34 protein-coding genes, 1 rRNA gene, 1 pseudogene and 1 riboswitch are annotated in these 46698 nt (G+C 54.8%); of the genes and pseudogenes, 9 read left to right on the top strand and 27 right to left on the bottom strand.

Annotation, left to right across the window (positions count from 1 at the left end):
* The 6 genes from D7M11_RS33930 to D7M11_RS37635 form a co-directional block, all read right to left on the bottom strand.
* Positions 1 to 124: ribosomal RNA gene (locus D7M11_RS33930) — 16S ribosomal RNA — on the bottom strand; the annotation flags it as partial.
* 663 nt (positions 125 to 787) lie between these two features.
* The gene (gene abc-f / locus D7M11_RS33925; RefSeq protein ID WP_120751710.1) at positions 788 to 2725 is read right to left on the bottom strand and encodes a ribosomal protection-like ABC-F family protein; all 1938 of its coding nucleotides are present in this window, start codon (positions 2723 to 2725) and stop codon (positions 788 to 790) included.
* 476 nt (positions 2726 to 3201) lie between these two features.
* Positions 3202 to 3972, bottom strand: coding sequence for a prolipoprotein diacylglyceryl transferase (locus D7M11_RS33920; RefSeq protein ID WP_120751709.1), 771 nt, complete (start codon positions 3970 to 3972; stop codon positions 3202 to 3204).
* A gap of 100 nt (positions 3973 to 4072) precedes the next feature.
* Positions 4073 to 4870, bottom strand: a complete 798-nt coding sequence (locus D7M11_RS33915) for a M56 family metallopeptidase (RefSeq protein ID WP_120751708.1) — start codon at positions 4868 to 4870, stop codon at positions 4073 to 4075.
* Entirely contained in the window at positions 4867 to 5298 is a 432-nt protein-coding gene (locus D7M11_RS33910) for a BlaI/MecI/CopY family transcriptional regulator (protein ID WP_120751707.1), read from the bottom strand. Before D7M11_RS33910 ends, D7M11_RS33915 begins: the two co-directional genes overlap by 4 nt.
* A gap of 490 nt (positions 5299 to 5788) precedes the next feature.
* Positions 5789 to 9697 carry an adenosylcobalamin-dependent ribonucleoside-diphosphate reductase gene (locus D7M11_RS37635; protein WP_240041429.1) on the bottom strand — a complete coding sequence of 1303 codons (3909 nt, stop codon included), beginning with the start codon at positions 9695 to 9697 and terminating at the stop codon, positions 5789 to 5791.
* A 478-nt stretch (positions 9698 to 10175) separates the two neighbouring features.
* Here D7M11_RS37635 and dat point away from each other — a divergent pair, with 478 nt between their 5' ends.
* Entirely contained in the window at positions 10176 to 11021 is an 846-nt protein-coding gene (gene dat, locus D7M11_RS33895; protein ID WP_120751706.1) for a D-amino-acid transaminase, read from the top strand.
* A 16-nt stretch (positions 11022 to 11037) separates the two neighbouring features.
* The gene (locus D7M11_RS33890) at positions 11038 to 11400 is read left to right on the top strand and encodes an MmcQ/YjbR family DNA-binding protein (protein WP_240041428.1); all 363 of its coding nucleotides are present in this window, start codon (positions 11038 to 11040) and stop codon (positions 11398 to 11400) included.
* Positions 11401 to 11490: 90 nt separating this feature from the next.
* Here the strand turns inward: D7M11_RS33890 and D7M11_RS33885 are convergent, their stop codons facing one another.
* From D7M11_RS33885 to D7M11_RS33875, 3 genes are all read right to left on the bottom strand, one after another.
* On the bottom strand, positions 11491 to 12393 hold the full coding sequence (locus D7M11_RS33885) for an amidohydrolase family protein (RefSeq protein ID WP_120751704.1): 903 nt from the start codon (positions 12391 to 12393) through the stop codon (positions 11491 to 11493).
* Positions 12394 to 12609: 216 nt separating this feature from the next.
* Complete coding sequence (locus D7M11_RS33880) at positions 12610 to 14751, bottom strand: SGNH/GDSL hydrolase family protein (protein WP_120751703.1); 2142 nt, start codon at positions 14749 to 14751, stop codon at positions 12610 to 12612.
* Between the two features lie 65 nt (positions 14752 to 14816).
* Positions 14817 to 16697 carry a glycosyl hydrolase family 28-related protein gene (locus D7M11_RS33875; protein WP_205127151.1) on the bottom strand — a complete coding sequence of 627 codons (1881 nt, stop codon included), beginning with the start codon at positions 16695 to 16697 and terminating at the stop codon, positions 14817 to 14819.
* 86 nt (positions 16698 to 16783) lie between these two features.
* On the opposite strand from D7M11_RS33875, the gene D7M11_RS33870 reads away from it, so the two are divergent.
* Positions 16784 to 17431: an extracellular solute-binding protein gene (locus tag D7M11_RS33870; RefSeq protein WP_120751702.1), complete on the top strand. Its 648-nt coding sequence runs from the start codon at positions 16784 to 16786 to the stop codon at positions 17429 to 17431.
* Positions 17432 to 17552: 121 nt separating this feature from the next.
* On the opposite strand, the gene D7M11_RS33865 is transcribed toward D7M11_RS33870, so the two are convergent.
* Together D7M11_RS33865 and D7M11_RS33860 are read right to left on the bottom strand one after the other, a co-directional pair.
* Positions 17553 to 18206, bottom strand: a complete 654-nt coding sequence (locus D7M11_RS33865; protein ID WP_120751701.1) for a FusB/FusC family EF-G-binding protein — start codon at positions 18204 to 18206, stop codon at positions 17553 to 17555.
* Positions 18207 to 18507: 301 nt separating this feature from the next.
* Complete coding sequence (locus D7M11_RS33860) at positions 18508 to 19383, bottom strand: AraC family transcriptional regulator (protein ID WP_120751700.1); 876 nt, start codon at positions 19381 to 19383, stop codon at positions 18508 to 18510.
* A 246-nt stretch (positions 19384 to 19629) separates the two neighbouring features.
* On the opposite strand from D7M11_RS33860, the gene D7M11_RS33855 reads away from it, so the two are divergent.
* On the top strand, positions 19630 to 21495 hold the full coding sequence (locus D7M11_RS33855) for a glycoside hydrolase family 36 protein (RefSeq protein ID WP_158606979.1): 1866 nt from the start codon (positions 19630 to 19632) through the stop codon (positions 21493 to 21495).
* Between the two features lie 224 nt (positions 21496 to 21719).
* Positions 21720 to 23192 (top strand): copper amine oxidase N-terminal domain-containing protein, encoded by a 1473-nt coding sequence (locus D7M11_RS33850; protein WP_120751698.1) that lies wholly within the window; start codon positions 21720 to 21722, stop codon positions 23190 to 23192.
* 132 nt (positions 23193 to 23324) lie between these two features.
* On the opposite strand, the gene D7M11_RS33845 is transcribed toward D7M11_RS33850, so the two are convergent.
* The 5 genes from D7M11_RS33845 to gcvT form a co-directional block, all read right to left on the bottom strand.
* On the bottom strand, positions 23325 to 24176 hold the full coding sequence (locus D7M11_RS33845; protein ID WP_120751697.1) for a lipoate--protein ligase family protein: 852 nt from the start codon (positions 24174 to 24176) through the stop codon (positions 23325 to 23327).
* Between the two features lie 33 nt (positions 24177 to 24209).
* Entirely contained in the window at positions 24210 to 24815 is a 606-nt protein-coding gene (locus D7M11_RS33840) for a pentapeptide repeat-containing protein (protein ID WP_120751696.1), read from the bottom strand.
* Between the two features lie 529 nt (positions 24816 to 25344).
* Positions 25345 to 26805, bottom strand: a complete 1461-nt coding sequence (gene gcvPB / locus D7M11_RS33835) for an aminomethyl-transferring glycine dehydrogenase subunit GcvPB (RefSeq protein WP_120751711.1) — start codon at positions 26803 to 26805, stop codon at positions 25345 to 25347.
* Between the two features lie 65 nt (positions 26806 to 26870).
* The gene (gene gcvPA, locus D7M11_RS33830) at positions 26871 to 28223 is read right to left on the bottom strand and encodes an aminomethyl-transferring glycine dehydrogenase subunit GcvPA (protein WP_120751695.1); all 1353 of its coding nucleotides are present in this window, start codon (positions 28221 to 28223) and stop codon (positions 26871 to 26873) included.
* A 43-nt stretch (positions 28224 to 28266) separates the two neighbouring features.
* The gene (gene gcvT, locus D7M11_RS33825; protein WP_120751694.1) at positions 28267 to 29370 is read right to left on the bottom strand and encodes a glycine cleavage system aminomethyltransferase GcvT; all 1104 of its coding nucleotides are present in this window, start codon (positions 29368 to 29370) and stop codon (positions 28267 to 28269) included.
* A 334-nt stretch (positions 29371 to 29704) separates the two neighbouring features.
* Positions 29705 to 29838, bottom strand: a riboswitch (glycine riboswitch).
* A gap of 201 nt (positions 29839 to 30039) precedes the next feature.
* Between gcvT and D7M11_RS33820 the strand changes: the two genes are divergently transcribed.
* The 3 genes from D7M11_RS33820 (at position 30040) to D7M11_RS33810 (ending at position 34021) form a co-directional block, all read left to right on the top strand.
* Positions 30040 to 31836 (top strand): DEAD/DEAH box helicase, encoded by a 1797-nt coding sequence (locus tag D7M11_RS33820; protein ID WP_120751693.1) that lies wholly within the window; start codon positions 30040 to 30042, stop codon positions 31834 to 31836.
* On the top strand, positions 31833 to 32849 hold the full coding sequence (locus D7M11_RS33815; protein WP_120751692.1) for a YqhG family protein: 1017 nt from the start codon (positions 31833 to 31835) through the stop codon (positions 32847 to 32849). The genes D7M11_RS33820 and D7M11_RS33815 overlap by 4 nt, the downstream gene beginning before the upstream one ends.
* Before the next feature lie 170 nt (positions 32850 to 33019).
* Positions 33020 to 34021, top strand: a complete 1002-nt coding sequence (locus D7M11_RS33810) for a hypothetical protein (RefSeq protein ID WP_193556350.1) — start codon at positions 33020 to 33022, stop codon at positions 34019 to 34021.
* Between the two features lie 54 nt (positions 34022 to 34075).
* Here the strand turns inward: D7M11_RS33810 and D7M11_RS33805 are convergent, their stop codons facing one another.
* Positions 34076 to 34285, bottom strand: coding sequence for a YqzE family protein (locus D7M11_RS33805; RefSeq protein ID WP_120751690.1), 210 nt, complete (start codon positions 34283 to 34285; stop codon positions 34076 to 34078).
* A 328-nt stretch (positions 34286 to 34613) separates the two neighbouring features.
* Between D7M11_RS33805 and D7M11_RS33800 the strand changes: the two are divergent.
* Positions 34614 to 35025: pseudogene (locus tag D7M11_RS33800) on the top strand (YjdF family protein).
* 192 nt (positions 35026 to 35217) lie between these two features.
* Here D7M11_RS33800 and D7M11_RS33795 read toward each other — a convergent pair.
* The 10 genes from D7M11_RS33795 to D7M11_RS37200 all read right to left on the bottom strand — a co-directional run.
* Positions 35218 to 36582 (bottom strand): ABC transporter substrate-binding protein, encoded by a 1365-nt coding sequence (locus tag D7M11_RS33795; protein WP_147433542.1) that lies wholly within the window; start codon positions 36580 to 36582, stop codon positions 35218 to 35220.
* 94 nt (positions 36583 to 36676) lie between these two features.
* Positions 36677 to 37348 carry a hypothetical protein gene (locus D7M11_RS33790; protein ID WP_120751688.1) on the bottom strand — a complete coding sequence of 224 codons (672 nt, stop codon included), beginning with the start codon at positions 37346 to 37348 and terminating at the stop codon, positions 36677 to 36679.
* The gene (locus tag D7M11_RS33785; RefSeq protein ID WP_120751687.1) at positions 37345 to 39561 is read right to left on the bottom strand and encodes an ABC transporter permease; all 2217 of its coding nucleotides are present in this window, start codon (positions 39559 to 39561) and stop codon (positions 37345 to 37347) included. Before D7M11_RS33785 ends, D7M11_RS33790 begins: the two co-directional genes overlap by 4 nt.
* Positions 39554 to 40426 (bottom strand): ATP-binding cassette domain-containing protein, encoded by an 873-nt coding sequence (locus D7M11_RS33780; protein WP_120751686.1) that lies wholly within the window; start codon positions 40424 to 40426, stop codon positions 39554 to 39556. The genes D7M11_RS33785 and D7M11_RS33780 overlap by 8 nt, the downstream gene beginning before the upstream one ends.
* Positions 40423 to 40602, bottom strand: coding sequence for a hypothetical protein (locus D7M11_RS37025; RefSeq protein WP_193556349.1), 180 nt, complete (start codon positions 40600 to 40602; stop codon positions 40423 to 40425). Before D7M11_RS37025 ends, D7M11_RS33780 begins: the two co-directional genes overlap by 4 nt.
* 18 nt (positions 40603 to 40620) lie before the next feature.
* Complete coding sequence (locus D7M11_RS33775; RefSeq protein WP_158606978.1) at positions 40621 to 42573, bottom strand: FAD-dependent oxidoreductase; 1953 nt, start codon at positions 42571 to 42573, stop codon at positions 40621 to 40623.
* Between the two features lie 159 nt (positions 42574 to 42732).
* Positions 42733 to 43326 carry a type 2 periplasmic-binding domain-containing protein gene (locus D7M11_RS33770; protein ID WP_120751684.1) on the bottom strand — a complete coding sequence of 198 codons (594 nt, stop codon included), beginning with the start codon at positions 43324 to 43326 and terminating at the stop codon, positions 42733 to 42735.
* Between the two features lie 176 nt (positions 43327 to 43502).
* The gene (locus D7M11_RS33765; RefSeq protein ID WP_120751683.1) at positions 43503 to 44471 is read right to left on the bottom strand and encodes a glycoside hydrolase family 43 protein; all 969 of its coding nucleotides are present in this window, start codon (positions 44469 to 44471) and stop codon (positions 43503 to 43505) included.
* Positions 44468 to 46237, bottom strand: a complete 1770-nt coding sequence (locus D7M11_RS33760) for a glycoside hydrolase family 2 protein (protein WP_120751682.1) — start codon at positions 46235 to 46237, stop codon at positions 44468 to 44470. Before D7M11_RS33760 ends, D7M11_RS33765 begins: the two co-directional genes overlap by 4 nt.
* Positions 46238 to 46470: 233 nt before the next feature.
* On the bottom strand, positions 46471 to 46698 hold a 228-nt coding region (locus D7M11_RS37200; protein WP_205127149.1), incomplete at its 5' end, for a hypothetical protein.

Raw genomic sequence — 46698 nt, 5'->3', positions numbered from 1 at the left:
TTACGGGCAGGTTGCCTACGTGTTACTCACCCGTCCGCCGCTAACCCCGAAAGGTTCGCTCGACTTGCATGTATTAGGCACGCCGCCAGCGTTCGTCCTGAGCCAGGATCAAACTCTCCAAAAAGGTAAACCTTATTAGATAAGCTGATAGCTCATTACTTAACTAGCTTGTTGTGGTCTCTTGCGAGACCTTCACTTGCACGCTCGTTGTTCAGTTTTCAAGGAGCAAATCTAATTCATTTGCCCGTCCATTTTGTGGCCGGAACAATAATATATCACGTTACTGCCTTCATGACAACAGGTATATTTTACCATCAGGGATCATTGGATGCAAATCCGCCACCGCCATTATAGATAAGCTTCAGATTTGGAAATCGACCCTGGCGCCGTTGATCACATACGCCCTTCCGGGTCCGGGAGAAGTTCGGCAGGAAGAAATCGACCGTATCCGTCGTCCCATGCGTACATCCCGTCCGCCATCGGCACGATCATGATGACCTGTTGAGCGTTTGATTCAAAGACTTAATTTAGAAGTGGCATCGAGAGCCGAGCCATTGCCATTAGTCGGCTCCCTTTATTTTTGCACCCCCTAGTAATTAATAGGATAACAATAACTTAGAATCGTTTCGAACAAAAACACTGATGAAGAAACTTCATAAGTGTTTTTAGCGACTTATTTCCATACTTTTATGGGAGCCTACTTCTCTCGTCTATGCCCCTTTGCAAAATAAAAGCAACGGTGCGAGAATCCCCCCAAACCACCGTCAAGGACTATCACCGTAAGCTTTTATAGATTGGTTTCGGCCAACTGCTCGTATAGCAGTTCCCGCTCCGCCTCGAGCATCGCCTTTTCGTTGTGTAACGCCACAAGCCTACTCGCATCCTCTTCAGCCATCATAGCGTCATCCAGAAGCGCCAGCTTCCTTTCCAATATCGCGATGTCAGATTCGAGTTTCGCTTCAAGTCGCTCGCACCTCACGTCCCCCGCTTTTTCACGTGGTAGTGAGCGTTCCCGCTTGTCGCCGGCGCTGCTTACCGGCAGAATCGCCGACCCGCTGGCGCTAAGCTCATCCCGCTTCCGTCTCGCTTCGGAATACATTCCTTCATAACGGGTTAGCTTCCCTGCTTCAAGCCAATACGTCACTGGAAACAACTTGTTTAACAAATACCGGTCGTGTGACACACAGATAACCGTGCCGGAGAAAGATACCAGCGCCTCCTCCAACTTTTCGCGGGCATCGATATCGAGATGGTTTGTCGGTTCGTCGAGCACGAGCACGTTCAGCTCCTGGTGCATCAGTTGCGCTAATCGGAGCCGCATTCGTTCGCCACCGCTCAAGCTGCCCACGCTGCGGAAGACGGACGCGCCGTAGAACAGAAAGTTCGCCAATAGCTTACGCGCTTCGCCCTCCTCCACCATAACGACGTGGCGAAATGCATCCAACACCGTCTTCCTTTCGTCTGGAAACAAGTCGTGCTGGGCCAAATAGCCGATTTTCACGTTACTTCCGAGCTTTACTGTTCCATCGTCAGGCTTTAGTCCTTCAGCGATCATGCGCAGTAGTGTCGACTTCCCACTTCCGTTTCCGCCGACGATCGCCGCGAAGTCACTGTGACGGATATGAATTCCGATTCCGTCATACAACATTCGAACAGGGCCTGCCGTCGACAAGTCAGTCGCGCCGGCATCTTCCTCCACACGGTACGACATTCGAACGCCCTCCATAACGACTACGTCATTGCCGCTCCGCTCGCCAACCTCGAATGCAAGCCCCATCCTCCTGCGCTCCATCACGGGACGGTCAATTTTCTCCATCCGATCGATTGCCTTTTGCATCGCCGCCGCCCGCTTGAACATCGCCGGATTGTCGGCTTGGGCCGCCCACATTCGAAGCCGCTTGATTGCTTCTTTCATCTTTCCGATCTTCTTTTGCTGTTCCTGATATGCGGAGAACTCCGCAAGAAGCCGTCGCTCTTTCTCCTCGACGAACCAGGTGTAGTTTCCATGATAGACATCGGCCGTCCCCCCCTCCAAGTCGTAAATTTTGTTAACAACGCGGTCGAGGAAATATCGGTCATGCGAAACAATTAGCACGCTTCCCCGGTACGTCTGCATGTACGACTCTAGCCATTCGATGGCGCCCAGGTCGAGATGGTTTGTTGGTTCATCCAGCAGCAACAGGTCGGGCTCCTGGAGTAAAATGCGCCCCAGGCACACTTTCGTCCGCTCGCCGCCACTCAAGCTGGAGAATGGTAATGCAAGCAACTGCGCGATGCCTAAGCCGTTCGCGACTCGCAACAAATTCGCATCGGTCTCGTAGCCACCCTTGTCAGAGAAGGCGTCCTGCAGGGCTCCGTACTCGTCGAGAGCCTTTCCCGCCGCCGCCGGATCCGATGACGCCATGAGTGATTCCAGTTCCTCCATCCGATCGCGCATCCGGTACAATTCAGCGAATGCCTCACGAAGTACGACCTCCGCCGTAACCCCTTGCCCGAAGTCTGGAATTTGAGCGAGTAGTGCAGTCCGGCTTCCTTTCTTCCAGTGTATATGACCGACATCCGGCTTCTCCGAACCGGCTAGTAGTTTCAGCAAAGTTGTCTTACCACAGCCGTTCGGGCCGACTAGCCCGATTCGGTCTCGATCGCTGACTTCGAATGACATATTGTGAATTACGGGCGTTCCGCCCCACATTTTGCTTATTTTATCCACTGCACAGAGCAACATATCGATCATCCTCGCATACGGTTATTTGGGTGTAACGCAAAAAAGCCGCAGGCAAAAGTCAACCTTTTGCCCGCAGCTTCCCAATCAAAGGGCCGATCGAATGCAATGAACAGGCATTCGATCTAAGGGGTCAAAATGTTGCAGTCGCCTAAAATGGACAGACCTCTCCCGTTTGCGGAAAAGCGGAATACGATCGTAGCTTGGTGCACCCAGTATTGGGACCACTTGCTACGTGCGGCGACTTGCAACATTTTTGACACCTCCCTTACCGATACGATTTAGAAACGATATGACTAATATACCACAAAAAATGGCATGTCGGCAAACGGTATAGTTCTGGCCCGGATACTAGTAACGATCGAGTCCGCCGTGTTTCCTCGGCTTTGCCAAACTATTTAATCACTACTCAGCTTCGGCATCACCCATCATGGTCGATCGTTTGTGGCTTAAGCCGTACCTAAAGCACCATAGTCTGCCTATAGTTCGAAAATAGCAGGTTTTTTTCTTATGTTTTTCAAAAATGCAAGACTGGTTACTAAAACCACCCCAATAGCGATCCACTGCGAGGTAGCAAGACCACCAAACTGCCCGCGGATAAGGTCTCCTCTGAAAAACTCGATGCCAAATCGTCCTAAACTGTACATAACAAGATACAAACCTGCAATTCCCCCAGGATGCGGCCGATATTTTTTAGCCACATAGATCAGTGCAAAAAAAAGGGAGAAATTAAGCAGGCTCTCCATGATTTGCGTTGGGACAAGTTTCACATCATTCGGGGCGAACTCCGAGTGGTGAAAGGTAATGCCAAACCAACTTTGCGTTTCTTCTCCGTAGCAACACCCTGCAAGCAGACAGCCGATCCTGCCGAATCCCTGGGCCAATGCTATAGAGGGGATAAACAGATCCAGGTGTTGGAAAAAGTTTATTTTTTTCTTCCGGCAGTAAGCATAACCAGCCAAAATCCCCCCTATTATGCCTCCGTAAATCACGAACCCTTCGGAAACGTTTAAAACAATGCCCGGGTCATTTACGATTTTGTTGATTTGAGTGATCCAATACAAAAGCTTGGCTCCCGCAAATCCTCCCAATAGGCTAAGGAAGGTTAATGAGGATATATGGGATTGCTCGATTTGTTCCGTTGCCGCACGATATAGGACCATCTTATAAGCGACAAGAATTCCGAGTGCAATCATCATTCCATAGCCGTAAATGGTCACAGGCCCGATTGAAACTAATTCATTATGCACAAGTTCATCCTCCACGCTATTTTTTTCTAAATCATGGCTTAAAGGACTAAGCTCTCAGGCAATTAAACTACAATATGTAGTATGATTATCTAAAAAGGGATTATGAATCCCCACCCACGATTAACAACAGTAAAATGGAACAGGTTCTTAAAAATGGTTTCAACAGAGCAAGCGGAACCTTCACAACTTGTTCTGGCTCAAGAACCTGCATCATGCGATATTGCAAAGTTGTATTCGCAAAATAAACGGCAGTCTTACATCGATGGTGATTTTCGCGTTTTGCCAATTTTAACAAGATATTGCCTAAATAGAATTCCGTGCCCATCTGCTCCATTGCATATCGATCCGCAAGCAGTTCTTTCCATGTCTCATAATAGCTAACGATCGGTTTAACGATCGGCAAATAGCCAAAAGCATCAACCAGCAAACTCGAGAGGAACAATTTGCGTCCGTCGTGATTGAGGCAATGATATCGTTCATGCAGCAAAATCGCTTTTACTTCCATTTTGCTAAACCTATCTAAAACCATTGTGGAGACAACGATCTTTGGTCGAATTAGACCAATCGTAAGCGCTACAAAGGAGTCGTCTTGTACAACGATGATTTCTGTTCCCCAATTTCGGTATATGTAGTTCAAGTGCTTGGTGAGTTTGTCGTGTTTGCGGCTCCGAAAATGTTTTATCCATTTTTGCGATAAATACATCTGTCGGATAATCCGCCATATCATCATGCCAAGCATGTAGCCAAATAAAACGAGGATAGCACAATTGAAAATGGGACCTAGGAACGTTCCGCTACGGACTTGGCAGGCAAGAATCACCCCCATTTGTGCAATTGTAGTTGCTATAATAACTATCATTAGCGCATAAGAGCCTCTTAGCTTTGTTATTGGGCTCATTGCTTTTTCCTGCTCTTCAGATCATTTAGCTTGCACTCCAGTCTCGCAATGACTTCAGGATCGACTTCATCAAGTGCATCGATCATGTGGTTTACAACCAGGCTTCCGTATTCTTGAATGAGTCCCTGCGACACTTGCTTCGTTTGTTCGGACAGAAACTGCTCTCTGGATAGAATCGGGCTAAACTTGGCTGCTCGCGCTCGGCCGGTTCCTTTCATGACTTTTGTCAAATGTCCCTTGTCTAGCAGACGATTCATGATGGTCATCACCGTATTGATCGAAATTGGACTTTCCTGATTCAGGATCGACTGAACTTCCTTGATGCTTAAACCCTCAGAATTCCAAAGAAGATCCATTATGCGGGATTCCAGAGGCCCAAAAAATCGGTTCAAGCCTTCGCCGCCCATATTCATTTTTTTGATTTGCATTCTTGTCTCACCACCATACTACATATCGTAGTATAGTGGTATGCAAATGTCAACCTTACGCCGCTGACACTTCGTTTCGGGCCGTATGGCGGAGTATTTGCACCGATTCTTTTCTACAAATTCTCGAGTTCCTTCATTTCTCTTCCTATAAAATCAACGAACAGCCCAACAACATCGATTCTCTATTCCCCATAAACTCAAGTGAATGACCAATTGCAACACCTCGAAAACTGACAGCCCGAGCAATATGAGTTTCCTAGGCTCTGTCCACGACTACGACAAAATGGGAAGAGGAACTATTTTTCGTAGCCTCCTCTTGCGCTTCCTTCAATGCTGTATTGATATAAGTGCTACAAGCCCGGCGTATTTTGTCAAAGCACTGCTAATGATCGAATAATATTGAAGCCTTTACCATCAAGCCTTCAGGTCTGCGACATTTCTAGTTACAACTTACATTACAAAAAAAAGCCCGGGCATCCCCGGGCTTTCCTTACGAGCACCTGCTATAGCCGCAGTTGGTACAGTTTTTGCAGCCCTCGCTGTTCACAAGCGAAGCGGAGCCGCACGACGGACACAAATCGGTCGAGATGCTGCCGGGCGAGTAGGCCGGCGGCTTCGCGCTCACGGTTTCGGCTGCCGCTGCCGTTACTTCTTGCGTCGCCGTAATATATGGCTCGGATTCGTCGCCGATGTGCATCTCCAGCGCCTTGGCGACGGCGTCAGCGATCGATTCTACGCGGTTCGCGCCGAAGCCGATTGCGCCGGAGCCGCCGATCCCCTTCAGATGCTTGACGAGCAGCTGCACTTTGTCCCCGTGGTCGCCGTAGCGGAGGAACAAGGAGCAGACGCGGCCGAGCGCCTCGGACATCGCGAATACGTCGGAGCCGGCTTTGCCGACGTTCAGGAAGATTTCGCTCGGCGTGCCGTTCATGTCGTTGATAGTAATGTACGCCATGCCAAACGGCGTATTGAATTTATACGTCGCGCCGCGCAGCGTTTGCGGGCGTTTTTTGTACTGCTTGTCGAACACTTGCTTCGTTTGCATGTCGATGCCTGTGGCGAGCGTATCCGACAGCTGCGCCAGCGAGACCGACTCCTGAGCCGGGGCCGCACCGGATGCCGGCTGCTCTGCCGCCGCTTGCACGGGCTCCGCTTTCGTTTCTTCTTTTTTCTCTTCCTTCTTCTCGGTCGACAGCACCTGTACGTCGCGGCTGCCGTCGCGATAGATCGTTACGCCTTTGCAGCCGAGGTCGAACGCCAGCTCGTACAGCCGCTTCGTCTCTTCGACGGTGAAGTCGGACGGACAGTTCGCCGTCTTGGAGATCGAGCTGTCGACCCACGTCTGGATCGCCGCTTGCACGCGAATATGGTCCTCCGCCGACAAGCTCATCGCCGTAACGAAGTAGTCCGGCAGCTCCTCGTTCGGGTGCGTATCCTTGTACGCTTGGGCGATCGGCACGTACTGCTTGTCGAAGCCGAGACGGCTTTGGCGGAAATATTCGAAGGCGAAGTACGGCTCGATGCCGGTCGAAGTGCCGACCATCGTGCCCGTACTGCCCGTAGGAGCTTGCGTAATGACGGTGACGTTGCGCATACCTTTTTGGCGGATGGTCTCGCCTACTTCCGGGAACGTCTTCGTCATGTTTTTCATGAAGCCGCTCTGGAGAAACTTGTCGGCGTCGAATTGGGTAAACGAGCCTTTCTCGGCCGCAATCTCGGATGAGGACAAGTATGCTTCCTTCGCCATAAAGCCGTACAGGCGATCCAGGAACAGCAGCGATTCGGCGCTACCGTAGCGGATTTTCAGCTTGATCATCAGCTCGGCTAGTCCCATCGTGCCGAGGCCTACGCGGCGCTCGCTCTTCTGGTTGCTTTCGTTTTCCTCGAAGTGATACGGCGTCCGGTCGATGACGTTATCCAGGAAGCGGACGGAGTAACGAACCGTTTTGCCGAGATCGTCCCAAGCGACGTCCATCTTCTCTTCGTCGTAAAACTTCGACAGGTTGATCGCGGACAGGTTGCAGACGCCCCATGCCGGCAAGCCTTGTTCTCCGCATGGATTTGTACAAATGATCGGATTGAAATACCAGCTGTTGGACATCTGGTTGTAATATTCCATAAACACGACGCCCGGCTCGGCGGAACGCCATGCGGATTCGATAATCGTATGCCACACCTCGCGCGCCTTGACGGTACGGTACGGCTTCACGGCTTTGCCGAGTGACTTCCATTTCGCCAGATCGCCGTCCCAGATGTCGTTATATTCCGGATCGGTCGTGTCCGGGAAGACGAGCTCCCAGTCGAGATCCTCCTTGACGGCTTTCATGAACGCATTGCTGACGCATACGGACAAGTTGGCGTTCGTAATCTGTCCCATCGTCGATTTAACCGTGATAAAGTCGACAAGGTCCGGATGCCAGTCGTTGATCATGAGCATTAAAGCCCCGCGCCGGCTGTTTGACGTGTAAAACCCGTTGCCGCAAAGCATGTGTACGTCTTCCACTTCAAAATCGAATACGGGGCTTACCCCGACCGATTCGATGGATACAATACGGTCAGGCACAGTATGCAGTAACTGTTCTACTCGTTCCGCCAGTGCGACTTGACCGTCCGCTTGCAGTCGATCTTTGACACGGGATAGCGCCCGATAAGAAATGCGTGGTTTTGTCGAATCCCAAACCCCTTGATAGTAGCGCCCCGGAATTTCCATCGGTTTCCAAGCCTCTCGCGGGTAGCTATTGCCATGATTTCGGAAGCCGGATGTTTGTTTATCTTTATTAGACAAATCGAGAAAGCGGCTCATTCGCTCCTTGAATTCAGCGCCTGTCACACAAAGACGATGGATGGTCCGCCAGCCTTGTTCACTTCGATCCGTCGAATGGATGTGAGACATGATGCCATTTGCCGCAAGCAGTTGTTGGATGTCGCGCAGCATTCCGATACTGACACTGTCGAACCCGTAGCCTCCTTTCGATCCGCGATCGCAACCATCGGCATCGAAATATCCCGCAACAAATGCTCCCATGACGGAAGAAGGAGAACGGAAGATCACATCGGGAACTCGAATCTCTTCACTTCGAGACTTCAGCATCCCGTTTTGCTCAAGCCAGTCGATCAGAATGCGGGAATAAACAGCAACATTGTGACAAGCGCCATCACCTACTTCGACGGTCGGTTCAAGCGCGAACAATTCCCGGACCAATCCAACCAAACGTTCACGGATATCCGGATACTCGTCTGCTGTCGCAAACTTGATCGCTTTCGGCGCTTCCCAGCTCACTTTGCGTCCCCAATGCACATACCCATCCCCGTAAGAATAGCCGAGCAGGTAAGCAAGACGCTCGTCCAGCAGCTCGGGTAATTGCACGGATTCATTCAACTTCGTACTCATCCCGGAACGTTTGTACGGATCTGTTCGCAATTGAACATAAGGGACTTCATACAGACCGTCTGCCAGCAAAATCAAGGTTTCGGAGTCCACATCCAAGTCCCGCAGAGGTACTGTAGCGACAACACCATTGTGAAGCACGCCCATTTTATGGTCTTTGGTCACTTCAACCGTAAAACCGCGTTTCGTAGTTACGCGGAATAAAGGCTTGACACCATTGCGAAACGCGCAAGTAATACGCCGCGGTCCTTTTTCCGTCAAGGCCAAAAGTACCTCTCCTGAGGAAATTCGGTCTGCCAGCTCCGCGGCTGGAATCAGCCCCCGATTTGTGGCGATTCGCTCCTTCGGCCCGAAGCAGCCACCTTGCTCGATCAGTCCGGTCGTGTAACTGAACAGCCCGCCCCAGGAAACGGCGCCGCTCGAAGAGCCGTTCACGCCTTTGACAACGGAGCGGCGCGGACGCAGCGAAGACAGGTTGATTCCGACGCCGCCGCCGCGCGACATGATCTCCGTCATTTCCGACAATGTCGCCATGATGCCTCCGCGGCTGTCGTGAGGCGATGGGATGACGTAGCAGTTGAACAGCGTCAGCTCGTCGCTGGCCCCTGCTCCCGCCGCAATCCGGCCGCCCGGAACGAGCCGCCAGTCGTTTAGAAGGTAGCGGAACTTCTCCTTCCACTCCTGCTGCTTCTCGGGCGAAGTCTCAACCGAAGCCATTGCCGTCGCCAGACGGTCCCATAGCTGCTCCGGGGTTTTCTCCTTCGTCAAAGTCAATTTATCTATAGTCGATTCGAACAACTCGCCGCTGCGAAGCCGGATCGTCACTTGTTTGCCGTTTCGGGAAATCACTTCCCCGACTTCCTTGCTTGGGAATTTCGGATCGTCCTTCGTCAGTACAAGGACCATGTCGCCTACTGCCGTATGCTCCGTATCCGCATCTTTCAACGCGTACCGATCGAGAAATATTTTTTCGCTGAGTCCTTCCAGCTTGTTCACTTGAACCGTCTCCAATGTTAGCCCTCCCGGATCTAATATTCAGGCGCAAAAGCGATTAGAGCGTCTGCCTCATGCTGATTCTTGAGTCCACGAACCTGCGTTCACGGATTCAGGATTTTATGTAAAGCTTCCATATTTTGCAGCAAAAATCCACAACATATGGTTGTGGTCTTCATTATACAACACTACATGTTGTGCATCTATCGGGGTACGAACGAATTTTCGCAAAATAGAGGGACTAGCTTCGCAAAAGCTGCGATTATCTCGGCGATGCTCCTTATTTTAGGGAGGATTCGGCTGCGATTTGTCGACAAATTCCGATTTTTTTCAAACCGGATCAGGTGAATCCCGCTGCCAAAATCGTTCTGCGGTCCGATGCGGAAAACGGTTTCAATAGTAGTCTCGCTTTGACATCTAATAGCCCGCTTTGTTACAATATTTCATACTATTCCAGACTTTCAGTTGCAATATTCTGCTGTTCGGGGGAATCGCCATGATATGGATGGACGACCGTTTCATGCCCGAATCGGAAGCGTCGGTATCTTATTTGGACCGCGGCTACTGCTTCGGCGACGGCATTTACGAAATGATCCGGGTGTACGGCGGGCGCTTATACGAACCTTCCGCCCATTACGAGAGGCTAGAGAGAAGCGCCGCGGAAATCAAGCTGAGCTTGCCGTATCCGATCGAGGAAATCAATCGGATCGTACTGGAGCTGCTGAAGCGCGAACGGCTGGAGGAAGGGACGGTATACATGCAGATTACGCGCGGGGTCGCTCCGCGTGCGCACGGCTTTCCCGCTCCCGGCACAAAGCCGGTGCTGATGGCTTATTGCGGCGCGGTCAAACGTCCGGTCGAGGCGATGGCAGCCGGCATCTCCGCGATTACGCGTCCCGATGTGCGCTGGCTCCGCTGCGACATCAAATCGCTGAACTTGCTCGGAAGCGTGCTTGCGAAGCAGGAAGCGGTCGAAGCCGGAGCGGACGATGTCATCCTCCACCGGGACGGCATCATCACCGAATGCAGCGCCTCCAACCTGATGATCGTCAAAGACGGCGTGCTGCTGACTCATCCGGCGAATCACCTCATCCTGAACGGTATTACGCGCGCAGTCGTGCTGGAGCTTGCCCGTAAGCTGAATATACCGGCGATCGAGCGGCCTTTCACGCTCCAGGAGCTGACGGCGGCTGACGAAGCGTTTCTGACCAGCACGATTATGGAAGTGATGCCAATCGTCCGGATCGACGGTAGCCCGGTCGGGGATGGCTTACCTGGGTCGATCACCCGGAAGCTGCAGCGCGCTTTCGAAGATACGATTCCTTCGCCGCAGCGGCGATAGAGGGGGCCAGCTTACTTTGACAGCTTTAACACGAACGGAGCTTTTGCAAATCTGTTTAGCGAAGCGGGGCGCGCGCGAGGATTATCCTTTCGGGCCTGAGCCGCTCGTCATGAAGGTCGGCTCCAAAATGTTCGCGCTTATATCCGGCGGCGAGCGGCAGGCCGTCATTTCGCTCAAATGCGAGCCCGAAGCCGCCTATTTGCTCAGACAAATGTACGAGGCGGTCAAGCCCGGCTACCACCTGAACAAGCAGCACTGGAACTCGGTGGAAATGAACGGAACGATTCCCTCTGACGAAGTGCGCGGGATGATCGACGATTCCTACGCGCTCGTTGCGAAACGCCTGACCAAAGCGGAAAAAGCCGAGCTCGGCTTATAGTCCCGCAGCACAAAGAAAGAGACCTTGTATTCCCGACCCTCGGAAATGCAAAGTCTCTTTTTTCGTTTTGGACTGCTGCGTCCCATACGTCTAGGAGGATAAACCGAACAGCTTCGCGGCGTTTTCCCGCGCCACTTTTTGAAAGACCGTTTCGCTAATTTTGTTCGTACGGCGCCATTCCAGCAGCAGATCGACCAGCGGAACCGGCATGCCCACCGTGCAAATATCCGTACCGAAAAACAGCCGGTCCTGAAACTCCTCCAGAAACTTAGGTCCGTACTCGGGATCACGCGCCAGCGCATTATGGGCCGTATAATCGGAAAGATCGCCATACAAGTTCGGATATCTGCGGAACAAAATCGGCACAACGCCCTCTTCCCGAATCGGTCCTGCCGGCAACCGCCCGACCTGGCCGCCCTTGAGATCGAAAATGATCGCCCGCTCGCCCGGCGTCTGAAGCCGCCCGATCTCCGCCCAGAACACCGGCCCGTGGCCGAAGATGGTCAGATTCGGAAACCGCTGCAGCGTATGCTCCAGTTGGGGCAAGCCCGGGTCGTCGTACAGCCCGAAATCTCCGCCGATCTGGTCGGAGCCGTCGAACACGACGGGAAGGCCGACGCGCTCCGCGTGCCGGAACAAATTTTGCACCATAGGATGCATAAGCGGGACATTCAGCATGATTTCTCCGAGTCCTTTGCAGCCTTTGTCCTTGTAATACGACAACAGCCGGTCGAGCGGCGCTTCCGCCGAATTGGACAAAGCGCGCGGGTCGATGTTGCAATACGGAATAAACCGGTCCGGGTACATCTCGGCCATATCCAAAATATCTTCGTTCGCTTGCGGCAAATACACTTCGGGACTGACTACAGGCAGCAAAACTCCTCGCTCGATACCAAGCTCGTCATACCTCGCGATCAATTCCTCCGCCGTGCAAAATTTTACGACAAACGGTACCGGCTTTCTGTAAGCGTGAGCATGGATATCGATGAACATCGCCGCAGCCTCCTACCCGATCCAGTATACAAAAATGGTTAATCATATGTAATATACTATATATAATCTGGTTGGACAATAACCGATCTTTTAGCGGGATGTTTTCCAGTAACGATTCCTTCCTCCGCGATACGGAATCTTGCTGCGCTAGCAGAAGAAAGACTTCCGTTCGCGGCTTAAGCCGGTCCGAAGGTCTTTCGCCTAACGCATCTGTTGTTATTCGGCCGCAAACATTCGCGATAGGGCGGCCTTCACCTGCTTCGCGTACACTCCGCCCCCCCCGGGCAGCCCGAGATGGGCGTCGTCCGGGCTCCATTTGGCCGACGACACAGACACTTCGATACGGGCCCCCGCAGGAGGAATGTTCCTGGTGAAGACGAGCCGTGACGGAATGAACCGGTACGCCATCTTCGGGTTGCGGCTTCTGCCGTCCCACTCGGTAATCGTAAGCTGCTCCGGCGCGGCAGTCGGTGCAAACGCGAGCGCAAAGCCTCCCTCGATCCGGCAGCCGTCGCCATAGCGCTCATCCCCGTCCACCCGAACGGACCAATTGCGCAGTTGGTACCGGGCTTCCTCCGACAAATCACGGCCGGATGCGGAGACGATCGGATAGTCGGCCGAGCCGTCCGACATCGTGTTTTCCACGGAGCCGATAAAGCCCTGCAAGTCGTGCGGCTGCTTGTACTGCCACTCCAGAAGCGGACGGTACACCTCCGCCAGTTCGAGGCCGCAGCGCCTCGCCAAATCCCGGATCGCTTCCGGATAACCGGTAAGCAACCGTGTGTTATAGTTGCTCAGCCCGGTTTCGATCAGCGCGATTCGTGCTTCCGGATTCACCGCACGAATAGTCCCGATCATCCGCTCCATCGCCGAGACGTAGCCCTCTACGCATTTGATACGCACGGCCTGCCCGGCATAATCGCTTATGTGCGGCGTAACCCGGGTCGGCGCAAGCGGATCGGCGAAAAACGCCGTACCGGTCAGCGGGTCCCAGCTTTCGATCATCCGGTTCTGCACGTTGCGGTTGTCTCCGTAATAATCACCGACAACGATTATATCCCCTGGCTTGATCCCATCATCGGTCATATCCGTCCGGTCGATCGTAACGCTTTGCGGCGTGCAGGAGGCTACTACCAGCTCGGCCGTGTCGATGCTGTAACGGTCCGGACCTACATATCGGCAGTTGCGGATAAACAGCGCGGGTTGCCCCCTCACACCCGCTTCGCTCAATCCTTCGACTCGCCGCGACGCCACGAACCCGTTGCCCGCTTCCCAGTCGTCATTCGTGCCGAGACCGATAAAGACGATGTCCGGCTTCCAGTTCGCGATGCGCTCCGCGCTGCGAAGTCCCCGGTCGCCGAGGAACAGCCGGGCCGTCCATCCGCCGATACCCGCATTCATAACCGCATGGAAACGGTTCGTTACGAAATTGACGATCCCGTAAGGCTCCCCGGTGCAGCCGCCGCGCGGATCGAAGCCGCGGATTTTCAGTTCGAACGAACGTTTCGCGGCGTGCGGAAACCGCCAAGTGCGGATCGCGCGGCTTTCGGTTTCGCGGAAATCGAGCCCGCTGCTTACCGCAACCGGCCTCGCCGGATCGAAAGCGACGCCGCCTTCGCCGTAGCGGCTTTCGAGCGGGGAGCCGAGCCGTTCCTCCGCTTCCCCCACGGTCGATTTCACATAAGCGATCGTCTCGCCATAGCGGAATGACGCTTCGATAACCGCCCCGGTCGCAGGCGCCTGGCGAAACTTCAGCGCATGATGCACCTCCGGCTCGCCGTCCGGGCCGGCGCCGTAGATCCGGATGACGATATACTCGCATTCGCGCGGAAAGGCACCTCCGTAGCCGCTCCGGCTCAGATGCCCGGCCACCGCTTCCCCATCCACGGTAACATTGTGGGCATAGGTGAACGGTCGTCCCAGGTCGAACGTATCCGCCGCTCCGTCCGCGGCAAAACGAACCGCCTCCTCGCCGCTTGGGGATTCGTTCAGGTTCGAGAACGTGTCGTACAGCACTCCGTCGACGTACAAGTCGATCAGCGTCGCCGCTTCGTTCCCCCGCTCCTTCCCCTGTACGACGGTCAGTTCGTCGCCTTCCAGCGTAAAGGCCGCACCGCTGCCCGACCCGGTCAGTTTCCACGCGCCGCCGCCGTAAAACTTGCGGCTGCTCAGCGCTTCCTTTTGTCCGGATACAAGGAGCTTGTCGTGCGTCAGCGTTTCGGCAAAAGTATCGCGGATGTAACGGTCCGCTTCCCCGACGAAGCCCTCGTCCAGCAGACCGTCCACCCATGTAATGCTGTCCCCGGCAAAGGCGACACGCGTCGCCTGCGGGTATGTACGGCTATGTTCTACGCTCATAGTCCCCCATCTTTCTATGAAGGCCGCGGCGAAGCTTGTTAACCTTTTCTCTTACGATTCGTTCGTTAGACCGGACTTCCGTCCAAATCGCCGGTCGGCGCGCCATTTTTCAAACGCAGCGCTCCGCTCCCGTCCACCCACAGATGGTACGTTCCCATAATGAGGTGCGGACCGCTCCACGAGCCGCCGATCGTCACGCTGCCGCTGAACGTCTGCGGGAAGTTCCCGGTGTACACCGCTCCGGCCTGCCTGCTCTGAAAGCGCACCTTCGGCTGGTAGGAGGTTTGGTTGTACACCTCGCGTCCGGCGTAAGAGACATAAGCGCTTCCGCCTTCAATCATATTGTTGTCGAGCAAAATGATGTTGTCGTGACTGTCCAGCTTCGTAATCCGGACTACCGTGAACCAGTCCGGCCACAAATGATTCGGATCGGAGGCGAAGACACGGCTGTTTTGGAGCGACAAATATTGCACCTGGTCGTCGATAACGACGATGTTCGAGCTGTTCCCGGCATGGACGCCGTCGATCGTAATCAGGCCGAGATGGTTGCTGGCCAGCAGACCGACATCGCAGCCTTCGAAATGGCCGACGTTGATCCGGACCTCCTGGGCGCACCAGCCGCTTACAACGGCTACGGTCCCTTGAAGCACCGTATCGCCGTTCTGGACGGTTACGCTTCTGTCGAGCGTGAGCGTGCTTCCGCTCACGGCGCTGATCAGCGCCGGCGTGAGCCGGTCCTCGCTGCCGACAAGCACGACTTGACCGCTCTCGAAGCCGCTCGCGTTCGTCAGCGTTACCTGGTTGGCCGCAGGCGAGGAAGCCACCGTCGTCTGGGCGTATTTGACTTTGCATTCCTTCACATAGTTGCCGCCCTGCCAGGCGACGAATTTCGGATTGGACAGCAGCGTCGAATTCGCCATCGATTTGCTTCCCCTGCCGAGCAGCAGCCCATGCACGCAGTACATCCACAGACAGTCCAGAAAATGGTAATTGCCGATATTCAAGCTGTCGCAGGGCATATCCACGGCATAACCCTTCAGAAAATGGCTGAACGTACAGGACGTAAACGCCAATTCGAAGCCGTTCAAAATTTTGAGCCCCGACCCGTTATAGCCGCTTCCGCCCTCGAATGCGTTCGAATTGCGGAAGACGACATTCGTAAACCGGGACGAAACGAGCAGTTTGGCGGTTACGAGCGGGCGGTCGCCGGCCAGACGGTTTACATTGTTCTTGATCATCACATCGCGCAGCTCAAAATCGTGCAGCGATATCGTCGTCGAGTCGTCGCGCTGAATGTCGAGCACCGGAGCGGAATTGTGGTAATTCATCAGGATCGAGGAGCCGTGCCCTTCCCCCTTGATCGTCACATACGGCCTGCGGACCGTCAGTCCCGTCACCCGGTACCTTCCCGGAGGCACATACACCGTCCCGCCTGTTTTGTCGACCGCGTACTGCTCCTGCGCCTTGTTGATCGCCGCCTGGAATGCAGCGCTGTCGTCCGCCGTATTATCGCCCTTCGCGCCGAACCATTTCACATTGTACACACTCGCGGGCCAACGTCCGGCAAGCCGCTTGTACCGCTTGCCCGATACCGATATGAATATGGTTCCGCCGTCGTCGGTGGATGACGCGTCATTCGCATCGTACGCAAATTCCCCTTCACGTCCGGCATCGGTCACATAATAAAGTCCGTCCGGAGCAGTCGGGGCGGTATCGGACCGCAGCTCGGCGATCGTCACGTATGGAGCCCCACAACATGCTTCGCCATCGCCATACACAGCTCCTGCAACCGTTTGGCCAAAAGCGATGCCTTTGGGCAAAATCGCCGCTAAACCCGCCGCCGCGACCGTTCCCGCGCCGATGGCCGCAATCGCCTTGCGGCGGCTCATAGCGCGCTGTTCCGCCTTGTTATCCTGATTCGTGCCGTTAGCTGCATCCTTCATCATACCGAGCCTCCCGAATTTACGAAATTTGTTGCCGGTACTGCAAGCTGGCCGCCGGGAAAGAGAGGCTCGGCTTTTATTTTCACCTGATGTCGGAAAACCGCTGGCCGATCTTTCTGCTGCAGAACAGGGTCCGGTTCGAGCGAAAGGCGGACGGCCGCTACGATCTGTGCACTCCGCTCGTCAAGGAATCGCTCGAGACGTGCATGGGCATCGTCGACAAGCATTTCCCGTCTCATCTGTCCGAAAACGACGGCGATGTCGTTTCATTGTTTTTGCGCGGGAAGGTGTCGATGGTTATGGCCTCTTATTCGCATCTGCATGCGATGAAGGAGGCTCCGTTCGAATACGATATCGCGCCGCTGCCCCATCTGCGGGAGGTCAAGACGATTCTCGTCTCAATCGGCCTTGCCGTCAATAAAAGCTCAACCCGCAAAGCGGCGGCAAAACGGTTCGTCGATTATCTGCTCTCCTACGAGACGCAGCTTCATATTCGCCGCCATACGCTCAATCTGCCCAGCCTGCGCAAAGCGGCCGAATGGGTCGACGCGGAGGGGGATAACCATACCCCGTACCGGTTCCATATGTACAGGGAGTTAATCCACACGTTCCGGACGTATACGGATCTGAACTTGACGGCTTTGGAGCTGACGGCCATCCGCGACGAGATGCGGTTTTACTGGTCGAAGCTGGACGATCTGGACACGGTGCTGGAGCGTCTGGAGGAAAAATTGTAGCCGGTTAGCCCGAGGGCCAAACCAAAAACCAGTTCCGTTCGAAAAGAAAAAGCATCGCTCCACTCAGGTGGGCGATGCTTTGTTTGATTCGGGACTCCAAAGAGTCCCAAAGCCGATTCCGTTAGCCTAGAACGGCTTGTATGAATTTTTCCAGCGAAGCTACGTCGGTAATATTGCTGTTACAGGTCTCGCTGCCCACGCACATATAGTTGCCGATCGATTGGTAATAATCCGGCGAAGCGTTAGCCGGTCTCTTCCGGGTCATAGCCGACACCATAGCGACCTCTTCATGACGGTTGCACAAAAAGCAAACGCCTTTTTTGTTCAGCGGTGTATATCTGCCTTCGATGCCGACAAGCTGCCCGTTCAGACGATACACGATAAACAATTTATTCGTCGCGATGTCGGTCCAGCCCACGTACGTGACGTAGCGGTTATCGATCGCGGCCAGATCGGGAAGCTTCAGCTTTTTCGTTTTCGGAAACAGCTTCCTGAGCTGTTGCTCGGTCACAGGTTCAAACTCCGCCATATACGGCGCAAGCGAAAACATATAGCGCTCGTAATCCTCCGCGTTCCGCAGCTCCGTAATACACTCCAGCGCCTGCTTCTGAATTTCCGTCGCCTGCGGGAACGCTTCGACAATCGCGGATAGCGCGCCGGCTCTTACCGCTTCGACGACTTTCGGATCGGATACCGTATTGCAGGCATTGAGCAGCATACGGGCTTGCTTCCGAATCAGGTTATATTGATGGTTTCTAATGAATGGTACGTTCACTTTGCCAACCCCTTATTTTTATTGACCTGCCAAATAAGGTGCAAAGCCCATATTAGAAACGATAATAATTTTGTTGGGCGACTGTATTCATCCTAACTGTCCGGCCCCACGCAAAGTATCGCCCTATATCAGGCTTTGCATGAGTCGTTGCCAGCTCTGGCAAACTGATTTGCCATCTTTACCGCCCTCCTTCATAGGGCTATTATACAACAAAACCGTTTATCGGAGTACCTTAAGGATGTTCCATATAGCAAGCGGACCGTCGCCATCGAAACTGAACCGTTACTCCTAAAGAAGCGGGCTATCGCGTTCTGGGCTGAAAACGCTCCATGCCGATCGTTTGTCCGCGCAGCTCGGTCGGCGCGCTGCCGTGCCATTTCTTGAACATCTTCGAAAAGTGGAACGGATCGGCATAACCGACGGAAGCGGCGATCTGTGCAACCGTTAACGGCTCGCTTAACAGCGCCTTCGCCCGCTCCATGCGCAGCTTGAGCAAATATTGCGCCGGGCTGAGCCCCGTCGCCTTCTTGAACATTCGCGACAAATACGCCCGGTGGTACCCCGTTTCCCTTGCCAGCTCCTCCACCGACACCGGCCTGTGGTACTGAAGCGCCAAAAAACGGATAGCCAGTCCGATCCGCCGGTTCAGCTCCGCCTCGGCCGGTCCCTCGCCCTCCAAAGCAACCGCAAGCGCCCTCCGGTCGGCCAGCTCCGCGAAAAAAAGCCGCAAATACGCGCCGGCCTGCAAGTCGCATCCCGGCTTCCCGCTGCGAAGCGCCTCCTGCGTGCGGCTGAACAGCGCGCGCAGCCGCCGGCTTCCCGCTGCCTCTACGACCGGCGTATCCGGACCGATCCCCAGCTCGCGCAGCCGGTAATCGACATCCGTGCCGCGGAAGCCGATCCATCTGTAAGTCCACGGGTCCGCTTCGTCCGACTCATATCCGGCCAGTTCGCCGGGAGCGATAAAGAAGCAGTCGCCCGCCCTCAGTTCGTACTGCCGTCCTCCTGCCGAGAAGCTGCCTTGGCCGGATACGACCAGATGTACGAGATGATAGTCCAGCATATGGGGACCGACGCGATGCAGCGGCGGCGTCCGGTTGTTGCCCGCGAACAAAACGACCGCCTCGCCCGCCCCGGGGCGCGGATTGATCGTGACTCCGTACAAATCCTCTCTCATGTTGCATCCTCCCGTTCGCGTTGTGGCCGTTATTGTCATTGTACAACGAAATCGCCTCCTTCGGGCACCGCTTAACGCCGTTCAAGTTACAATTCTCCATGCACCCGTCATCATCGTCCATGTTCGTACAACGCCAGTATGCCTTATGATTCCGGTATATTCAACGTTTGCGTCAAACCGGCAGAACAGGCAAACAGCTTCACCATCCTTCTGTCTATTCATCCATCCATAACGGGGAGTGTGCGAATGAAACCAAGCGATATCCCATTCGACAGAGCATCGATCAAAGTGGTATGCGCCAATCAAACGTTCGATCGCAAACAGGCGAAGACCGAACAATCGGACGATAAAACGATTCTCCGCTGGGACAGCCTAGCGCTTAGCTTGGAACGGCGGGACGACGGCGTATGCAGCGTAACGATCGGCAACGAAGGGGAAGAGACGATCCGGCTGCAGCGCGTCTGTATCGAGTGGCCTGCCGGCCAGTTCGAAGGGAGGCCGGACACCCGCGAATATGTCCAGCTGTACCATTCCCGCGACTTTTCGAAGCTGTCGGGCATCCGCCCTGTGCATCGGCCGAACGAATGGTCGAACCCGGCCGACGCCTCGGGTATGGTCACCGTCCTGTCTGCCCGGAAGGACGGGAGCGCGCTGCTGCTTGGCGCCCTGCCTCCATACGGCGATTGCTTCGCCGACTTCCCTTTGCTCCACGACAAACCGCATCGGGACGGAGCGTTCGGCGTCGGCGTCCATCTGCATTCGCCGAGAAGTTTTGCGCCGGGACAAGAAGAAACACTCGCTGGGCTGATTGTGCTCGGCGGCCCGGACGGGAACGCACTGCTGGAGCGATACGGCGAGCTGATCCGTAAGAGGTTGGACGGGCAGCTCCGCTTCCAGCCTCGGGTGACCGGCTGGAACTCGTGGGATTACTATGCGGGTGCGATCCGGCAAAACGATATGATCGATAACGCGGAAACGGCACGCCGAATATTCGGCGAAACGCTGCGCTATATGGTCGTCGACGAAGGCTACGAATGCCAGTGGGGAATTTGGGACAGCGGCTGGAAGTTTCCGGACGGCCTGGACGGGCTTTGCGGCGCGATCCGGCAAACCGGCTACGAGCCGGGCATATGGACGGCTCCGCTGCTCGTCAACGTATACACGCCGCTATACCGCGAGCATCCGGATTGGTTCGTCGGAGATGCGCAGGGCAACGTCTTTTTGCAAAATCTAGGCTACGGCAGCATGGCCCAGCTCGACATCACCCACCCGGACGCCGCCGCGTTTATCGCAGAAACGTTCCGCCGGCTGCGCGCCGCCGGCTTCACTTATTTCAAATGCGACTTCACGCAGCTGCTCCTCGGCGCTTCCTCGTTCTCGGGAAAAGATATGTCCCATGCCGGCATGCTGCGCAAGCTGTTCGGGATCATCCGCGATTCGATCGGTGCAGACGCTTACCTGCTTGCCTGCGGAGCGCCGTACGAAGCGGTAGCCGGAATCGCGGACGCGCACCGGACGACCGGGGACATTCACAACTACTGGAGCCATATTCGTCAGAACATCCGCTCCATGTTCGCCCGCTGGTGGATGCAAGGCACGCTCGGCAACATGGACCCGGACTTCGCCATTGTCCGCTGCGGCGAAACGACCGACGATCCGCAGCTTAACCGCCGTTTCGGCAAGCAGCCGTGGAAGGTCGGCGCCAATTGGTGCAGCGGCCGCGAGATGAACGCCGAGGAGGCGAAGACGCTGCTGCTCGCCTGTCTCGTCACCGGCGGCGACTTGTTTCTCGGCGATGCGCTCGGCAAGCTGAATCTGGACGGTACCATGTGGCTCGGACGCCTGCTCGAGCAGCCGGCGGGACGCGGCAAGCCGGTTAACCTGTTCCGGCACGACGGCGACGATTTGCCGATCGTTATCGCGGACTACGGCGGCAAAACGCTGGTCGCACTGTTCAACCTAAGCGACGATTACCGGGTGCAGCAGTTGCCGGAAACCGTGCGGCAGCAAGCGGAATCGGGCGACGAATTTTGGAGCGGGGAGCGCGAGTTTTTTCCGGCGTCGGGCGACATTCCGCTTTCGCCTCGCAGCGTTAAAGCTTGGCTGGTGTAAACTTCTCCCACAAAGTGGAGTCTCCTAGGCTTCGATGATGAGCCACCCGAAAGTAACAATAATGTCACCTTCCACGTCTTAACGGCGGTTGGAAGGTGTTTTTTTGTAAGCCGGTTGTAAGAGGCTCTGAGGTATGATCAAAGAGATTACCGGCAAGCTCGGGCAAACGATTCGCTAGCAATCGACCCGAGGAAGCCGTCGATTTGGAAGGAGGACATTCCGAAATGAAGAAACTGTTCATGCTCGTGTGCACTATGCTGGTGTCAGCCGTGCTTTCGACCGGTGCCGTATATGCCGCGGATACGGGAACCGGCCAAGTGCATTGGAGCGCCGCCAAAGCGTTCACGTACACCCCGCTTCATCCGTTTACATTAAACTGGAGCGGCGATGTGCTCGATCGGGGCGGACTTTCGTTAACCGACCTGTCCCTTGCTTCTGCGGCCAAAGACGCCGACCTCGTCATCAACCGATACGGAGCGATGGGGGCAGGCGGCATCGTGAAGCTTACCGGACAAAAGCTTGAGGACGCGGCCGAGCGGCCGCGGTCCGGCTACGTAAGCTCGGTAACGCTCGAAGAAGACGCCGTCTACCTGATTAAACTGCGTGACGGCAAGCTCGCCAAACTTCGGATCGATTCGATCTCCGAAGCGAAGGCTGTCTTTACGTTCGTTGTGGAGCAAGCCGCGCCCGCTTCCGCTCCTGGCGGTCCGGAGGCGAATAGCGCTGGGAAACAGCAGCCTGGAGCCGACGCCAAAACCGAAACCGGGGCGCAAGCGGGCACCAAAACCGATGCGCCGGTTCCCGCGCTGCCTCCGGTACAATCTCCCGCGCCGCCTCCCGCAGCCGAAGGTGCAAGCGGCTCCCGGTGGTCGGAGCAGTACGAAGTCCCGGAGCCGGAGCAGCGGGAGCTGCCGTTATCGATTTATTTGACTTTGGATAGCGAACAAGCCGCGGTTCTCGACAAAACGAACAAACGGACGGAATACCCGCTTCTTACGGCGCCGTTTCTGCATGAGGGACGGACGATGGTTCCGCTCCGTTTTATCGGGGAGGCGCTCGGGGCCAAGGTCGGGTGGGGAGCCGAGGATTTTTCGATCACGCTGTCGAAAGATCCGGGAATTACGATCCGGCTATGGATGAACTCGACCCAAGCGATCGTGAACGGAAAAGCTTACGAGCTTGACTCGCCTCCCGTCATGCGCGGTGAAACGGCCGTTATTCCGCTGCGCTTTGTAAGCGAGCATTTGAACATGCACGTTTATTTCGATAACGGCAGGATTACAATCACGGATACGGAGAATCCGCTTTTCGAGGATTCTCCTAGTGAAGTGCCGAAGCAGCAAACGGTTGTACGATCCGAAGCGGCTGACGCGTCCTTCTTCCACGGCAAATGGAATGTATGGATTCCCGGCGGTTATGCGCCTACCAGCTCGGTAACGAACGGAGACGGCTCGCGTACCTTTACGCATTCGTATACGCCGGGGGCGGCCGGAGACTGGATCGAAATAAGCCGGGACGGCACCTATCGCTGGCTTGACTTAGGCAAAACGTACGAAGGAGCTTGGACGGGAGACGACAAGCTTATCAAGCTGGCGGGAGGCCCGATGGAGTCGGATTGGTCGATGCGCAGGAAAAGCGACACGGAGGTCAGCATTTTCGCTTGGGGTATCGAATATAAGGGTACGAGGGCCGAGTAATAAGAAATGCGGCCCGTAAAAGGTTGCGTGTCACCAGCCGGCACAAATCAAAAGCTCCGCAGGTCCGGCCGTTCGCATTCGTTTTGCGAGCGGTCAAACGGCGGAGCTTTTCTCCTTGCTCTCCCTCTTACGTTAACGCCGAAAATTCCATTCGTCGCTTCCGTACTTCTCCCGGCTGAGCTGCTCGGCCAGCTCGCGCTCGTATGGCGTCAACTCGCTCTCTTCAAGCCGTACGCCAAGTCCTTCGGCGATCCCTTCGCGGAACGCCGATTCCGCCTCGGCGTACTGCACGGCTGCGCGGCCCATCGCCCGGCAGATGTCGCCGATCGCTACCGCTTTCGTATGGAACGACGTCTTCAGCCGCTCCTTCACCCGCTCGTTTGAAAATTTCAGCAGCGAAAACAGCTGTTCGACATCCATTTCCAGCAAAATCGAGCCGTGCTGCAAAATAACGCCTCTCGAACGGGTTTGGGCGCTGCCCGCGATTTTCCGCCCTTCCACGACAAGCTCGTACCACGAAGGGGAATCGAAGCAGGCAGCCGAGCCGGCGGTCGACGTGTACTTCGCCTTTTCCTCGGACGAACCGAGATTGACCATCTCCGCCTGAAGCTCCAAGCGGCGAAATCCGTGTACGAGCCCTTCGCTCAGGACGCGATACGCTTCATTAACCGTCGTCGGCATGTCCGGGTATTCCTCGGAAACGATCATGCTGTATGTCAGCTCACGGTCGTGCAGCACCGCTCTGCCGCCCGTCGGGCGCCTGACGAAGCCGATGCCCTGCCTGTGCAGCTCGGCAAGCTCGATCTCGTCCTCCGCTTTCTGAAAATAGCCGATCGACAGCGTCGCCGGGTTCCAGCCGTAAAAGCGGACCGTCGGCGGCGTTTTCCCTTCGCTGTGAGCGATCAGCATCGCTTCGTCGATCGCCATATTGTCCGCGGGCGTGCCCGCCCCCGATCTTATAAACCTCCAAACCGTCTCCGGCATAGGGGGTCCCCCTCTCTCAGATATAGTTTGGCCTCACAGCACCTTCGCGCCGTAGGAACGGGCGAACGCTACAGCCTGCATCGCCTCTATAACGGTTCCTCTGATGTCCACCGGACGAAAATCGATCCCGTCCAGCTCGGCTCCGCGCAGATCCGCTCCCTTCAGCTTCGCGCCCGCGAGCTGGGCCCGGCTGAGAACGGCTCTGCGCAGGTCGGCCTTCTCCAGATCGCTGTCCGTAAAGTCGGCCTCGACGAACCGGACGCCGCGCAGATCCTGCTTCGCCAGCCGTGCCATTTTCAAATTCGTGTAAGACCAGTCCCCTTCTTGCACCGTCATACCGTCCATATTCGCCTTGGAGAAGTCCGAGCCTGTCATTTTGCAATTGCTGAACCTCGCCACGAACAAACTCGCCTCAAACAAGCTGCAATTTTCGAAAGCCGATTCGGTATGGATCGACCCGTTCAGAAACGCTCCGTGGAAGTCGCATTCCACGAACCGGCACGCCGTCGTCGTTACTTCCGCAAGCGTTGCTCCAATAAACCGGCAGCGAACGAACGTGCACCGCGTCAGCTCCGCTTCCTTCCAGTCCTTGTAACTGAAATCGGCGTCCTCGTAGTGCTGCTCCACATACTGAAACAATCCGTCTCCCCCTTTCGTTCCATCTGTTAGGAGTGTGCCAACACGCCGTAGACTAGACCTTTAAGCTTTAATCGTACAATATTTTCGCCAAAATCGAAAGTGCCGTACCGGCTCATGACTGAGCAGGCGTTCCCCGAACAGCTTCGCCCTGCGCTCATGCACATGCACATACGACAGTGTCTGTTCCCTCGTCTCCACTCCCGCTGACTTAGCGGAACAGGCACTTCCGCTATTTCCTGTTTTCCGTCCCTTTTCAGGTCAGGTAACGGAACAAATAGTTCCGTTATGGCCTCGGCGTGAGCGAAATCCGGAGCCCCTGGGCCGGTATAGCGGAACTTTCTCTTCCGTTATCCCACTGTTTCCCGCACTTCCAATACAATAACGGAACAAACCGTTCCGTTACCTCAGACCAGCCGGTGGACGTTAAGAGAAGCCGTACCCGCACCAAAAGAAAAACCTAGCCTGCGCTAGGTCAGGCTAAGTTTTGTCTGGAACGGATCTTATCGGTACAACGGAAGGGTTCATCGCCTCAGCCGCAAGTACAGTTCAGCACCGGCTTGCGGGCTGCCTGAGTTTCGTCGAGCCGTTTTACAACGGTCGTGTAAGGTGCGTTTACGACAAGGTCCGGATTCTCCTCGGCTTCCTTGGCAATTTGAATCATCGTATCGATGAAGCCGTCCAGCGTTTCCTTGCTTTCGGTTTCCGTCGGCTCGATCATGATGCATTCCTCGACGTTAAGCGGGAAGTAAATCGTCGGCGGATGATAACCGAAGTCGAGCAGCCGCTTGGCGATATCGAGCGTGCGGACGCCAAGTTTTTTCTGGCGTTTGCCGGACATGACGAATTCGTGCTTGCACGGACGATCGAACGGCACGTCGTAGTATGGGGCGAGCCGCTTCATCATGTAGTTGGCGTTTAATACGGCGTTCTCCGACACTTGCCGCAAGCCTTCGCCTCCGAGCGTGCGAATGTACGTGTAGGCGCGGACCAGAATGCCGAAGTTGCCGTAGAAGGCTTTGACCCGGCCGATCGACAGCGCCGCGTCACCGGCATCTAAGCCGTACGTGCCGTCCGCTTTGCGAATGACGTTCGGCGACGGCAGGAACGGGATCAGCTTTTGCTTTACGCCGACCGGACCCGCGCCGGGACCGCCGCCGCCGTGGGGCGTGCTCATCGTTTTGTGCAGGTTCAAGTGAACGACGTCGAAGCCCATGTCGCCCGGACGGGCGATGCCGAGAATCGCGTTCGAGTTGGCGCCGTCGTAATAGAGCAGGCCGCCCGCTTCGTGGACGATGCTGGCGATCACGGTGATTTGCTCCTCGAACAAGCCGAGCGTGTTCGGATTCGTCAGCATGAGCGCCGCCGTATCCGGACCGACCGCCGCGCGGAGCGCATCCAGATCGACCAGTCCCCGTTCGTCCGACTTGATCGTAATCGTATCGAAACCAGCTACCGTAGCGCTGGCCGGGTTCGTTCCGTGCGACGAATCGGGTACGATAACCTTCGTCCGCTTCTCGCCGCGGCTTTCGTGGTAGGCGCGGATCATCATCAGGCCGGTCCATTCGCCGTGGGCGCCCGCCGCAGGCTGCAGCGTCACTTTATCCATTCCGGTGATTTCGGCCAGGTCGTTTTGCAGCGTGTACAGCAGCTCCAGTGCGCCTTGCACCGATTCCTCCGGCTGATACGGGTGGATTTTGGCGAAGCCCGGGAAACGGGCAACGTCCTCGTTAATTTTCGGATTGTATTTCATCGTGCACGAGCCAAGCGGGTAAAAGCCGTTGTCAATACCGAAGTTGCGTCTCGACAGCGCCGTATAATGGCGCATGACGTCAACTTCGTACACTTCCGGCAGCTCAGCCGGGTTTGTGCGCAGGAGCTTTTGCGGGATCAGCTCGCCGATCGGCGTCTCGGGCACGTCGCACTCCGGCAGCGAATAAGCAACGCGGCCCGGTCTGCTCAGTTCGAATATTAACGCTTTATCGTGCTTCACGGTTGATGTTTCGGCCGTACCGGCGGCAACAGCCGCTCCGGCGTTTAACGTTTGGGTCGTCGTACTCACAGCAGCTCCTCCAATCTGTCTGCAAACTGTTCGATGTCTTCCTTCGTCCGCTGCTCCGTCACGGCGACGAGCATATGGCCCTTCAGCTCCGGATAGTCGCGGCCGAGATCGTAGCCGCCGATAAATCCGCTCTCCAGCAGCTTCGAGTTGATCGCGCCGACATCCGTCCCCGCGCCCAACTTCACGACGAATTCATTGAAGAACGGGGAACCGAATACGATGTCCAGCTTGCTGCGCGATGCAAACGTTTTGGCCGCATAATGCGCTTTTTGCACGTTCAGCTTGGCTACGTCCTGAATGCCTTGTTTCCCCATCGTCGATAAATAAACGGATGCGCATAATGCAAGCAGCGCCTGGTTCGAGCAAATGTTGGACGTCGCTTTCTCGCGCCTAATATGCTGCTCCCGCGCTTGCAGCGTCAGCACGAAGCCGCGTTTGCCGTCGCGGTCGACCGTCTGGCCGACGATGCGGCCCGGCATACGGCGCATCCACGCCTCGGCTACGGCAAAGTAGCCGCAGGAAGGCCCGCCGAACGATGCCGGGATGCCGAACGGCTGCGTATCGCCGACGACGATGTCGGCGCCGAGCTTGCCCGGAGGCTCCAGCAGACCGAGCGAGAGCGGGTTACAGCTGACTACCAGCAAACCGCCAGCTCCATGAATGATCGGCTCGATCGCCGCAATGTCTTCGATGCAGCCGAAAAAGTTAGGCGACTGCACGATAACCGCAGCCGTATCCGCGCCGACAGTGGCCTGAAGCTCACTCAGCTTCGTCACACCGTCCTCGCAGCCAACTTCGACAACGTCCAGGTTCAGGCCGCGTGCCGTCGTAAGCATAATCGCCCGTGCTTCCGGATGAACCGCGCGCGAAATCACGATCTGGCGGCGCTTCGTCGCGCCATGCGCCAGCGCGCCTGCTTCGGCCAGAGCCGTCGCGCCGTCATACATCGACGCATTGGCGACCTTCATTCCGGTCAGCTCGCAAATATACGACTGGAATTCGAAAATCGCCTGCAGCTCGCCTTGCGAAATTTCCGGCTGGTACGGCGTATAAGCGGTATAAAATTCGGAACGGGAAATGACGTGGTTGACGACAACCGGCAAGTGGTGATCGTACATGCCTGCGCCCAGAAAACTCGCGTAGGCGTCAAAATCGGCGTTGCGGCCGGACAGCTGCCGCATGTGGCGGAGCATAGCCTGCTCGTTCAACTGCTCGGATATGTTCAGCGTCCCTTGGAAACGGACGCTTTCCGGGATATCGGCGAACAGCTCGGATACGGAAGCGGCGCCGACCGCCTCAAGCATCTCTTTGCGATCTTGCTCGGTCGTCGGCAAATAGCGATGTTTCATGGATGATGGCTCCTTTATCATTTCACTTGGGAGAACACGTTCTTTACGCCTTCGCGCGTTTATAAAACGGGGTGGGAACTACCTTTGCCCGCAGCTTTTTGCCGCGAATTTCTACAAGCACCTCAGTGTCATTCGCCGCATAAGCGGTCTCGAGCAAGGCAAGTCCAACGTTGCGCTTGAACGTCGGCGACTGCGTTCCTGTCGTCACCTCGCCGATTTTTCGCCCACCCGGCGAATACACCGGATAGTGCGCACGCGGAATACCGCGATCGATCATCTCGATGCCGACCGACTTGCGCGCGAGGCCTTGCGCCTTCTGTGCCGCGAGCGCTTCGCGCCCGATAAAATCGCCCTTGTCCAACTTCACGAAAAAGCCGAGTCCCGCCTCCAGCGGGCTGATGTCGGCCGATAGCTCCTGGCCGTACAGCGGCAGGCGCGCTTCGAAGCGCAGGGTATCCCGCGCACCGAGACCTATTGGCTCGAGTCCGTGCTCGCGGCCTGCTTCAAGCAGTAAATCCCAGAGCTTGACGGCTTGGTTTGCGCTTACGTACAGCTCGAAACCGTCCTCACCGGTATAACCGGTGCGCGAGACGAGCGCATGGACGCCGCCGACGTCCGCATCGGGCATAAAATGAAAGCTTTTCAACTCCGCAACCGGAGAATCGGTCAGCACGGACAGAATATGCACCGCCTGCGGACCTTGAAGCGCGAGCAGTGATGTATCGTTCGAGACGTTTTCCAGTATCACGTTTCCTTGAAGATGCTCATTCAGCCAGGCGAAGTCCTTGTCGATATTCGAAGCGTTCACGACGAGCATAAACCGGTCGCCGGCAAGCTTGTATATGAGCAGATCGTCTACGACGCCGCCGTTCGGGTAGCAAAGCAGGCTGTACTGCGCCTGATTCGCGGCAAGCTTCGTAACGTCGTTCGTCGTCACCTGCTGCAGAAACGATTCCGCGTCCGGCCCCGTTACCCAAAACTCGCCCATATGGGACACATCGAACAAACCGGCTCTTTCGCGAACGGCTTCATGCTCGCCCTGAATGCCGGAAAACTGAACCGGCAGGTCCCAGCCGCCGAAATCGATCGTTTTCGCACCATATTTTTCGTATACCGGATAAAGCGGTGTTTGCTTCAAAGACGTCATACGTTCACCTCATCTTGATTTGATCGGCACAACCGGGCTTCCGCTTCGCCGACATGCACCGTCACCGCCCCGTTTTCTTGTTGTCTCCGGGGAGTTTTGGCCTAGTTTTCCTCATCGCGCCCTATTTCAGACGGGAACGCCAAAAAAGGACAAGTCAAAACGAAACACGCTTGCGCCTAAAGCCAAGCTTGCATCGTTCTGCCCTGTCCTTGTACCTGAGAGTTCCCTAAGCGCCGCTACTGCCCATCTCCGCGCAAAGTTACCCCTTGGGTGGTTCGCTCGCACAGGCGGCCTATACAATCCGGCCGTGTGGGACGAACGCTCTCCAGAGTCGCGTCCGGGTCAAGTCCTTTTGCCTGAGAGATTCATCGCTTGCCGCGACTTACTCCTTCGGCGCCGCCGTCCCGTTCCTTCCGAACCGCCTTACGGCAGCCGTCAGGAGGAGGCGATCTCTCCTTGAGCCTTCATCCGCCAATCTATACCGTTGTCGATCATTACCTACATCATTTTACATGATTCGCGCTGCGGGGGAAAGGAGAATTTTTCTTATTAGCATATTCCGATCCGTCCGAAAAGGAGCATACCGAAATAAATTCGTTATGTTTCCCCTTATTTTGGTTAATACTAGCCTATCATACCCTGCGGGCGACCGGCATAAGGAGGACCCCCATGAATTCGGCAACTACTGAACATGTGCGCAGCCTGAACGAGCATCTGAATATTCACTTCGACCGGTCCTGGTTCGATGAGCTCGAAGCGCGCGTCCGCAAAAACGGCCCCTGGGACGATTACACGATGTACCAGCTCGCCTGCGAGGCCGAACAGGCCGAACTGATCCGCAGCTTCGACGACCTGCTGTGCCTGCCGCATATTCGCGGACTTACGCCGCTGTACCATCAGGAGGCTACCGCCAAAAAAGTGCTGCACGAAATGCGCGGCCGGGCCATTCTCGCCGACGAGGTCGGTCTCGGCAAAACGATCGAGGCGGGACTGATCATCAAGGAATATTTGGTGCGCGGCCTCGTGCGCAAGGTGCTGATCCTAGTCCCTGCTTCGCTTGTACTGCAATGGGTGCGCGAGTTGAACCAGAAATTCGGCATCCCGGCGGTCGCACAAAAAAAAGAATACATGTGGACCCAGTACGACGTCGTCGTCGCCTCTATGGATACGGCCAAACGCGATCCGCACCGCGAAATCGTACTCGGCCAGGAATACGACATGCTCATCGTCGACGAGGCGCACAAGCTGAAAAACAAAAAAACGACGAACTACAAATTCGTTCAGGAGCTCCGCAAAAAATATTGCCTGCTGCTCACGGCGACGCCCGTGCAAAACGATCTCAGCGAGCTGTATAACCTGATCACGCTGCTGAAGCCGGGACAGCTCGGCGGACAGGGCCAATTCGCCGCCAACTTCGTTACCGGCAAACGAGTGCCGAAAAACGAGGACAAGCTGCAGGAGGAGCTGTCGAAGGTGATGATCCGGAACCGGCGCATCGACGGCGATCTGGAGTTTACGAAACGGATCGTCAAAAATATCCCGCTTCAGCTGTCGCCCGAGGAACAGGCGCTTTACGACGGCGTATGCGATTTCGTCCGCGGTCGCTACGAAGCGGCGAAAGGCGACATCGGCAGCATGCTGTCGCTCGTCACCTTGCAGCGCGAAGTGTGCAGCAGCCGGGACGCCGTGTTCCTCACACTCGTCAATCTGTTCAAGAAAACGGCCGAGGACTCGCCGCTGCGTCCGAAAATTTGGGAGCTGGTCGAACGCATCCGCAGCATCAAAGCGAACACGAAAGCGGCCAAAACGCTGGAGCTGATCCAAGACATCGGGCACAAAACGATCGTGTTCACCGAATACCGGGCGTCCCAGGAATATTTGCTCCAGTTTCTGAAAGAGCACAACATTACCGCCGTTCCGTACCGGGGCGGGATGAACCGGGGCAAAAAAGACTGGATGATGGACCTGTTCCGCGGACGGGCGCAGGTGATGGTGGCGACGGAAGCCGGCGGCGAAGGGATCAACCTGCAATTTTGCCACCATATCGTCAACTTCGACCTGCCGTGGAATCCGATGCGCGTCGAGCAGCGAATCGGCCGGGTGCACCGGCTCGGCCAGACGGAAAACGTAAGGATTTACAACTTGTCGACGATCGGCACGATCGAGGAACACATTTTGTCGCTGCTGCACGAGAAGATCAATATGTTCGAAATGGTCGTCGGCGGGCTCGATACGATACTCGAGCGTTTCGAGAAAAAAACGTCGCTCGAATCGAGCTTGTTCAAAATGTGGGCCGAGGCCAGAAGCGACTCCGAGATCAAGCAAAATTTCGATCGGCTCGGCGAATCGTTCCGCTCCATTCGCGACGAGGTGGAGCATGAGCGAACCGATAAAGCCGGACTGGGCGCCATCCTGAGCGCCGTAGGCCAGACGATCCAGCCCGCCGATACGGAGGTGCGGTTTTGAACAACAAACAAATTCAAAAATTTGCGCTGCGGTATTTGGAGCAAACCGGATGCCATATTATCGAGAAGCACCCGGCCTATGTAACGGTCAAGCTGTCGCCGGAGGCGGACAAGCGGCTGACGAACCGCTCCTACTACTGGAGCTTCGTCGAACGTACGGGAGCGCCTCCCGAGACGATGTCGTTCACATTCGTGTTCGATCCCGACAAGCTGAATGCCGAAGCGGAGGCAAAAGCGAAAACAGCAGCTCCCCCTCCCGCCGGCGGCGGTGTTCAGCAGCAGCAGGGAGACGCTCCGCGGGTGCTCGGACCTTCCGGCCAGCCGCTGGCGCAAGGGGAATCGATTCTCGGCCGCTACTTCGGCGTTTCCGCCCCCGCTGCCGGGACGTTCGGACCCGGGCGCATTCCGCGCGAAGAAGTTACATTTGGAAGCCGGCGGCTGCTTCAGTTATTTGACGCAGTCAGATCGGCGGGGAAATACGTGCAATTGTTCGAGGAGCCGGACAGCTCGTCGCGCGGCGCTCCCCCAAGCTTAGGCTCATCGGGCTATCGGTCGTATCTGTGCACCCACGTAAAACTCGAACTGGAATGCGATATGAAGCGCGACGAGCTGCATTCGCTTGCGGTAGACCTCACCACCGGGGAACTGATCGAGCAGGTTCAGGATAAATGCTCGGGGAGGAAGCTGACGCCCCGTCTTCCGCCAAACGTGTACATCGCAAGACCGGCCGTTACGATTGCCAAAGCCCGGACAATCATCGAGCAGCATGTGGAGAAAATGCTTAAGCGCTATGACCACGGCTGGGCGGCCAGCGCGAACGAGCGCCTACGCGACGAACTCGAGAGGGTCGACGGTTATTACGAGGAGACCGTCAAGGCGCTAACCGACGAAGCGAAGCAGGAAGCCGAGCAGCAGTGGAGCAAACGCCGGGAAGAGCTTGAGTGGCAATTTCAGCCGCGCATCCGCGTACATGTCGTCAGCGGAGGCCTGTTTCATTTAAGGTCTCCCCTGTAACGGCACGAACTGACGAATCCCGCTAAAACTTCTCAAAAAAACAAGCGGCAAGCTTGACAGGAAGCAACAACATTTTTTGGGCATATTCGTTACAATGAGGACATAAGTTAACTATACACCGTCCTCGCCTAAAAGCCGATGCCCCCTAATTTGCAAACGGCAGGTGATGAATGATGCAAAGGTGGCTACTTGCGGTGACGGCGTTAGCGCTCGGAATCGGGCTGATGATCGGCCAGGCTTCCGAGAGTGCGGCGATACTGCAAATGGAAACGCATACGAATGATGCGAACGCTTTAACCGTCGAGTCCTCGGTCTACAAGTCTACGGCCCCCGCTCTGCCAGGCAGCGTTTCCCTGCTCGCTCCGACTCCGTTCGAAGCCCAGGTGAACGCATGGATCGCCTCGCTGGCGGCCCAGGACGACTTCCGTGATTGGCAAGGCGCTACCTGGACCCGCTATCCGCTCGGAGCCGGCATGCACGGCTATCTCGTCCTCCTGCGTAAAAACGGGAACGAAATCGGATACCTCGTGGCGGGCGAAGCCGAAGACGGCAGCCTGAAGCTAATCGAATACGGTTCTGGACCGAGTCCGTTATTCAGCATGAAAACCCTGTACCGATCGTTGGTACAGAGTGAACTTATACCTTCCGATTCTGCGGAAACATCGGACACGGCCACTCCCCCCGTTCCCGTCCAGAGGCTCTATTACAGTCCGCTTCACGCGGTATGGAAAGTGCCCAGCGGCAGTGAATGGATTTATATCGACGCCGTAACCGGCGAACAGCTTCCGTTAACTTCTCCAAGCTTTGAACCGTTACGGGCCTTCGATTCGGCCCAAGCCGTACCGGGCAATCTGCCGCGGCTGCTTCGCTCGCTTGTGCAGCCGTCGTTCGATCCGTTCGACAATACGTACTGGATTACCGACAAGCCGCTCCATGCCGATTCGGCGGAGCAATTGTCCGCCGTGCTGGAAAGCGCGGATAACCCGGTCATGTTCAAGGCCAATTTGTACGGCCGCCAAGTGCTCGCCCCTTTTGCCGTTACCGGGCTTCACCACTGGGAAGGCAGCGAGCCCTACATCCGGCTGGAGCAGGAAGGACTTCGTTTTATTCCGTTCGAGGTTTTAAAGGAATACGGAACCTTCCACCAGCAGCGCGAGAGCCGTACATCCTGACTTCGGTATTTCTCCTCCTCTTCCTATATATTGAAAACACCCCGGAACATCCGGCTACGGATGGGGGTGTTCTTTTTTTTGTCTTCGCCGGTTCCACCACAGTAGAACCGATAACGGGACGAGACCGAACCAGCGCACCAGCCATGGCTCCCGCGCGCTTTTGGTCAAGCTGCGCTGCTCCTTGCGCACTTCCACGGGCGTGTCCATGTAATGGACGACTTTCTCAGTCAAATATTTAATGTAATCCTCGGTTTTGATCGCCATGCGCGCATCACCTCCCGGCACCCGCCCGAAAGCTGCGGCAGCCGGAGCCCTTTCGCCAATATCCGTTTAGGCGTGATCCAAAAGATCCGCTATTTTTTGGCCGCGCCTTACAGTATGCCCACTTGGTAGCGGCGACAAACCTCTTTTATCCATTTTATCCCTTGTGCGGCACGCCCGATTCGATATAATAAGTATCGTAAACGATGCAAAGCGCGGGCGTAAAAACACGGTCCGGTCGGTAGTCCGGATGCACGGCAAAGTCAGGCCGTGTCGTAACCTTCCCCCTCGGGATGTCCTTCGCCCCGGGTACCAAGAGAGGGGATTGCAAGTGAAGCTGACTGTGTATTATGATGGACAATTTTGGGTTGGCGTTGTGGAGGACGTGTCCGGCGGACGATTAAAGGCATGCCGTTTTCTATTTCGGGGCCGAGCCTCACGATGCCGAGGTGCTCGATTTCGTACGAATGCGGATGAACGATCTGCTCGAGAGGACGACGCAATCGGTCGATCGGGGAGCTGCCGAGACGAAACGGATCAATCCGAAACGGCTGGCGAGATTGGCTGCGGCCGAGATGCAGCAGCGCGGCATTTCGAGCTATGCGGACGAGGCGCTCAAGCAGGAGCTGGCACACCGCCACAAAACCACGGTGCAGCTAAGCCGCCTGGAGCGGGAAGCGGAGAAGGAGCGCAAGCGCGAAATCGCCGTCCAAAAGGCGAAAGCGAAGCATCGCGGGCGGTAAGAAAAGCTCCTAAACGAAGCCTTTCCACGATGAATGACCCGGCGTAAGCGGTTGCTTTTCTTGGTACAGAAACTCGCACTTCGCTTTACTGCTTTAGCGAAGATAAACTTTCTGTAACGTTAACAAAGCAAACAGGCGGGAAGCTTGGTCCCGCCTGTTTGTTATGTGTTATGATGCGCTTCCGCAGCCTTGCTATTTTTCTTTCTTTTTCTGTTCTTCCTCTTGTTTCGCCTTCGTAAGCGCAGCCTGCCCCTTATCCTGGATCGCCTGAAGCGCCTCGTCCAGCGTAATTTTCCCGTCCATCGCATCCTTGAACTGCTGCTCCGCAATCCCGTACAGCTGCCCTACGAAAGATTCCGGCACTCCCGCAAGCGATTTGCCGAGCGCTGCGGAGTTTCCTTTGCCTTTGTAGAACGCTTCGAGGTTATGGCCCTCCGCATCCTTCATATAGGTGGTTCGCGAAGGAAAATTGCCCATGGTCGGCGCTTTGGAGGTGACCCGGGCGAACTCGTCGCTGTTAATATATTTGACGAACTCCCATGCGGCCCGGACGCTCGGCGATTGCCCGTTCACCGCAAAAATTTGAGTGACAGTTATCGTCGACTGGCTGTCCGGGTTGCCCGGCTCCGCCGGGTACGAAACGAGATCCCACTGCGGCATGCCGTCCTTAAGCGCCGTCTTCGCCTGCTTGAGCGTGTCCAGATAGTAGGCGCCGTTTAACGTCATCGCCACCTTGCCACCTATAAACGGCTCCTGTTTGTAATACTCCTCCATCGTTCCGCTGCGAAACTGATCTTTGGATTGATAGATCGCTTTCGACTTGAACGCATCCAACGATTGCTGGGCTACCTTCTTCCAGCCTTCGCTTTTCATCGTCATCGTCATCGTGCTCGCGTCGACAAAGTTTAGCCCTTTCGTCTGGCCCAGCATCATAATAAAACGGAACAGGCTGTCCCCCGTACCGAGACTGATTCCGTACGGCCGGCTCGCGTCGTTCCCGGCATTCGGGAAACGTCTAGCCAGCTCCAGCACCTGCTCCCACGTCATCTCGTCCTGCGGCAGCGGTACGCCCTGCGCCGTGAACAGTGTCTTGTTGTAAAACAGCGCCTGCGCGCTGAAGCCCGGGGCCAGCCCGTACAGCTTCTCGCCGCTGCGCGATTTGATCGCACCCAGCACGGACGGCAGAATGCCCGCTATATCGAACTTATCCTGCTTAATGACCGAATCAAGCTCGTACAGCCGGCCTTCTCCCGCCATTTTCTCATATTGATCGAGCGTTAATATGAGGACGTCCGGCTTCTGTTCGTCGATAAACTTCGTGATTTCCTTATTGTAGTCCGTATCGGGAGTAAACTTGATCGCCCCTTGCGTCGAGACGACCTGTACGTCGATATTCGGATATTTGGCCGAAAACAACGCGCCGAATTGCTGATAAAACATCCGCTCGTCGTACATGCTCATCACTTTGATCGTCGCCTGCTCGTCCTTCCCCAGCTCCTTCAGCTTCGCCTCCGCATTTCCCCCGACGCCGCAGCCGGCCAGCATACCGACTGCCACTGTCAAAACCACCGCCGTCGAACTTTTCCTCCCTCTCAATCATCCCTCCACCTTTCTCTAGGTATAAACACTCTTTTTTGTTACTATCGTACTTTTATTTTCGTAGGATCCATGCTCTCCCCAGTGTTACGACAAAGCATAATAGAAGAAAAACGATAATTATCAAACCAAACATCGTAAACGAATGTTTCATAACAAGCAGCGGACTGTCAGGGAGCTTGCGCCAAATAAGGCGAAAGGGGCCGCCCCAGCTTGGAAATACCAATTCAGCAAACCAATAGACGAAACCCGGAATCAAACCTGCGATCGTATTGTTCCCGAGCAGCACGGCTAGTGTAACGAACAGCCCGAATACGAGATTGGCCGGAACTACCAAGCTTGTGATGTGTGCCATATCGCGAAGTGTAAACGATTTCATCACAAATCCGGAACATAAGAGCAAACCACCCCATGCCAGCAGCCCAAAAACGGCTACGATGATGACGCGCTCGATTAATAATCGAAGCAGCGAGCTGGGAAGTGTATACAAATGCGGGAGCAGACGCTTTTCTGTTTCTTCCGCCAATACACCTGCAAACAATAAGATCGTAAATACAGGCATGGAAGCACTTAGCACGGTTATAAGCAGCGGCATGTTGGGCCAAGTTTTCGTCAGGCTACCCATATTGGCAATCGCCACCATCGCCAAAACAACGCAAATCCAACCTCCCCAAAACAACCCGCTGCTCATCAATCTGATATGATACCGTAAGCTTGTGAGACTCATCTTGAGCCCTCCTGCGAAATCAAATATTGCAAAATTTGTAGGTCGATTTCACGTTGAGTTTCACGCTTGGTATCTGGACTGCGGTCTATCAGGCCAAACTGACTGCCGATCTCTGCCAACCGACGATAAAAATCCCACATAAACCGTTCGAACTGTTCGCGACCCAAATGATTGTATATTCTCTCGTAGCGAAACATCATTCCTCTCGCTTCACGATGGATAGGCGGCTCAGTATCAGACATGACATATTCCTTCAGCAAATGGTAGAATTCTTTCATCGGAGCATTGATCGTATCTTCTATCTGCAAACTCTCCAGCCATTGCCATAGCAATAGCCACTCGCTTGCTTCAAAGCCGGAAGGATACGATTCGTCAACCTCCAACCAGCCGTTTTGAATGTGAGTCGTTGCTTTCGCCGCGTAAAGCTGCTGATACGGATCTTTTATATAGAGTAAAGATTGGCCCGTATGGATGGGTACTAACGTAACTTTATCCGGCATGTTGATAGGCAAACCATGCAGTTCTCTTGTTCGATCCATAAAGGCATAAGTCCGATCAAGCAGCTTCGCTGTATTTGCGGCTGTCTGCCTAGCGACCGATCGGTCTGCCAAAGTCGAAGCAATAAGCATAACCTCGGATCGCTCTCCCGACGCCTGAACAAGCTCAAACGGTCCACCTATGAGGGTTAACGAATCCCGACTTTGCGCCTTAATCATGGTGATCCAATTGCTGCCCTGTTTCGTCGAACTTCTATCGGTACTATCGCTGCATACAATTGGCATAGGACTTTTACTCGCGATTTCGAGCTCGTATTGGATAGCTGGGCCGTTTGTTCGAACTGGCTGCGGAAGCTGGTTGAAGTTCATCTGCTGCAAGTCGCCTTGCTTACGGAGTTGGGCTGCGGTCATCGGATACCAGATCATGTTAGCTGGCAGCAGCAAATCGCGAGTGGAGGCATAGGCCCGCCTGACCACTTTATCTCCGCCGTACATTCCTTTGGCGGTACTCCATTGCACTACAGCTCCCTCATATTCGACTGTTAACAAGTAGGCGCTCTCAGCAGGTATCTGCGCTCGTACTTTTATAGCTCCCGGAATGCTCCCCTCCTCCCAGTCGACCTGCTCTCCATCGAGCCGCACCTGTTTAACGGTAAACAGACGATCCAGATACAGCTCGATCTCACTCATCCCCGTGAAGCGATGATTGGGCTTTGATGTAGAGTCTGCCTGAAATTCGATATCCGCCGTTACTCTCAGCGTACCTGAAGAGCCGAATCCTATTTTCATCCGATAACTAACCGGAGTAATGTTCGTAGATGTGTTTACTGCTCCGGCAAATCGCGCATAATCTTCTTGGACCTGGCTTGCAGCGATATACCGGCGTTCTGCGGCGGCGAAATACATCCAGGGGATAACAACCACGAGCAACAGAGCTATTACCCCAGCCGCCGCATAATACGGGACTCCACGTTCTCTGCGCCCCCGCGAATGTCTCATCAAAGTTGCTGCCAATATGACGATAGCGATGGCCAAATAAAATAGTCGATGCAGCCAGTGTTGGGAATCTGTATAAAATCCCCAGAACAGCGAGAAATCGGACCCTTCGAATAGATGCACGTATCCTGCCAAATCAAACAAGGCAATTCCAGCGCTTGGCCTTCCCATTATCCATAGATGGATTCCGTAAGCGAAAACAAGATAGAACAGGATCGCGACCAAGTAGCTCCATCTTCCGGGAATACGGTCTCCGATAAAAAAACCAACGGATACGACAAACCACATCGGCACGGCAAGACTCGCCAAATAGATGATGCCCGCGCTTACTCCCGGCACAGCAATAAACGGAAACATTCCACTAATAAAAAGAAATAAAGGATACCATGACAGCAATGTAAAGGGGAGCAGGAGAGCCAACCATCTACCAAATAACCATCTTGCACTGCTATAAGGCAACGTCCCCCTCAATACGTCCGTTGCTTCGATCTGTTCGCGACGGCTGCTGTCCACAGCCATCATCATTCCCATAAAATAGAGGAAGAAGAGGTACGAGCTGCTTAATACCGCCGTATACCCGGAATTTCGATATGCGGTATACATGCCTCCTATCGAGAACAGCAATACAACGCCAACAAAGAGAATGATGATGACCCAAAGCATCGCCGAACGCGCCATCATCTTCCATTCATACCCTATGTGACGCCACAGGCTAGCCAAGTTTCCCCCCTCCCGCCAAAACCATATAGGCATCCTCCAGATTCGGGTAGACAGAACGAGCTTCGGGGAAAGGAAGCTCCTCGCTTACAACTCGCACCTCTTCGCCATCCCGATCGCGTCGAGACGACAATACCAATGTCCGTTTCTTGATAGCAGGCAGTTCCTCCGCATGTACAACACCCGTCCACATTTTCCCTTGCAGTTGCAGGATTAGATCGGGCTGCGTTCCAGTATATAGCACTACGCCTGAACGCAGCACAGCAAGTCGGTCACACGTATCTTCGATGTCGCTGACGATATGTGTCGATAAAAGAACTGTCTTCTCCAGGCTCCACGACCTTAGCAAATTGCGAAAACGGAGCCGTTCTTCCGGATCGAGTCCTACTGTCGGCTCATCGGCGACAATCACAAGCGGATCTCCGAGAAGAGCCTGTGCAATTCCAAGTCTGCGTCTCATACCACCGGACATGCTTCCGATTTTTTTCCGGGCTTCTCCGGCAAGATTCACTTGCTCTAGTAAATCCGCAATCGCCAGGCGACGTGCTCTGCTTATTTTCATTCCTTTCAACGTTCCGATCAAATCCAGATACTCCCATGCGGTGAGCTTATTGTACATGCCGAACTCTTGCGGCAAAAACCCGATGATCTTCCTGATTTCCCGATCATGCTTCCCTAACGTATAGTCGCCTATCGTTACAGTTCCCGAGTTAGCTGTGATAAGAGTAACCAAAATATGCATCAGAGTCGTTTTTCCAGCTCCGTTCGGACCAAGCAATCCAAACATCCCATGCGGAATATGCAGGCAGATCTCTTTCAAAACTTTTGCACTCGAATAGGACTTGGTGAGCCGGTCGATTGAAATCATGCGTCTTCCTCACCTTCATGTTTCCCTGTTGCAACTACCATTCCATGTTTTACAGTATCAAGCAAGCCAAATCTATCAAGATTAAATACTACTAGATTACCAATAATCCAATAACAAATCAAATATTTCCCAATATAAGAAACAAAAATGGATCGTTGCAAACCGACTCTATCCAAAGACTCCGTACGAAAGATTCACCTTTCGCTGCTCCATTGATACAAGAGCAAACACGCGTTTCCCCGGGTCATGGCTGACTCCGGATTCAATTCCAGCGGCCAGCGCAACCCGTTTATGCCGTGTTTGACTAATTCATCTTTTATCATTTGGAAAAACTCGTTCCCGCTCACCCGCTCCGGCTCCGCAACCCGCTGCGACCGCGCTATCGTCAACTTTTCGGCTGTTTCGCGATGGGTCGAATCGCCTGCGGCCAAACTTCCGAATGCTTCTGCCCATAGGCGGGCGGTATGCCGGCCGAGATACGCTTCCGGAGCTGCCTCATAAGAGTCAAAGAAACCCTTCGTACCGAAGTACTGTATGGAGGGCCCCCATTCTTGCCCGGCCGACAGATCGATATCTTGAAACAGGCTGACCATCACCCGGTTGTCGGCCAGTTTTCGAACAAGTCGGTTCGCATCCAGAGTCCCCGGCGCCTTCCCCATTGCGGCGGCAAGCGAAACGGCAAATGCAGCCGATTCCCCCAAATGCATAAATACAGGCTCCAGCCGAAGTGTGCCCCAGCCCATATGCGAGCAGGATAGACATACCGTTACCAGCAGGTTGTCCGAATCTTTCGGCAGCAAAGCGCGATAAGGAATTTGCGAAGGCTTCGTCACATCGGGCAAGTTCAGCACGCCGTCATTCAAGCTGCCGGGTCGCCGGCCCGAGGTACAATCATGACAGCTGAGCGGCCAATCGGCAATGCCGACCGAGTCGGAATGGATCGGTGCCCGTTGTATGCCGATCGCCTGCAAGGCATCATGCTCCGTGAATACGTATCGCCCAACGAGACGCCTGCCCTCTCTAACCAATATGTCATACGGGAAGTGACCGTTATCGGCAAACTCATCCTTGGGCAGTCCCCATCGCAGTGCCTCCTGCCGGACCCCCGGACGAACCGCCTCGTCGTTCTGCAGAAAATACAGCATGCCTAGCGCAAACTCTTTATGCTTGCGAACGATTTGTTCCCGGCGATCCCAATTCGCTGCCGGATATTCCAAATTCGCGTCGAGCAGCAACGGGTCGTTCCACGTCAGCTTCTCATTAGGCAAGTGGCTTTGGAACGACCAACTGCCGTCGCTTAGCATGAGATGGCTTCGAAGTGCAAACGTTGAACCGTCGTGCTCCTCCGGCTTCTTCACGATACCTAAGTACAGACTTCGGTCATACGTTTGCGGCCTGTCGGGGTAGATCCGGTTGTCCGGGTTGCAGGTCAGACATACCCGGTAATTATAAGCCTGGAACGCATCGTCTCCTTCGCCGGTCGGGTCGGCAAAAATCCGCTGCCCGGATTTAGTAATCGTACGCAAATCGAGCAATCCGGCCACAACGTCCGGTGAAATCGGACCGTTGCCCGGAAAGACGAACAGTTTTCCCGCATGCGGTTCACCGTATTCGTTGCGCCCTTCCCGGCCGGTTCGCATCTCCGCTCCCGCCGCGGCAGCCAGATCACCCTCGTAACTTGCATCGACGAACGCATCCGCCTCGATCCGAACCGTCGTACTGTCGTCCAAGCTTCGCAGCGTCACGGCGGACAATAGTCGGCCCGACCGCTCTACGGATACCGGATAATACCGGTACAGGGTTGAAATCCGGGACTCCGCCTGCACCAGATCCGTGAACACCCGCTCGGCAACATGCGGCTCGACGTGCAGCTTTCCTTTGACATAACACGCCTTATAAGGTTTGGATTCCTCTCCGTATTTCGATCTGTAATACTCCCGTACTTGACGAACAAACGTATCATAGATCGGAGCGCGAAACCCGGCATAAACGTTGTCCGTCACACCGAGTCCGGAGCTCATGATTCCTCCCAGCCTTCTCGTATGACAAACTAGCACGACTTCCCGACCTTCTCTTGCGCATCGTACGGCACAAGCGATCCCGCTTGGCGTTCCTCCATAAATCACGACATCCGCTTTGCTATCCACGCCTTTCCTCCTTTGGCTTACAACCTCGCGAACGAACCTAACCCCTCCGTTTGCTAAACGTAAAAGGGAGCCACTTCCGTGACTCCGCATCCTGCCTCATACTTGCCTACGACCCAAATGGTAAGCGTTTTCTTTTTCGTCATGACCCTTTTGCAGCTCTCATTTATTCAACTCTACGGCGATTAACTTCGTTGCTTCTTCTTGAGCGTCTTTAAGTGCCGTATTCACGTCTTTTTGCTTCAAAGCGACTGCGCCGGACGCCTTGGTCAATTGCGAGCTTATGATGGAATAGTATTCGTGAATGACGGCCGCGGACGGCGTCATCTTGAATACGGCGGCCATATTTTTGCCTTGAAGATCCGGAAGAAGTTGGCCGTACTCCTTCTTCACCGTATCGGTTTTCGGCAAAATCGTCAATACTCCATTGCGATTGAAGATCGACTGCACTTCAAGATCCGTAATCATCTGGATCACCTGAAACGCCTGCTCCTTATGCTTGCTTCTATTGCTGATAAACATCGCATGTGCGGCGGGATCTCTTCCTTTCCCCATATTCTCTTTAAAGTTTGGATGCGTGACCATATCCCAATTCATCGGGTTTCCGGCGGCTCGAGCTTCGCTCATCCGGCCAAGCAAATCGTTTTCCCAACTCGCGAACATCGCCAGATTGCGGTCTTTGATGAAGGAATTGACACCGTACGCATATTTCGTGCCTTGAACGAAACCGGGAACCTCGTAAGCGTTTTTCAGCACACACGAAATTGAGTTATTTTCATCACTTTTTTCAATGTATTCGGTTCACAGCTTTGCAATCGGGTTAAAAGCATCGCTTGGATGCCGGAAAGCATAAAAGCCTCCTATCCGCTTTCATGCGGAATTGGAGGCTTTCAGTCAAGTATGAGTTATATTTCCGGGGAAACGCCGCCCGCTCATTCTACGATTCGATTGGATGGAACCGGCTGCTCAGTTTGCGTAGGACCGTTCACATAAATCGAGCCGTCCTCTCTAAAGCCCATTCGGTCGATGCAAACTTGGCGATTGCCGCCTCCGAGCTTTGCAACGGTGTGGGTATGGTAAACGATAAAAAGCTCCGAGCCATCTGGCGAATCAATGACGCAGTGATGCCCCGGTCCGGAAACATCGTCCCCATTCGAGGCCAATACCGGATTATGCTTATATTTGCGGAAGGGCCCGAGAGGCTGGTCCGAAATCGCATAACCGACCGAATACTGCTTGCTCGCATAATAATTGGCCGAGTACATCAAGTAATAAACTCCGTTTCGCTTAAGCGCAAAGGCGCCTTCGTTCCAATATACTTCTGGACCGGACTTCAATTCCCATTCCTGCTCCGGCTTCAGCAGCAGAATGGGTTCTCCGACGACGCTTATCATATCGTCAGCAAGACGAACGCCATAGATATGGCTTTCGCGCCGTTCGCCCATGTAATTCTCCGAGACATCGCGCGAGTAATACAAGTATTTGCCGCCGTCCTCATCGACAAGGATGTTTGCATCGATCGCCGCATAGCCGAAGTCGAACATGGGCCGGTCGTAGACGTCGATGAAAGGGCCGCTTGGCTTGTCGGCCACGGCAACGCCGATGCGAAGACTGTCCTTTTCCGTCCATCTGGCTGTGTAATACATGTAAAAGCGGCCGTTATGCTCGACGACCTCCGGCGCCCAAAACTGCTTATAGCCCCAGCTTTTTTCGCATTTCTCGTAAACGAACCCTAACTCCCGCCAGTTCACCAAATCGTCCGAGGTCCAAGCTTTATATCCTCGATCGCCCGCCGACGTCGGATAGCAATAATAGGTTCCGTCCGAAGCTTTCAACACGAACGGATCTCCGATGCGCTGAATAGCCAGCGGGTTGCGATAAACCTCCGTTGCGGCTCTCATAAATATTTTACGGGGCCGCTGACTATTTTCTTGATCTGATCCAAAGGCGCCTTCGGTACCCGATCGTAGGTCAGCAATCCGTTAATTTCTTGCTCGACGTCTGTCAACTGGGTGTAACAGATGCCTTGGACATGTTGTGACTGCAAGAAAGGCTCTACCACATCCGCCAGTTTCTTAAGGAAATCCTCTTCATTCTCGGCGCCGGAATAACCCCAGCCTTCCCATTCGCTTTTCTTAAAGGCGATACCGCCAAACTCGGTCACCAGAATCGGCTGCCCCTCGTAGACCGTGCCGCCGACGAGAACTTCGCGCCGGTGCGGTTTTGGTCCCAGTGTTCGCTCCAGCGTGGCGTATCGTTCCTCCAGATTGCTGCGTTTCCAGGCATAATCGTGAATCGTGACCAGATCGGTGCTCATATTCTCCCATCCGTCGTTGGAGACGACGAGACGCGTATCGTCCAGCGACTTCGTCATATGATACATCGCCAAAGCATGCTGCTGCTGCCGCTTATCGACAAGAATATTCGGTACGCCCCAGCTTTCGTTAAGAGGCACCCAAACCACGACGCTCGGATGATTGTAATCCCGCTCTATGGCTTCCTGCCATTCTTGCGTTACTTTGCGGACATACTCTTCCGAGTAGCTGTAGGCGTTGGCCATTTCGCCCCAGACGAGATACCCTAACTTATCCGCCCAATACAAAAAGCGGGGATCTTCGATTTTCTGATGCTTGCGGGCTCCGTTAAAGCCCATCGATTTGGCCAGCTCGATATCCCGCTTCAACGACTCGTCGCTCGGGGCCGTCAATATGCCGTCAGGGAAGTAACCTTGATCGAGAATCAAACGCATGAAGTAGACCCGGTTATTGAGCATCACTTTGCCCGCTTCGACGGAAATTTTGCGCATGCCGAAATAACTGTCCAGTGTATCCGCCGCCTGTCCGTCAATGAGCAGCGTGATTGTCGCATCGTAAAGATTCGGCTTGTGCGGTGTCCACCAGCGGCCCAGCCCGTGGTCGTTAAAATCATGAAGCCCGATGGTTATCGCTTCCTCGGCGTGCCGAATGCTGAAAGTTGCACTGGTGAAATATTCGTCATTAAAGCGAATGTCGATCCGAACCTCTGCCTTGCAGCCTAAAGGCGCTTGGTTGAGGAAGGTGCGAATATGAATCTCATTGTTGTCGATGTCCGGCTTGAACTTCAACTTCCGAATATGCAGCTTGTTGACCGGCTCGATCCACACCGTTTGCCAAATGCCGGTGGTCCGCGTGTAGAAAATCGAGGCTGAATCTTCCTTCCAATATTGCTTCCCGCGCGGAAGCGTCACATCGCGGCTGAAATCCTCGGCGCGAACGACCAGCGTATTATCCCCTTGCCGGAGAGCCGATGTAATGTCCGCCTGAAACGGCGTGTGCCCGCCCTCGTGGAACGCTACCTGCCGCCCGTTCACCCATACGGTTGCCTCATAGTCTACCGCCCCGAAGTGCAGCAGAATAGTTTGGCCCGCCCAATCCGCCGGTATGGGGAAGATACGTCTGTACCATACCAGATCGTGAAACGCTGTCTCGCCAATCCCGCTTAATTTGCTTTGGTATGCGAACGGAACTTGAATCTGTCTGGAAAAGGCCTTGGTCCCAGCTCCCCACTGTTCCTCATCCCCCATTCGCTCATCGTCGAATTCAAACTCCCAGGTTCCGTTTAGGTTGAGCCATTGCTCTCTAACAAGCTGCGGGCGCGGATATTCCGGCCGCAAAGTTTCTTGTGGCATGTTGGCACTTCCTTTCATAAGTTAACTAAAAAGTTAATATAATTACATTCTAGTTAAAATAATAAAATGCCGCTCTTTTTATGTCAACCCTAATATTTCCTGCCCCGACTCGGCCGTTCATTGCAGAGGCGTTAGCTTGTTCGGTAAAGGCTTTGGCAATTACCCGCAAGATATTCGCGTTTCGATTACGATGTAGCCGGGAAAACCAGCTCCAGCGCAAATAAAAAAAGCTTCTAAACGAAGCCTTTTCCACGTTGAATGACCCGGCGTAAGCGGTGGCTTTTCTTATTACAGAAACTCGCACTTCGCTTTACTGCTTTAGCGAAGTTAAACCTTCTATCCTGAAAATTAATCGGGTGGGAGAACGCCGCTTGGAGGGTATTGTCTTTGCGCAATCCTCCGGATACGCACGTTTTTGGCAATAGGAAACCAACCCCCCTGAATTCGCTTTGGTAGTTAAT

Origin of the sequence: Paenibacillus ginsengarvi, from assembly GCF_003626695.1 — a bacterium.
Taxonomy (GTDB): Bacteria; Bacillota; Bacilli; order Paenibacillales; family NBRC-103111; genus Paenibacillus_AB; species Paenibacillus_AB ginsengarvi.
This window is presented reverse-complemented; position numbering and strand designations above follow the sequence as displayed.

Coding starts and splice junctions, on each gene's coding strand:
- gcvT (WP_120751694.1), bottom strand. CDS start 29,370: ATGACGTCTTTGAAGCAAACACCGCTTTATCCGGTATACGAAAAATAT.
- dat (WP_120751706.1), top strand. CDS start 10,176: ATGATATGGATGGACGACCGTTTCATGCCCGAATCGGAAGCGTCGGTA.
- D7M11_RS33805 (WP_120751690.1), bottom strand. CDS start 34,285: ATGGCGATCAAAACCGAGGATTACATTAAATATTTGACTGAGAAAGTC.
- D7M11_RS33885 (WP_120751704.1), bottom strand. CDS start 12,393: ATGTTCATCGATATCCATGCTCACGCTTACAGAAAGCCGGTACCGTTT.
- D7M11_RS33850 (WP_120751698.1), top strand. CDS start 21,720: ATGAAGAAACTGTTCATGCTCGTGTGCACTATGCTGGTGTCAGCCGTG.
- D7M11_RS33810 (WP_193556350.1), top strand. CDS start 33,020: ATGATGCAAAGGTGGCTACTTGCGGTGACGGCGTTAGCGCTCGGAATC.
- D7M11_RS33790 (WP_120751688.1), bottom strand. CDS start 37,348: ATGAGTCTCACAAGCTTACGGTATCATATCAGATTGATGAGCAGCGGG.
- D7M11_RS33910 (WP_120751707.1), bottom strand. CDS start 5,298: ATGCAAATCAAAAAAATGAATATGGGCGGCGAAGGCTTGAACCGATTT.
- D7M11_RS33845 (WP_120751697.1), bottom strand. CDS start 24,176: ATGCCGGAGACGGTTTGGAGGTTTATAAGATCGGGGGCGGGCACGCCC.
- D7M11_RS33870 (WP_120751702.1), top strand. CDS start 16,784: ATGTCGGAAAACCGCTGGCCGATCTTTCTGCTGCAGAACAGGGTCCGG.
- D7M11_RS33820 (WP_120751693.1), top strand. CDS start 30,040: ATGAATTCGGCAACTACTGAACATGTGCGCAGCCTGAACGAGCATCTG.
- D7M11_RS33880 (WP_120751703.1), bottom strand. CDS start 14,751: ATGAGCGTAGAACATAGCCGTACATACCCGCAGGCGACGCGTGTCGCC.
- D7M11_RS33875 (WP_205127151.1), bottom strand. CDS start 16,697: ATGATGAAGGATGCAGCTAACGGCACGAATCAGGATAACAAGGCGGAA.
- D7M11_RS33855 (WP_158606979.1), top strand. CDS start 19,630: ATGAAACCAAGCGATATCCCATTCGACAGAGCATCGATCAAAGTGGTA.
- D7M11_RS33780 (WP_120751686.1), bottom strand. CDS start 40,426: ATGATTTCAATCGACCGGCTCACCAAGTCCTATTCGAGTGCAAAAGTT.
- abc-f (WP_120751710.1), bottom strand. CDS start 2,725: ATGTTGCTCTGTGCAGTGGATAAAATAAGCAAAATGTGGGGCGGAACG.
- D7M11_RS33915 (WP_120751708.1), bottom strand. CDS start 4,870: ATGAGCCCAATAACAAAGCTAAGAGGCTCTTATGCGCTAATGATAGTT.
- D7M11_RS33765 (WP_120751683.1), bottom strand. CDS start 44,471: ATGAGAGCCGCAACGGAGGTTTATCGCAACCCGCTGGCTATTCAGCGC.
- D7M11_RS33860 (WP_120751700.1), bottom strand. CDS start 19,383: ATGAGAGAGGATTTGTACGGAGTCACGATCAATCCGCGCCCCGGGGCG.
- D7M11_RS33760 (WP_120751682.1), bottom strand. CDS start 46,237: ATGCCACAAGAAACTTTGCGGCCGGAATATCCGCGCCCGCAGCTTGTT.
- gcvPA (WP_120751695.1), bottom strand. CDS start 28,223: ATGAAACATCGCTATTTGCCGACGACCGAGCAAGATCGCAAAGAGATG.